Origin of the sequence: Afifella sp. JA880 (genome assembly GCF_025379905.1) — a bacterium.
GTDB lineage: Bacteria > Pseudomonadota > Alphaproteobacteria > Rhizobiales > Afifellaceae > Afifella > Afifella aestuarii.
Genome location: NZ_JAOANH010000001.1, coordinates 168047 through 225717, shown reverse-complemented (window position 1 = coordinate 225717; position 57671 = coordinate 168047). Strand labels below are relative to the sequence as shown.

The 57671-nt window shown below is 61.8% G+C and carries 48 protein-coding genes and 1 tRNA gene (2 of these 49 running past the window's edge); 17 read left to right on the top strand and 32 right to left on the bottom strand.

What is annotated here, in order from left to right:
• The 7 genes from ntrC to hflX form a co-directional block, all read left to right on the top strand.
• Nucleotides 1-1167, top strand: partial view of a nitrogen regulation protein NR(I) gene (gene ntrC / locus NYQ83_RS01120; protein WP_128294076.1) — the 3' portion only. It extends 273 nt beyond the left edge of the window; only the last 1167 of its 1440 coding nucleotides appear in the window; the start codon falls outside the window, past its left edge; the stop codon is at nt 1165-1167.
• A gap of 96 nt (nt 1168-1263) precedes the next feature.
• On the top strand, nt 1264-3543 hold the full coding sequence (locus tag NYQ83_RS01115) for a sensor histidine kinase NtrY-like (RefSeq protein WP_261211563.1): 2280 nt from the start codon (nt 1264-1266) through the stop codon (nt 3541-3543).
• Nucleotides 3543-4904 (top strand): sigma-54-dependent transcriptional regulator, encoded by a 1362-nt coding sequence (locus tag NYQ83_RS01110; protein WP_234627987.1) that lies wholly within the window; start codon nt 3543-3545, stop codon nt 4902-4904. The genes NYQ83_RS01115 and NYQ83_RS01110 overlap by 1 nt, the downstream gene beginning before the upstream one ends.
• A gap of 40 nt (nt 4905-4944) precedes the next feature.
• On the top strand, nt 4945-6321 hold the full coding sequence (gene trkA, locus NYQ83_RS01105) for a Trk system potassium transporter TrkA (RefSeq protein WP_261211558.1): 1377 nt from the start codon (nt 4945-4947) through the stop codon (nt 6319-6321).
• A gap of 121 nt (nt 6322-6442) precedes the next feature.
• Complete coding sequence (locus NYQ83_RS01100; RefSeq protein WP_128294079.1) at nt 6443-7306, top strand: D-amino-acid transaminase; 864 nt, start codon at nt 6443-6445, stop codon at nt 7304-7306.
• A gap of 103 nt (nt 7307-7409) precedes the next feature.
• The gene (gene hfq, locus NYQ83_RS01095; RefSeq protein WP_092812272.1) at nt 7410-7652 is read left to right on the top strand and encodes an RNA chaperone Hfq; all 243 of its coding nucleotides are present in this window, start codon (nt 7410-7412) and stop codon (nt 7650-7652) included.
• A gap of 65 nt (nt 7653-7717) precedes the next feature.
• Nucleotides 7718-9043 (top strand): GTPase HflX, encoded by a 1326-nt coding sequence (hflX, locus tag NYQ83_RS01090; protein WP_409976968.1) that lies wholly within the window; start codon nt 7718-7720, stop codon nt 9041-9043.
• Here hflX and mazG read toward each other — a convergent pair.
• From mazG to NYQ83_RS17750, 10 genes are all read right to left on the bottom strand, one after another.
• A complete protein-coding gene (mazG, locus tag NYQ83_RS01085; RefSeq protein WP_261211547.1) occupies nt 9040-9873 on the bottom strand; it encodes a nucleoside triphosphate pyrophosphohydrolase in 834 nt (277 codons plus the stop codon). The genes hflX and mazG overlap by 4 nt on opposite strands.
• A gap of 170 nt (nt 9874-10043) precedes the next feature.
• Nucleotides 10044-11393: a TrkH family potassium uptake protein gene (locus NYQ83_RS01080; protein WP_261211543.1), complete on the bottom strand. Its 1350-nt coding sequence runs from the start codon at nt 11391-11393 to the stop codon at nt 10044-10046.
• On the bottom strand, nt 11393-12067 hold the full coding sequence (locus NYQ83_RS01075; protein WP_261211538.1) for a potassium channel family protein: 675 nt from the start codon (nt 12065-12067) through the stop codon (nt 11393-11395). Before NYQ83_RS01075 ends, NYQ83_RS01080 begins: the two co-directional genes overlap by 1 nt.
• Before the next feature lie 112 nt (nt 12068-12179).
• Entirely contained in the window at nt 12180-13016 is an 837-nt protein-coding gene (locus NYQ83_RS01070) for an MBL fold metallo-hydrolase (protein WP_261211536.1), read from the bottom strand.
• Nucleotides 13017-13018: 2 nt separating this feature from the next.
• A complete protein-coding gene (locus tag NYQ83_RS01065; protein ID WP_261211533.1) occupies nt 13019-13798 on the bottom strand; it encodes a TatD family hydrolase in 780 nt (259 codons plus the stop codon).
• On the bottom strand, nt 13798-15360 hold the full coding sequence (gene metG / locus NYQ83_RS01060; RefSeq protein ID WP_261211530.1) for a methionine--tRNA ligase: 1563 nt from the start codon (nt 15358-15360) through the stop codon (nt 13798-13800). The genes NYQ83_RS01065 and metG overlap by 1 nt, the downstream gene beginning before the upstream one ends.
• 15 nt (nt 15361-15375) lie before the next feature.
• On the bottom strand, nt 15376-16467 hold the full coding sequence (locus NYQ83_RS01055; protein WP_261211522.1) for a DNA polymerase III subunit delta': 1092 nt from the start codon (nt 16465-16467) through the stop codon (nt 15376-15378).
• Between the two features lies 1 nt (nt 16468).
• On the bottom strand, nt 16469-17119 hold the full coding sequence (gene tmk / locus NYQ83_RS01050; protein ID WP_261211520.1) for a dTMP kinase: 651 nt from the start codon (nt 17117-17119) through the stop codon (nt 16469-16471).
• Nucleotides 17110-18285 (bottom strand): D-alanyl-D-alanine carboxypeptidase family protein, encoded by a 1176-nt coding sequence (locus tag NYQ83_RS01045; RefSeq protein WP_261211515.1) that lies wholly within the window; start codon nt 18283-18285, stop codon nt 17110-17112. Before NYQ83_RS01045 ends, tmk begins: the two co-directional genes overlap by 10 nt.
• 56 nt (nt 18286-18341) lie before the next feature.
• Nucleotides 18342-19346 carry a septal ring lytic transglycosylase RlpA family protein gene (locus NYQ83_RS17750; protein ID WP_314733273.1) on the bottom strand — a complete coding sequence of 335 codons (1005 nt, stop codon included), beginning with the start codon at nt 19344-19346 and terminating at the stop codon, nt 18342-18344.
• 381 nt (nt 19347-19727) lie between these two features.
• Here NYQ83_RS17750 and NYQ83_RS01035 point away from each other — a divergent pair.
• A tRNA-Ser gene (locus NYQ83_RS01035) sits at nt 19728-19817 on the top strand.
• A 115-nt stretch (nt 19818-19932) separates the two neighbouring features.
• Here NYQ83_RS01035 and NYQ83_RS01030 read toward each other — a convergent pair.
• Both NYQ83_RS01030 and NYQ83_RS01025 read right to left on the bottom strand, forming a co-directional pair.
• Nucleotides 19933-20493, bottom strand: coding sequence for a DUF2269 family protein (locus NYQ83_RS01030; protein ID WP_261211514.1), 561 nt, complete (start codon nt 20491-20493; stop codon nt 19933-19935).
• A 148-nt stretch (nt 20494-20641) separates the two neighbouring features.
• A complete protein-coding gene (locus tag NYQ83_RS01025) occupies nt 20642-21958 on the bottom strand; it encodes an alanine/glycine:cation symporter family protein (RefSeq protein ID WP_314733272.1) in 1317 nt (438 codons plus the stop codon).
• Nucleotides 21959-22640: 682 nt separating this feature from the next.
• Between NYQ83_RS01025 and NYQ83_RS01020 the strand changes: the two genes are divergently transcribed.
• Nucleotides 22641-23558, top strand: coding sequence for a sensor histidine kinase (locus NYQ83_RS01020; protein WP_261211512.1), 918 nt, complete (start codon nt 22641-22643; stop codon nt 23556-23558).
• On the opposite strand, the gene NYQ83_RS01015 is transcribed toward NYQ83_RS01020, so the two are convergent.
• A complete protein-coding gene (locus tag NYQ83_RS01015; RefSeq protein WP_261211511.1) occupies nt 23533-24504 on the bottom strand; it encodes an NAD-dependent epimerase/dehydratase family protein in 972 nt (323 codons plus the stop codon). The two genes, NYQ83_RS01020 and NYQ83_RS01015, sit on opposite strands and share 26 nt — an antisense overlap.
• Nucleotides 24505-24781: 277 nt before the next feature.
• On the opposite strand from NYQ83_RS01015, the gene NYQ83_RS01010 reads away from it, so the two are divergent.
• Nucleotides 24782-26473 carry an HAD-IIB family hydrolase gene (locus NYQ83_RS01010; RefSeq protein ID WP_261211510.1) on the top strand — a complete coding sequence of 564 codons (1692 nt, stop codon included), beginning with the start codon at nt 24782-24784 and terminating at the stop codon, nt 26471-26473.
• A 65-nt stretch (nt 26474-26538) separates the two neighbouring features.
• On the opposite strand, the gene NYQ83_RS01005 is transcribed toward NYQ83_RS01010, so the two are convergent.
• From NYQ83_RS01005 to NYQ83_RS00970, 7 genes are all read right to left on the bottom strand, one after another.
• Nucleotides 26539-27486, bottom strand: a complete 948-nt coding sequence (locus tag NYQ83_RS01005) for a glycine betaine ABC transporter substrate-binding protein (RefSeq protein WP_164879711.1) — start codon at nt 27484-27486, stop codon at nt 26539-26541.
• A 53-nt stretch (nt 27487-27539) separates the two neighbouring features.
• Nucleotides 27540-30149, bottom strand: coding sequence for a betaine/proline/choline family ABC transporter ATP-binding protein (locus tag NYQ83_RS17745; protein ID WP_314733271.1), 2610 nt, complete (start codon nt 30147-30149; stop codon nt 27540-27542).
• Between the two features lie 104 nt (nt 30150-30253).
• Entirely contained in the window at nt 30254-31345 is a 1092-nt protein-coding gene (locus NYQ83_RS00990) for an alpha/beta hydrolase (protein WP_261211507.1), read from the bottom strand.
• Nucleotides 31346-31555: 210 nt separating this feature from the next.
• Entirely contained in the window at nt 31556-32287 is a 732-nt protein-coding gene (locus NYQ83_RS00985; protein WP_261211506.1) for a TetR/AcrR family transcriptional regulator, read from the bottom strand.
• Nucleotides 32288-32307: 20 nt separating this feature from the next.
• Nucleotides 32308-33834, bottom strand: a complete 1527-nt coding sequence (locus tag NYQ83_RS00980; protein ID WP_261211505.1) for an efflux transporter outer membrane subunit — start codon at nt 33832-33834, stop codon at nt 32308-32310.
• 9 nt (nt 33835-33843) lie between these two features.
• Complete coding sequence (locus tag NYQ83_RS00975) at nt 33844-35415, bottom strand: DHA2 family efflux MFS transporter permease subunit (protein WP_261211503.1); 1572 nt, start codon at nt 35413-35415, stop codon at nt 33844-33846.
• Nucleotides 35412-36491 carry an HlyD family secretion protein gene (locus NYQ83_RS00970; RefSeq protein ID WP_261211501.1) on the bottom strand — a complete coding sequence of 360 codons (1080 nt, stop codon included), beginning with the start codon at nt 36489-36491 and terminating at the stop codon, nt 35412-35414. The genes NYQ83_RS00975 and NYQ83_RS00970 overlap by 4 nt, the downstream gene beginning before the upstream one ends.
• 423 nt (nt 36492-36914) lie before the next feature.
• Between NYQ83_RS00970 and NYQ83_RS00965 the strand changes: the two genes are divergently transcribed.
• Nucleotides 36915-37412, top strand: a complete 498-nt coding sequence (locus tag NYQ83_RS00965) for an Hsp20/alpha crystallin family protein (protein WP_261211499.1) — start codon at nt 36915-36917, stop codon at nt 37410-37412.
• A 96-nt stretch (nt 37413-37508) separates the two neighbouring features.
• Here NYQ83_RS00965 and NYQ83_RS00960 read toward each other — a convergent pair whose 3' ends face one another.
• The 6 genes from NYQ83_RS00960 to NYQ83_RS00935 all read right to left on the bottom strand — a co-directional run bounded on the left by NYQ83_RS00960 (nt 37509) and on the right by NYQ83_RS00935 (nt 45009).
• Nucleotides 37509-38360, bottom strand: coding sequence for an ABC transporter permease (locus NYQ83_RS00960; RefSeq protein ID WP_261211497.1), 852 nt, complete (start codon nt 38358-38360; stop codon nt 37509-37511).
• Nucleotides 38361-38368: 8 nt separating this feature from the next.
• Nucleotides 38369-39655, bottom strand: a complete 1287-nt coding sequence (locus tag NYQ83_RS00955; RefSeq protein ID WP_261211495.1) for an ABC transporter permease — start codon at nt 39653-39655, stop codon at nt 38369-38371.
• A gap of 68 nt (nt 39656-39723) precedes the next feature.
• Nucleotides 39724-40818: an extracellular solute-binding protein gene (locus tag NYQ83_RS00950; protein WP_261211490.1), complete on the bottom strand. Its 1095-nt coding sequence runs from the start codon at nt 40816-40818 to the stop codon at nt 39724-39726.
• A gap of 101 nt (nt 40819-40919) precedes the next feature.
• Nucleotides 40920-42035 (bottom strand): ABC transporter ATP-binding protein, encoded by a 1116-nt coding sequence (locus tag NYQ83_RS00945; protein ID WP_128294104.1) that lies wholly within the window; start codon nt 42033-42035, stop codon nt 40920-40922.
• A gap of 258 nt (nt 42036-42293) precedes the next feature.
• Nucleotides 42294-43490 carry a M24 family metallopeptidase gene (locus NYQ83_RS00940; RefSeq protein ID WP_261211488.1) on the bottom strand — a complete coding sequence of 399 codons (1197 nt, stop codon included), beginning with the start codon at nt 43488-43490 and terminating at the stop codon, nt 42294-42296.
• A gap of 133 nt (nt 43491-43623) precedes the next feature.
• The gene (locus NYQ83_RS00935) at nt 43624-45009 is read right to left on the bottom strand and encodes an aminotransferase (RefSeq protein ID WP_261211486.1); all 1386 of its coding nucleotides are present in this window, start codon (nt 45007-45009) and stop codon (nt 43624-43626) included.
• A 373-nt stretch (nt 45010-45382) separates the two neighbouring features.
• Here NYQ83_RS00935 and doeB point away from each other — a divergent pair, with 373 nt between their 5' ends.
• A complete protein-coding gene (doeB, locus tag NYQ83_RS00930) occupies nt 45383-46393 on the top strand; it encodes a N(2)-acetyl-L-2,4-diaminobutanoate deacetylase DoeB (protein WP_261211485.1) in 1011 nt (336 codons plus the stop codon).
• A 207-nt stretch (nt 46394-46600) separates the two neighbouring features.
• Here doeB and NYQ83_RS00925 read toward each other — a convergent pair whose 3' ends face one another.
• Genes NYQ83_RS00925 through NYQ83_RS00915 form a run of 3 tightly spaced genes read right to left on the bottom strand, consistent with a single transcriptional unit; the run spans nt 46601 to nt 49055 of the window.
• A complete protein-coding gene (locus NYQ83_RS00925) occupies nt 46601-47578 on the bottom strand; it encodes a quinone oxidoreductase family protein (protein WP_261211482.1) in 978 nt (325 codons plus the stop codon).
• Nucleotides 47575-48303, bottom strand: a complete 729-nt coding sequence (locus NYQ83_RS00920; RefSeq protein WP_261211480.1) for a TerC family protein — start codon at nt 48301-48303, stop codon at nt 47575-47577. The genes NYQ83_RS00925 and NYQ83_RS00920 overlap by 4 nt, the downstream gene beginning before the upstream one ends.
• A gap of 17 nt (nt 48304-48320) precedes the next feature.
• Entirely contained in the window at nt 48321-49055 is a 735-nt protein-coding gene (locus NYQ83_RS00915) for a CDP-alcohol phosphatidyltransferase family protein (protein WP_261211479.1), read from the bottom strand.
• 263 nt (nt 49056-49318) lie between these two features.
• Between NYQ83_RS00915 and NYQ83_RS00910 the strand changes: the two genes are divergently transcribed.
• Nucleotides 49319-50491, top strand: coding sequence for an FAD-dependent monooxygenase (locus NYQ83_RS00910; protein WP_261211478.1), 1173 nt, complete (start codon nt 49319-49321; stop codon nt 50489-50491).
• A 3-nt stretch (nt 50492-50494) separates the two neighbouring features.
• Here NYQ83_RS00910 and NYQ83_RS00905 read toward each other — a convergent pair whose 3' ends face one another.
• Entirely contained in the window at nt 50495-51460 is a 966-nt protein-coding gene (locus tag NYQ83_RS00905) for an AEC family transporter (protein WP_128294111.1), read from the bottom strand.
• A gap of 104 nt (nt 51461-51564) precedes the next feature.
• Between NYQ83_RS00905 and NYQ83_RS00900 the strand changes: the two genes are divergently transcribed.
• Nucleotides 51565-52518 (top strand): lauroyl acyltransferase, encoded by a 954-nt coding sequence (locus tag NYQ83_RS00900; protein ID WP_314733270.1) that lies wholly within the window; start codon nt 51565-51567, stop codon nt 52516-52518.
• Between the two features lie 75 nt (nt 52519-52593).
• Entirely contained in the window at nt 52594-52914 is a 321-nt protein-coding gene (hspQ, locus tag NYQ83_RS00895) for a heat shock protein HspQ (RefSeq protein ID WP_128294113.1), read from the top strand.
• A gap of 24 nt (nt 52915-52938) precedes the next feature.
• Here the strand turns inward: hspQ and NYQ83_RS00890 are convergent, their stop codons facing one another.
• Together NYQ83_RS00890 and NYQ83_RS00885 are read right to left on the bottom strand one after the other, a co-directional pair.
• Entirely contained in the window at nt 52939-54249 is a 1311-nt protein-coding gene (locus NYQ83_RS00890) for an Nramp family divalent metal transporter (RefSeq protein WP_261211470.1), read from the bottom strand.
• Nucleotides 54250-54435: 186 nt separating this feature from the next.
• Nucleotides 54436-55074 (bottom strand): invasion associated locus B family protein, encoded by a 639-nt coding sequence (locus NYQ83_RS00885; RefSeq protein WP_261211469.1) that lies wholly within the window; start codon nt 55072-55074, stop codon nt 54436-54438.
• 194 nt (nt 55075-55268) lie between these two features.
• On the opposite strand from NYQ83_RS00885, the gene NYQ83_RS00880 reads away from it, so the two are divergent.
• On the top strand, nt 55269-57098 hold the full coding sequence (locus NYQ83_RS00880; RefSeq protein ID WP_409976937.1) for an extracellular solute-binding protein: 1830 nt from the start codon (nt 55269-55271) through the stop codon (nt 57096-57098).
• Between the two features lie 37 nt (nt 57099-57135).
• Nucleotides 57136-57671, top strand: the 5' portion of a protein-coding gene (locus NYQ83_RS00875; RefSeq protein ID WP_261211466.1) for a DsbA family protein. It continues 148 nt past the right edge of the window; 536 of the gene's 684 nt are visible here — the first part of the coding sequence; the start codon lies at nt 57136-57138; its stop codon lies off the right edge, out of view.

Sequence of the window (57671 nt, the reverse complement as noted above, 5' to 3'; positions counted from 1 at the left end):
AAGGCATCTGAACGCGGCGCTTACGATTATCTGCCGAAGCCCTTCGATCTGAAGGAGCTTATCGCGACGATCGGTCGGGCACTGTCCGAACCGCGTTCGAAAGTGATCGCCGAACACGACCAGCAGGACGAAGCCATCCCGCTCGTCGGTCGCTCGCCGGCGATGCAGGACATCTACCGCGTTCTTGCCCGGTTGATGCAGACGGATCTGACGGTCACCATTTTTGGTGAATCCGGCACCGGCAAGGAGCTGGTGGCGCGCGCGCTCCACGATTACGGCAAGCGCCGCAAGGGCCCCTTCGTCGCCGTCAACATGGCCGCCATCCCGCGGGAGCTCATTGAATCGGAGCTCTTCGGCCACGAACGCGGCGCCTTCACCGGCGCCCAGCATCGTTCCGCCGGCCGCTTCGAACAGGCGGAGGGCGGCACGCTCTTCCTCGATGAAATCGGCGACATGCCGATGGATGCGCAGACGCGCCTGCTGCGGGTGCTGCAGCAGGGCGAATATACGACCGTCGGCGGCCGCACGCCGATCCGCACTGACGTCCGGATCGTTGCGGCTACCAACAAGGATCTGAAGAACCTGATCCGCCAGGGCCTCTTCCGTGAGGATCTCTTTTTCCGCCTGAACGTCGTTCCGATCCGCCTGCCGCCATTGCGCGAGCGCACAGATGATATTCCCGATCTTGTCCGCCACTTCCTCGTCCAGGCCGAGCGCGAAGGCTTGCCCGTCAAGACGATGGAGAATGATGCGCTCGATGTGCTCAAACGCCATCGCTGGCCGGGGAATGTGCGGGAACTCGAAAACCTCATCAGACGCCTGACCGCGCTTTATCCGCAGGAAACGATCACCGCGGACCTGATTCGTCACGAGCTCGATCCGATCGGCGACGTGGAAGAATCCGCGCGCCCAGCGGAGGAAGAGAGCCTCTCGAATTCCGTCGCGCGGCACATGACCAATCTCTTCAACGAGTTCGGCGACGCTTTGCCGCCGCCCGGGCTCTACCATCGGGTGTTGCGTGAGATCGAAGTTCCCCTGATCGGCGCAGCTCTGGGCGCCACTAACGGCAACCAGATCCGCGCGGCGGAGCTCCTCGGCCTGAACCGCAACACGTTGCGCAAGAAAATTCGCGATCTGCAGATCCTGGTTGTGCGCGGTCCGAGATAAAAGGGCCGCGCGCACTGTGCGGGCGCCGTTTTTGTGACATATTAGCCACGTTCTGTGCCCACGCATGAGCGATCAACCCGATCGACCGTAGGATCCATGTCCGTCGCCACTAGCCCTGATCTGCCACCCGAACGCATCCGTCCGGGCTTTGGCGAACGCAACCGCATCGCGCGCATGGTCGGCCTGCTCGCGGTTCTGCTGGCGCTTTCAAGCGCCATCGGCACGTTTCTGATCCTCACCGGACAGACCACGATTGAGCCGACGCCCGCAGTCGTGCGCGCGGCGGGCCTCCTGAACGGCATTGTCGTTCTTTTCCTCATTGGGACGGTCGCGTTCGAGGCAACAGGGCTTTGGATTGCGCGGAGGCACGGACGCGCCGCCGCACGGCTGCATGTGCGCATCGTAGCGCTGTTCTCGATCATCGCGGCTCTGCCGGCGATCCTGACGGCCGGAATCGCGTCCATCACGCTCAACAAGGGCCTCGACCGCTGGTTCGCCGAGCGCACCGAAGCGATCATCGAGAATTCGCGGGAGGTCGCGCAGGCCTATGTGCAGGAGCACAGCCGCATTCTGGCGATCGATCTTCTGGCGATCGCAAGCGAGTTCAACCGCGTCGCACCGGATCTGGAGCTCAACAAAAAGGCGATTGCCGCCTACCTGTCCAATCAGGCGCAGCTGCGCGGCCTGTCGGCGATCGCGCTCATCCGGCGCGACAGATCCGTAATTGTCGAGGGCAAGACCTCGACCAACCTCAAGGTGCCGCCACCACCGCAGCAGGTGTTCGAAGATGCCGACGAAGGCCGTCCGGCGCTGATCGCACCAGGCACGACCAATCTCGTTGGCGGTGTGCTGAAGATCACCAGCCTGGACGACGTCTATCTCTACCTTGCCCGTCCACTGGACCCCAAGGTGACGCGACAAGTCCGTCTCACCGAGGAGAGCGCCGCCGAATACGGCCAATTGCAGGAGAACCGCTTCGGCGTGCAGATCGCCTTTGCCATCCTCTTCGTCGGCATGGCGCTGGTGGTGCTTTTGTCCGCCATCTGGATCGGTCTCGGCTTCGCCAACGGGCTCGTCGCGCCGATCCGACACCTGATCGGCGCGGCCAGTAAGATCTCAGGCGGCAATCTCGACGTCAGCGTGCCTGTTCAGGAGAAAGCCGGCGACCTCGGCATTCTTTCCGCGACCTTCAACCGAATGGCCGGACAACTGCGTTCGCAACGCAATGCGCTGCTCTCGGCCAACAGCCAGCTCGACGAGCGCCGCCGCTTTACCGAGGCGGTCCTGTCGGGCGTTTCGGCAGGCGTCATCGGCCTCAACGCCGGCCGCATCGTGACGCTTGCCAATCATCCCGCGCTGGAGGCAATCGGCGAAGAAGAGACCGGCATCGTCGGCCGTCACGTCAACGATATTCTGCCAGAATTGCAGAACGTTCTCGACGAGGTCGCCAATCGCGGTCGCGGTTCGGCACGCGATCAGATCATCATTGCGCGCGAAGGCGAGCCTCGCACGCTCAATGTGCAGGTGACGATCGAGCAGTCCGACGACAGCTCGCATGACGGGTTCGTCGTCACGCTCGATGACATCACGGACCTCGTGGCCGCGCAGCGCCGTTCCGCCTGGGCCGATGTTGCTCGCCGCATCGCGCACGAGATCAAGAATCCTCTCACCCCGATCCAACTTTCTGCCGAACGCATCCGCCGCCGTTTCGGACCACGCATCGACGAAGAGAAAGACCGCGTCGTCTTCGATCAGTGCACGGAGACGATCATCCGCCAGGTCGGCGATATCCGCCGCATGGTGGACGAGTTTTCCGCCTTTGCGCGGATGCCCAAGCCGGTCATGGAAGCGCGCGATCTGCGCGAGCTGATCCGCGAAGCCGTCTTCCTTCAGGAAGTCGGGAACCCGAACATCAGTTTTGCACTTGATCTGCCGGAAACGCCCGTCGAGGCGCCCGTCGATCATCGTCTGGTCACCCAGGCGCTCACCAATATCGTCAAGAACGCCACCGAGGCGATCGAGGCCGTTCCGGAAGATGAAAACGTGAGCGGCGAAATCCGCGTGCGCGTGCGCGACGATGTCGATCATGCGATCGTCGACGTGATCGACAACGGCAAGGGTCTGCCGCAGGAGGGTCGCGAGAAGCTTCTCGAGCCCTACATGACAACCCGCCAGAAAGGCACCGGCCTCGGCCTTGCGATTGTGCGCAAGGTGATGGAGGAGCACGGAGGCTCCATTGAACTCCTCGACGCACGAGCGGCCGGCGTGGATGCGCGCGGCGCCTGCGTTCGAATGAACTTCCCACATACCAACCATCCGGCCGCGACCGAGGCAGAGACGAAGCCTGCGGAACGCGCCGAACAGGAGAGCAAGTGATGGCTACCGACATCCTTGTCGTCGACGATGAAGCCGATATCCGCGAACTCGTCGCCGGCATTCTTGAAGACGAAGGCCACGGCACACGCACCGCCGCCAACAGTGACGCCGCGCTGGAAGCGATCGCAGAACGCAGACCCGGCCTTATCTTTCTCGATATCTGGCTGCAGGGAAGCCGGCTCGACGGACTGGCACTTCTCGATGCGATCCACACCGAGCACCCGGCGTTGCCGGTGGTGATCATTTCCGGTCATGGCAACATCGAGACGGCCGTCTCCGCCATCAAGCGTGGCGCCTACGACTATATCGAAAAGCCGTTCAAGGCAGACCGTCTCGTGCTCGTGGCGCAACGCGCCCTGGAGGCGTCTCGGTTGAAGAAGGAAGTGGCCGAGCTGAAGCAGCGCTCGGGCGTCACCAACGATCTCGTCGGCTCCTCTTCCGTCATGCACCATCTGCGTCAGACGATCGAACGTGTCGCTCCGACGAACAGCCGGGTGATGATTTTCGGAGCTTCAGGAGCGGGCAAGGAGCGCGTGGCGCGCGCCATTCACGCCGCCTCCCGGCGGGCCAACGGCCCGTTCGTCGTGTTGAGCTCAGCCGCCATCACGCCCGAAAACATGGAAATCGCTCTCTTCGGCACAGAAGCCGCCGAGGGCGAACATCGCCGTGTCGGGGCGCTGGAAGAGGCGCATGGTGGCATCCTCTATCTGGAGGAGGTCGCGGACATGCCGCGCGAGACGCAGAACAAGATCCTGCGAGTTCTCGTCGAGCAGACCTTCGAGCGGGTAGGGGGCAGCAAAAAGGTCAAGGTCGACGTCCGCATCCTCTCTTCGACGGCCCGCGACCTCGAAGCGGAAATCAAGGAAGGGCGGTTTCGAGAAGACCTGTTCCATCGCCTGAGCGTCGTCCCGATTCGCGTTCCGTCATTGGCAGAGCGTCGCGAAGACGTCCCCGAACTCGTCGACTATTTCATGGCGCAGATCGCCCAGACGGCCGGCCTGCCGACCCGGCGCATCGCGGATGATGCAATGGCCGTGCTTCAGGCGCACGACTGGCCGGGAAACATCCGTCAGCTGCGCAACAACGTCGAACGGCTGATGATCCTGACCCAAGGAGATGCGGAAGCGATGGTGACGGCCGCCATGCTGCCGCCGGAGATCGGCGAGATCCTGCCTGCGAGCCCCGCCGATGGATCGGCCCACATCATGTCACTGCCTTTGCGGGAAGCCCGCGAGGTGTTCGAGCGAGAATATCTCTCCGCGCAGATCAACCGGTTCGGCGGCAATATCTCGCGCACGGCCGAGTTTGTCGGCATGGAACGCTCGGCCCTGCATCGCAAGCTGAAGAGCCTCGGGGTATAGAGCCTCACGGCGGCGGGATTCTCGCAACAAAGGACATTTCATGCGCGTCATCATTTGCGGCGCTGGCCAGGTCGGATACGGCATCGCGGAGAAACTGGCGACGGAGAACAACGACGTCACGGTGATCGATCGTTCGCCGCATCTGGTGAATGCCATTCGTGACACGCTGGACGTGCGCGGCTTCGTCGGCCATGGATCTCATCCGGACGTTCTGGCGCGCGCTGGCGCCGACGAGGCCGACATGCTGATCGCCGTCACCTTGTACGACGAAGTCAACATGGTCGCGTGTCAGGTTGCCCATTCGTTGTTCAATCTGCCGACCAAGATCGCCCGCATCCGCTCACAGACCTATCTCGCCAAGCACTGGAGCAACTTGTTCTCACGCGATCATCTGCCGATCGATGTGATCATTTCACCCGAGGTCGAAGTGGGCGAGATGGTGCTCCGCCGCCTGGCGCAGCCGGGTGCCGTCGAGACCATCCCTTTTGCCGACGACAAGGTGACGGTCCTCGGCATCGTCTGCGACGAAAACTGCCCGGTCATCGACACGCCTCTTCGTCAGCTGACCGAGCTCTTTCCCGACCTCAATGCCATCGTCGTGGGCGTTTTCCGAAATGGGAACCTGTTCGTGCCGCGCTCGGCCGATCAGATGATGGCGGGAGACCTCGTCTACGTGATGACCGACACGGGGAGGGTGAAGCGCACCCTTACGATTTTCGGCAAGCAGGAGACGCTCGGCTCGCGCGTCGTCATCGGCGGCGGCGGCAATATCGGCCATTACGTTGCCCACCATCTGGAGAAGCGCAATCCGCGCGCCAAGATCAAGGTGATCGAGATGGACCGCAATCGCGCCGTCGAGATCGCCGAGGCGCTCGACCGCACCGTCGTGCTGCACGGTTCGGCGATGGACGACGTCATCCTGAAAGAGGCCGATATCGCTGAGGCCGACACGATGCTCGCCCTCACGAACGACGACAAGGTCAACATTCTCTCTTGCGTGATGGCGAAGAAGCTCGGCTGCCGACGCGCTATGAGCCTTTTGAACGATTCCGCCTTCCCGCCGTTGGTGCGCACGATCGGCATCGACGCTTTCGTAGATCCGCGCGCCGTCACCATCTCGCGCATCCTGCAACACGTCCGCCGCGGCCGTATCCGCAACGTCCACACGATCCAGAATGGCGCAGCCGAGGTGATTGAGGCGGAAGCTCTGGAGACGTCGCCGCTTGTTGGCCGCCCATTGCGCGAGCTCGATCTGCCGGGCGGCATTCGGATCGGTGCGATCTTGCATGGCGGCGAGGTTATCGTCCCGACGGGCGCAAGCCAGATCCGAAAGGGCGACCGCCTCGTCATCTTCGCCATTGCCAATCAGGTGCACCGCGTCGAGCAGATGGCGCGGGTGAGCCTCGAGTACTTCTGATTGCGCATATCCAGCGCCTGCGCGTCGAAGGGCACACGCCTTGTCGGCCGGCCTTAATCTTGCTTAGTGCCGTTGCGTAAATCGCGCACGCACGAATCCTGCGTTGTGGAGGAGTTTTCCGATGTCGAGAGTGGCCTATGTCAACGGCCGGTATGTTCCGCACGCCCATGCGATGGTCCATGTCGAGGATCGCGGATACCAATTCGCCGATGGCGTCTACGAAGTTTGCGAGATCTGGCACGGCCGTCTCGTCGATATGAAAGGCCATCTCGACCGTCTGGAGCGCTCGCTGCGTGAGCTTTCGATCGCCATGCCCATGACCCGCGCGGCCCTGACGGCGGTCATGCGCGAAACCGTGCGCCGCAACCGCGTGACCGAAGGCATGGTCTATCTGCAGATCACGCGCGGCGTGGCTCCGCGCGAGCATATTTTCCCGCCGGCGAGCACGCGCCCGGCCGTTGTGATCACGGCCAAGACATTTGACCGCATCAAGGCCGACAAGCAGGCAGAGGAGGGGGTTACCGTCATCACGACGCCGGACAATCGCTGGGAACGTGTCGACATCAAGACCGTCGGTCTCCTGCCGAATGCGATGGCGAAGCAGAAAGCCAAAGAGGCCGGCGCCAAAGAAGCCTGGTTCGTGGACGCGGAAGGCTACGTCACCGAAGGCTCATCGACGACGGCCTGGATCGTCACGCAGGATGGCGCGCTCGTCACCCGTCCGAACGGCACGGGAATCTTGCCTGGCGTGACGCGGCAGACGGTGGAAGAGGTTGCCCGACGCGACGGGCTGAAGCTTGAAGAAAGAAAGTTCACCCCAGAAGAAGCCAAGGGTGCCCGCGAAGCGTTCATGACAGCAGCGACGACCCTCGTCATGCCCATCGTGGCGATCGACGGGCAGAGCGTGGCCAATGGTCGCCCCGGCTCCATTGCGACGGCTCTCCGACAGCGTTTTCATGAGGTGGCGCAACTGGAAGCGCACTAGACGCTACCTATATCTGGGTAGGTCTTGTTGAGGGGTGACAGGCCGAAGCGAAACAGGCAATCTGTTTCGCGCGGCGCAACAAAAATAAAGGTCGACGGAGACAATGGGCGACAAAAACCAAAACTTGCAAGATACATTTCTGAACCACGTCCGTAAGGCAAAAACTCCGCTCACAGTTTTTCTCATCAACGGCGTCAAGCTGCAGGGAATTGTCACGTGGTTCGACAATTTTTGCTTGCTCCTAAGGCGTGATGGGCATTCGCAGCTTGTCTACAAGCATGCGATTTCCACGGTTATGCCCAATCAACCCGTGCAGCTGTTCGAACCTGAAGACGACAACGGATAGGCTGATTGCAACCCAAAGACCGCAACACGCTCGACCTGGAAGCCGGACCAGAAGCTGCGCTCGACATGTCTCGGGCGTTCATACTTTTGCCGGAGATGCGCGGGCGTGAAGACGAGGCGACCCAGCAACGGCCACCGGAAGCGCGACGGGCGGAAGCGATCGGCCTTGCCGAAGCGATCAAGCTCGACGTTGCGGAGGCCCTTGCCGTCCCTCTGCGAAAGGCGACGCCGGCGACACTTTTCGGCCCGGGCAAGGTCGAGGAATTGTCCGTTCTCGTACGGACGCTGGCGACGGGCCTCGTCATCATCGATCATCCGATCACACCCATCCAGCAGCGCAATCTGGAGCGGGCGTGGAACGTCAAGATCCTCGACAGAACCGGCCTCATTCTCGAAATCTTCGGTGAGCGCGCCCACACCAAGGAAGGCACGCTGCAGGTGGAATTGGCCCACCTCAATTACCAGAAGAGCCGGCTCGTTCGTTCATGGACGCACCTTGAGCGTCAGCGCGGCGGTTTTGGCTTCCTCGGCGGACCCGGAGAGACGCAGATCGAGGCCGACCGACGCCAGATCCAGGACCGCATTCGACGTATCGAGAAACAGCTGGAGAGCGTCCGCAATACGCGCAGCGTTCACCGTGCCAAGCGCCAGCGGGTGCCTTATCCGGTCGCAGCGCTTGTCGGCTACACCAATGCCGGAAAGTCGACGCTCTTCAATCATCTGACCGGGGCTGAGGTCCACGCCGAGGATCAGCTTTTTGCCACGCTCGATCCGACGATGCGACGGGTCGGCCTGCCACATGGCGAAACGCTGATCATCTCCGACACGGTCGGCTTCATCTCGCATCTGCCGACCTCGCTCGTGGAGGCATTCCGCGCAACGCTCGAAGAAGTTCTCGACGCCGACCTCATCGTTCATGTGCGCGATATCGCATCGCCGGATGCTCAGGCGGAGGCGGAAGACGTCAACGAGGTGCTGTCCGAGCTTGGGATCGAAGCGGGGTCCGACCCGCGTCTCGTGGAGGTCTGGAACAAGATCGATCTTCTCGACGCCGATGTCGCAGATGCGCTCAGACGCAAGGCGGCCGGAGCGACGGACAAGGTCGTTGTTTCAGCGCTGACGGGCGAGGGCTTGTCCGATCTCCTCCATGTGCTGGAAGAGCGCCTGTTCAAGGAACGCGCCGTCGTTGAGGTGGTTTTCCAGGCCGCCCGGTCGGGCGAAGCCGCCTGGCTCTATGACAACGGCGAGGTTCTTTCACGTTCCGACGACCCCAAGACAGGCGAAACGCGCCTCGTTGTGCGTCTGCCGAGCGGACGTCTTCAGAAGCTGCAGGAACGTGCGCGAGGCGACGGCGTAACGCTCAACGTGCCGAAGGAAGCACAGACCGCTTAATCGGATCCGGGCGAACCTTCGCGCGATTTCGCGACCTGCCACAGCGCTTCCATCTCATCGAGCGCGGCGTCTTTCATGGATCGGCCGTCCTTCGACAGCCCGTGTTCGACAGCTTCGAAACGGCAGCGGAATTTTTCGTTCGTGCGCCGCAACGCGGCGTCGGGGTCGATCCCGCTCTTGCGAGCGACGTTAACCATAGCGAACAAGGCGTCGCCGATTTCGCCGGTCAGCCGCTCGCGATCGTCAGCGGCGATTTCCGCCTCGACCTCGGCGATCTCTTCCTTGAGCTTGTCGAGAGCCCCGGAGATGTCAGGCCAGTCAAAACCGACTTTCGCGGCTTTCTCCTGCATCTTGAGCGCCTGGAGAAGACCGGGAAAGCTGCGCGGCACATCCGCCAAGAGCCCGGGATCGGCAGGAAGACCCTGGCGCAGCCGCTTTTCCCGTCGTTTGGCTTTTTCCTCAGCCTTGATCTCGTCCCAGCGGACTTTCACCGCAGCCGGATCGGCCGCCGTGCCATCGCCGAAGACATGCGGGTGGCGTCGCACCATCTTTTCCACGATGGCATCGGCAACGTCGTCGAAGGCGAAGACACCGGCTTCCTCGGCCATGCGAGCGTGAAAAACGACCTGCAGGAGCAGATCGCCGAGCTCCTCGCGCAGATCTTCGAGATCGGCACGCTCGATCGCATCGGCAACTTCATAGGCTTCCTCGATCGTGTAGGGCGCGATGGAGGAGAAATCCTGCTTCACGTCCCACGGGCAGCCGCGTTCCGGATCACGCAGGTCGGCCATAACGGAGATGAGACGATCGATGGGGCGATGTTCTGACATGAGAACGCCTTAGCGCTCGCCAGGCTGCGCGCCAAGGGGAAGAGCAGACTCAACGCACCTCAGCGCAACAACTTGATTCGCATAAGATGCATTATGGAACCTAGGCGATGCGCTGAATCAGCCTGCAAGCGCTTCCAGAACAGCCGAAGAAACAATCCGAGCGTTCTCCCTCAGCCGAGATAGATCCGGCTCGACGGATAACGGATGCGTGGCGGCACCTTCGTCGCGAGAAAGAAGCCCAGGGTGAGAGGCCCGACCCGTCCGATAAACATGACGAGGATGATGACGAACCGCCCAAGTGTGTCGAGCTCGGCCGTAGCACCCCGCGACAAGCCGACCGTCCCGAAGGCAGACGTCACCTCGAATGCGAGATCGAGGAAGTCGCCGTCGTGCGACAGCGAGATCGTGAAGATCGCGCCCATCACCACCATGACGCTCACGATGCTGAGCGCCAACACCTTCATGACCTCCTCACGCCCGAGACTGCGTCCGAAGGCATGCAGATTCGGCCGCTGCCGGAAAAACGCGACCGTGGCGAGCAGCAGCACGACGAAGGTCGTGACTTTGATTCCGCCCGCCGTCGACGTGCTGCCGCCGCCGATGAACATCAAGGACATGAACATCAGCGCCGTCGCGTCGTGGATACCCGACATGTCGATCGTGTTGAATCCGGCGGTGCGCGTCGTCAGTCCCTGAAACCAGCTCGCTGTTAGCTTCTCGATGATCGAATGATACTGGCCGAGCGTCGCAGGATTGTTCCATTCGAGCGCGGCAAAGCCCACAACCGACCAGACGATCAGCGCGAGTGTGACGACAAGCATCAGTTTCGTATGCAGCGTGAAGCGCCGCCACTGGCGCTTCTGCATGATGTCGGAGGTGACGATGAAACCGATCCCGCCGATCACGAAGAGCGCCGGAACGACGAGGTTGATGATCGGATCGAAGACGTAGCCGCTCAGGTTGTCGGCAAAGAGGGAGAACCCAGCATTGTTGAAGGCGGAGATCGAATGGAAGATCGCCTGCCACAAACCCTCCCACGCCCCGAAATCGGGCACGAAGACGAATGCCAGAAGGACGATGCCGACGACCTCGCAGACGACCACCACGCGCAGGATTTGGCGCACCAGGCGCAAAAGATCCGCAAAAGACGTCTGGTTGAGCTCTTCGCGTAAGAAGACGCGCTGCGAGACACCGACGGGCAGCCCGAGCATAGTCAGGACGAGGACGGCGAAGGTCATGAGACCAAGTCCGCCGAGCTGGATCAGGACGAGAACGACGAGCTGACCGAAAAAGGTAAAATGGCTGCCTGTGTCGACCACGGAAAGACCTGTCACGGTGACAGCCGAGGTCGCGGTGAAGAGTGCCTCAGACCAGGTTGCAGGCACACCCCTCGCCGCCCATGGAAGCTTCAGAGCGAGCGCGCCGACGATCACAAGGCCCGCATAGAGAAGGGAAAGGACCGCTGGCGGCGGAAGATCGATCGTGCGACGCCAGAAGCGTGGCGAAAGCGGAAAGGCCATCACGCTGATCGAAGGCTGTCGCCGAGTGACCTGAGGTTTTCTCGCCGTCCGAGAAGAAGCAGCTTGTCATCGGTCTCAAGGAGCGTGTCGGCGCCGTTGCAGGGAATATAATCGCTCTCGCGCATCAAACCGAGGCACCGAACCTCGAACTTCTCACCAAGCTTCAGCTCGCCGATGGACGTCTGATCGAGCTCCTCCGGCACGCGCAGATCGATGATGTGGAAGCCGTTCCCGAGGCTCACATAATCACGCACCAGCGGATTGTAGAGCATCTGGGCGATATGCTGACCGACCTCGCGTTCGGCCTGAATGACCCGGTCGACGCCAAGTTTCGCCAGGATGCGATGATGCGTCCGGCTCGTTGCCTTGACCCAGACGGTCGGCACGCCAAGCAATTTCACATTCATCGTGCACAGGACGTTCGCCTCGAGGTCCTCTCCGATCGCCACGACGGCGACGTCACAGGCTCCCACGCCGGCCTCGCGCAGAGCATCCTCGTCGCTGCCGTCGGCGATGATCGCTTCGGCAATATCGTCTGCAAGACGCGCGACGTTGCGCTCATCGATATCGATACCGAGAACGTGGTTGCCGAAGCGGGCGAGTTCTGATGCGACGGTGCTGCCGAATGTGCCGAGGCCGATGACGGCAAAACTCCTGTCTTTACGCCTGCTCATAACAGCCTTCTATGTGTGTTGTTTGCCGGAACTTATCCCAGCGGCGAGTTCAATCCAGCCTTTGCCGGGCGCCGCCGAGGTACGCTCGCCCGCACGAAACACGGCGCGAGTTTCAGCTCGCAGGGCGCGACGAGAGTTCGACCCAGGGCAATTCTACGACCAATCCGTCAAAGGCAGGCTCGACGCCTTCGGGCAGCCTTTCGCGCAAGGCGTTGTAGTCGAGGTCGACATGCATGTGTGTCAGCAGCGCGCGTCGTGGGCGCAGCGTCTCAATGCAATGGAGCGCCTCTTCGACGGAGAAATGCGACGGATGCGGCTTGTAGCGCAGCGCATCCACGATCCACAGCTCGGCGCCATCGATGGCGGCCATGGCTTCAGGCGTCAGCCGATTCACATCGGGTGAGTACGCGAAATTCCCGATGCGATAGCCGAGCGAGGGAATCGAACCGTGCTGCTGACGGAAAGGCAGCGCATGGATCGGTCCGCCCGCACCGTCGATCGTGACAGGCGTTCCGGGCTCGATCAGATGCGGATTGACGATCGGCGGATAGTCGCTCCCCTCGGGTGTCTTCAGGCAATAGCCGAAGCCTTCCTCCAGACGGTCCATCGTCGGCCGATCGGCGTAGATGTCGACGCGCGCTTTCATCATCATCACGAAACCACGCAGATCATCGATCCCGTGGATGTGGTCGGCGTGCGGATGCGTGTAGAGCACGCCGTCGATCCGCTTGAGGTCGGCCGAGAGCGCCTGTTCGCGGAGATCCGGGGACGTGTCGATTAAGACCTGCGTTTTCTCTCCCGACGCGGTGACGCGCTCGACCAGAACCGAACAGCGGCGCCTGCGATTCTTCGGCTCGCTCGGATCACACGCGCCCCAATCGCCGCCAATGCGCGGAACGCCCGGCGACGAGCCACAGCCCAGAATGGTGATGCGCAGAACGTCCGTCACTGTCAGGGCCGCGGAACTTTGCCGAAAAGACGGAAGAAGTTGTCGCTCGTGAGCTCACCGATTTCCTCGACCGAAACCCCACGACATTCCGCCAGCACCGAGGCTGTGTGGGCGACGAAGGACGGCTCGTTGCGTTTGCCGCGATAAGGCATCGGCGCGAGATACGGAGAATCGGTTTCGACAAGCAGACGGTCGGCAGGCAAATCGCACGCGATTTCGCGAAGTTCCGTCGACTTCTTGAAAGTCAGAATACCCGAGAAAGAGACATAAAGACCGAGCTCGATGCCCGTTTCGGCGAGAGCCCGCCCCGATGAAAAGCAATGGAGGAGGGCCGGGAAAGCCCCCTTCCCCATCTCGTCCTTCAAAATCGCCGCCATATCGTCGTCGGCATCCCGCGAATGGATGATGAGCGGCAGACCGGTTTCACGCGCAGCACCGATGTGTCGGCGAAGGCCCGCGGCCTGGCCCTCGCGCGAGGCGTTGTCGTAGAAATAGTCGAGCCCGGCTTCGCCGATGCCGACGACTTTGGGATGCTCCGCCAGGGCGACGAGATCCTCGGTCGTCACGTCCGGCTCTTCGTCGGCGTTGTGCGGATGCGTGCCGACCGAGCAATAGATGTCGTCGTAGGTTTCGGCGATCCCGCGGATCTTGTCGAACTCAGAGACCCGCGTCGAGATCGTCACCATACGGACGATGCCGGCCGCCCGCGCCCGTTCCACGACCGCGTCGCGTTCCGGCTCGAAATCGGGAAAATCCAAATGGCAGTGGCTGTCGACAAGCATCAGACAGCTCCCGCCGGAGCCTCGCTCTCGACATAGCGCGGGAAGACCCCCGAGGGCGGAGGCAGCGCCGTTCCCGGAACGAGACGCCCCGATTTGCCGAGGAATTCGAACGTGCGGTTTTCTTCCGCCACGCCCAGAAGGTCGAGCAGCTTGCCGGCTGAACCCGGCATGACCGGCTGGATCAGGATTCCGACCTGACGGACCACTTCCGCGGTCACGTAGAGAACGGTTGCCATGCGTGCGGGATCGCTCTTGCGCAGCGCCCACGGCTCCTGGCCGGCAAAATAACGGTTTGCATCGCCGACCACCTGCCAGATGGCGGTGAGAGCCTGATGGATCGCCTGCTCGTTCATGGCCTCGCGACAGCGCTCCAGGAGCGCGTCGGCGGCCTGCAGCATCTCGTTGTCGGCGTCCGAAAAAGTGCCGGGCTCAGGCACGCTGGCGCCGCAATGCTTGCCGACCATCGAAAGCGAGCGCTGGGCGAGATTGCCAAGATCGTTGGCGAGATCGGCGTTGATGCGACCCGCGATCGCGTCATGGCTGTAGGAGCCGTCCTGACCGAAGGAGACTTCGCGCAGGAAGAAATAGCGGACGGCATCGAGGCCGTAATGCTCGACGATGGCGAAGGGATCGACGACGTTGCCGACCGACTTCGACATCTTCTCTCCCTTGTTGAACAGGAAGCCATGCGCAAAGACGCGCTTGGGAAGCGGCACGCCGGCCGACATCAGAAAGGCCGGCCAGTAGACGGCGTGAAAACGCACGATATCCTTGCCGATCAGATGAATGTTGGCCGGCCAGTAGCGCCAGCGCGGAGCCTCTTCGTCCGGGAAACCGGCGGCGGTGATGTAATTCGTCAGGGCGTCCACCCAGACATACATCACATGGCGCGGATCGCCCGGCACCTTCACGCCCCAATCGAAGGTCGTGCGGGAAATGGAAAGATCCTTCAAGCCCGACTTCACGAAGCTGATGACTTCGTTGCGCCGCTCCTGCGGACCGATGAAATCCGGATGCGCTTCGTAATGAGCGAGAAGCTTCTCCTGATAGGCGGAGAGACGGAAGAAGTAGCTTTCCTCCTCCACCCATTCGACGGGTGAGCCGAGCGGCTCGCGCCGAACCGCGTCCTCACCGACGGTGGTTTCCTTTTCGTCGAAGAAGGCTTCCTGCCGGACGGAGTACCAGCCCGAATATTTGTCGAGATAAATGTCTCCCGCCGCCTTCATCCGCTCCCAGATCGCCTCGCAGGAGCGGTGATGCCGCTCCTCGGTGGTGCGGATGAAATCGTCGTGCGACGTGTTGAGAACTTCCATCATGTCGCGGAAGCGCTGCGAATTTCGGTCGGCGAGCTCGGCGGGGGTAATCCCCTCCTTCGCTGCCGTCTGCTGCATCTTCAGCCCGTGCTCGTCGGTGCCGGTCAGGAAGAAGACATCCTTGCCGTCGAGGCGCTGAAAGCGCGCCAGCGTGTCGGTCGCGAGCGCCGTATAGGCGTGGCCGATATGCGGCACACCGTTCGGGTAGAAGATAGGCGTGGTGATGTAAAAGGTCGGCTTACCGGTCATGGGTGGTGCCCGCGGTCACATGAAAATAGGGCGGTGGGGATGGCGCACGGCGTCGGCGACCGCCTCGAAGACGTTGAGCACGTACTGCCTGCGGTCGAGATTGAAGGTTTCCACCTCCGCCGAGCGTCGGTGGATCTTTTCCCATAGCTCCGCCCACCTGGCAAGCGGGAGCTCAGGCGGCGAAACGCCCTTTTCGGGCTCCGGCAATGCGCGGATGCGTCGGTCGAGATAGCCACCGACGAGATCGAAGAATTCCGCCCATGCTGCGCCGCGGGCCGCAGCTGCCTGATTGGCGACGGCGGACAGAACCGCATGATCGTCACTCGCGAACGCACGGTTGATGGCCCGGTAGAGGCTCAATCCATCGCCGCGTGCCAGTTCGATCGCCCGCCGCGCACTTCCCGACGCGAGCGACAAGATTGTTTGAAGATCCTGCTCCGGCGGCTGTGGCACTTCGAGCGCTTCAAACACATGAGCGATCGCCTCGGGGCTCAGAAGACCGAAATGGAAGCTGCGGCAGCGGGAGCGAATCGTCGGCAAAAGCTGGCCTGGCCGCGCCGTCACCAGCACGAAGATCGTTCGCGCAGGCGGTTCTTCGAGCGCCTTGAGGAGAGCATTCGCGGCGCTTCGGTTCATTTCCTCGGCACCGTCCACGATGACGATGCGCCACAGGCCTTCACCCGCCGTGGTGCCGACGAAAGGTACGATCCGCCTTATCGTTTCGACCGAAATGACGGTGCGAAAGGTCTTGCGCTTCTCATCCCAGGGGCGCTGCAGATGGAGGACGTTGGGATGCGCCCCCTCCCCGACCCGCCTCTGGATCGGATGGTCTGGAGCAATCCCGAGCGAGGCGGCCTTCTGGACGCTGTTCGCGGAAGGATCGGGCTCGGCCAAGAGAAACTTCGCAAGTCGGAACGCGAGCGTTGCCTTGCCAACGCCGACCGGTCCGGACAGAAGCAGCCCGTGCGGCAGGCGGTTGCCCCGATAGGCCGTCAGAATCTGTTCCTCTGCGTGCTCCTGTCCGAAGAGATGCGGATTCTCCTGCGGCAGCGGCACGCCTTCGAGCGCGCTGAGGCTCGGCACCTCCTCGGCTGGCTTGCGCGCCATGTCAGCTGGCTCCGGCGGGACGGGGGAGACGCGCGGCGACCGTCGCCTCAATCTGAGCTGCGATCGCATCCATGCTCAGCCCGGCGTCGATGACGACACAACGTTGAGGTTCGGCCTTGGCGATATCGAGAAATGCCTGCCGTCGCGCTTCGTGAAGTCCGAGTTCATCACCCTCGAACCGGTCGGCCGCACTGCGACCGGCGGCACGCGCCAGGCCCACGGACGGATCGATGTCGAGAATGAGCGTCAGATCGGGATGGGTGCCGCAGAGCGCCGTCTCTTCCAGCCGCAGGATCGTGTCCTGCGTCACACCAGCAACGCCCTGATAGGCGCGGGTGGAATCGGCGAACCGGTCACAGATGACGACTTGGCCGTGCTCGAGCGCCGGACGAATGAGATGCAAGACATGCTCACGCCGCGCGACGGCGAAAAACAGCGCCTCCGCTTCGCTGCCGAACGGCCGGATAAGCCCGGAAAGCAGCATCTCGCGAATTGCCTCGCCATGCGCTGTCCCTCCCGGTTCCCGGGTCAGAACGACATCCCAGCCCTTGCGGCGCAGGAAGGCGTTGAGACGGCGTGCCTGGGTGGACTTGCCTGAGCCTTCACCGCCTTCCAGCGTGATGAAGAAGCCTTGCTGCGGATCTACAGCCATCCGAGAAGAAGCTCGCCAAGAGCATCGAAGGCACGCTGATGCAGCGCGCCGCGACCGACCGCCTCCGCCGTATAAAGCGGGGTCTCCTGGATCAGGCGATCACCCTGCCAGACCTTCAGGCTGCCGACGCGCATATCGGCCTGGACAGGCGCTTCGAGCGGACCTTGATAGACGACGCGCGCCTTCAAAGGCTCATCTGAGGCGCGTGCGACCAGGATCCGCACAGGGCCTTTGGCCTTGAGCTCGACATGGCCCCTATCGCCGCCGAAGACGCTCGCTTCGGCGACCGTCTCGCCGGCCTGAAACGCCGTCACCTGGCGGAATGAGCGGAAGCCCCATTCCAGCAGCTTTCGCGCTTCGCTCGCGCGCTCGCGAGAGGTCTTCAGCCCGTTGACGACGACGATGAGACGTTGGGTATTGGCGACGGCCGACCCGACGAGTCCATAGCCCGATTCCTGTGTATGCCCGGTCTTGAGCCCGTCGGCTCCAATCCCTTCGCGCAGAAGCGGGTTGCGGTTGCGCTGGGTGATGTTGTTCCAGGTGAATTCCGGCTCGGCGAAAATTTTGTAGAGCTCGGGATATTCCGCGATGATCTGGCGGGCGAGGATCGCTAGATCGCGCGCCGTCACCCGCATCTCCGGGTCCGGCAGTCCGGTCGCATCACGGAACGTCGAGTTCTTCATGCCGATCTCTAGCGCCCGCTTGTTCAGGAGGTCCGAAAAAGCGATCTCCGAGCCGGCGATGCCTTCCGCGACCGCCATGGCCGCATCGTTGCCCGACTGAATGATGATGCCACGCAAAAGATCTTCCAGGCGCACCCGCGAGCCGAGCTTCGCGAACATCGTCGACCCACCGGAGGATGCGCCGCCTTTGCGCCAGGCATGCTCGGAGATGACGAATTCATCATCGAGCGAGAGACGGCCCGCCTTGATCTCGTGGAAGATGTACTCGACCGTCATCAGCTTCGCCATGGAAGCCGGCGCCATCGGCTCATCCGCGTTCTTATCGAGGAGAACCGTGCCGCTGTCGTAATCCATCAAGATGGCGAACGGCGCCTGGGTATCGAAGGTCTGGGCCGAGCCAAGCTGCGGCGTCAGCGCCAGCAGACTGCCCAGGAATAAGGCGAGCAGACGGATGCGGCGAACCTGAAAGGTGATGCTCTTCATACTCGCTTACGTCGTTTTAGCCCCTCCACGCCATAAAGCGCGCTTAAAGCGGGGAATCAACGGGTCGCAAGCCCGGAAGCGTCGGCTGTCCTGGTAAAACCCGCGGTCTCGGCGCCTGAGAGAACCTGGTCGAAAGCCGAAAAGGCCTCATCCACACGCTGATCGGCCGCCTCGGTCGGCCAGAACGAATTGCGCATTTCAGCCTCGGCCGGACGCGCCTGGGGCAGCTCGAAACTCGCCTCCTGAGGCAAGGACGTATCGGCTTCCGCCATCTTGGTGGCTGCGGTGAGAGCCGAATAGGGATCGAACGGCGTGCCGGCGGCGACATCTTTCATATCCACGGCAACGCCCACATCCGCTGTCTTGTCTTCGGCCGGGCTCGTTGTCGGCGCTTCGGCCGCGTAGGCCACCATGATATTCGCGGCCGCGTCGGCTGGATCAGGCCCGGACGGAACGTCCGGCCCCACGTAAGAGGCCAGAAGGAACTCCGAATCGTCCTCTTTCAGAGGCGCCGCATCGACATATTCCACTTTTACGTTCGCGGTGCCGATATGTTTGAAGCCGAGCATTTCAGCGGCGTGTTTCGAAACGTCGATCACACGGTCGGACGAGAATGGTCCGCGATCATTGACCCGCACGAGCAGCGAACGATCGTTGTCGAGATTGGTGACGCGGACATAGCTCGGCAGCGGCAAGGTCGGATGCGCCGCGGAGAGCGCGTTCATATCGAAGACTTCACCATTGGCCGTCATCCGGCCGTTGAAGGCGTCACCGTACCAGGATGCCTTGCCGACGCGCTCATACTCTTCGTCGTGCTTGGGCTTATAGAGGCGCCCAGCGACTTCGTAGACTTTTCCGAGATGACGTCGGGCATTGGCCCGCAGCGAATTGTCGGTTGATTCGCCATCGGTCTCGCTGCCTTGAACCTGCGCCGTCTTGGTGGCGCTGTCGGCGAGACCTGCCCCGTCCTGGGTGGAGGACACACATCCTGCAAGGACGGCGCAGGATGCTGCGAAGGCAAAATGGATGACGAAATGCGGCCGGCGGGTTTTTGCCTGCACCCTGTTCTTCCCCGATATTCCGAAGCCCGGCACAACTCACCGGCACGTTCGAACGCCTCGTTCCTCCGCCTGCGGCCTTATACGCGACCGTCTCGGCGAAGCACTTAACCCCTTACCTCGGGGACCTCCTGGCGAGCAATTGTGACGAAGCTGGGGCAGATCTTCGACGCCTAATCTGAGGCGTGCGACACCTTAGCGGATGTTCTTGCGAAAACTCCCCAAAATCTGCTGATCCGGGACGTGTCACCGCAATTGTGTATTTCGCGCGTTTTTCCGAGATTGTGGCTTCGGCGCCACACGCTTTCGCCATCTTTGCCGCAGCCTATGACCGCCCTTCAGGGGCTGGCATTTTTCGTAAGGTTCTGCCATGTCTCGCACCGTGGATGGGTGGCCGAGCGGTTGAAGGCACCGGTCTTGAAAACCGGCGTGCGCGAGAGCGTACCGTGGGTTCGAATCCCACCCCATCCGCCATCGACTCGAAAATGTCCGGCAAAAGGCGGCGCCCGCTCCCCTCGCGGCTGGCGCGTACGAGGTTAGTCCCCGCACCCGGTTTTCGCCATCAAACGCAGGGCGGTCCTCAGTAAGACTATGCCGCCGGCAGGCTGTGCTCGCTGTCGGCCACAGCATCTTTGCCAACAGGTCTCGTCGCCTGCGGCCTATCTCCCGACCTGGCCCATTTCGGGCGGAGATGTTTTGGACGCCAGATGCCGAGGATGACGTTCGCGACCGACAACGCCATGATCACGATGAGTGCGCCCCATTCATGCCCGATCGCCTGCTGCAGAACATCGGCCGCAGGTTCACCGTTCGCGACCCGGCGTGAGACCGCAGCCACATAATCCGCCTTGCCCCCCACGACGGTGAGCACGCCTTTGAACATCAGGATGCCCATGGCGAGCTTGAGCAAGGCCCAGCCTTTGTCCTGGTAAGGCCGATGGACCGCCATTGAGAGAAGGCCGGACACGATGGCGACACCCATCGAGGGAATGAGGACATAATCGGCGATGGCTGCGATTGCCTGGCGCATGTCGGCGTAATTGGCCGGCGTTTCCTGGGGCGCAAAGATGAGAAGGATCATGTAGCAGGCGATCCCGCCGATCAGACCGCAAGAAGCCAGGGTGTGCAGGACTTTGAGGAATTTGCGCATGGGCGAATTCTACATGGCCCGCGTCCGCGATGGCAACCACAGGTCGTCGCCCCGACACGCGAGGACGCGAAGGTCTCCAAACGAAAAGGCCGGCCGCAGAACCTGCAGCCGGCCTTCCGCTTGGAAAACCCCAGAGCGCCGCTGGCGCTCAGCTTTGCCCGTTCTTGAAGTAGGCCCTGCTGATGGCGAAGACCGTGCCGCTGAGCGCGATCAGAGCGACGAGGTTCGGGATTGCCATCAACGCATTCATGATATCGGCCACCGTCCAGATGAGACCGAGGTCGGCGACCGCTCCGACGATGAGCGCAGCTACCCAGAGAAGACGGAACGGCAGAATGATCTTCGATCCGAAGATGAACTCTGCGGCCCTTTCGCCATAGTAGCTCCAGCCGAGAATGGTGGTGAACGCGAAGACCACGAGCCCGAAGGTGACGATCCAGCTGCCGCCGGGCATTCCCGTGTCGAAAGCAAGCGCAGAGAGTTCAGCGCCTGTCTCGCCGCTCGTCCATGCACCCGTCGTGATGATGACGAGAGCCGTCATGGTGCAGACCACGATCGTGTCGATGAATGTGCCGAGCATCGCGATACTGCCCTGCCGAACCGGGTCGCTCGTTTTCGCCGCGGCATGCGCGATCGGCGCGCTACCAAGACCGGCCTCGTTGGAGAAGACGCCACGCGCAACGCCGAAACGGATCGCTGCGAGCACCCCTGCCCCGGCAAAACCGCCCGCGGCTGCCGTCCCGCTGAACGCATCGGAGAAGATAGTTGCAAGAGCCGCCGGCACATCGGCGATGTTGAGTGCCAGAATGACGAGCGCGCCGCCGACATAAAGGACCGCCATCAGTGGCACGAGATGCTCCGCCACGCTGCCGATACGCTTCACGCCGCCAATGATGACGAGGAACGTCAGAACGGCAAGGACGAGACCTGTCGCGAGGTATGGCACGCCGATGGTGCTCTCCAGCGCGCGCGCGACGGAATTCGACTGCACCGTATTGCCGATACCGAAGGCGGCAATCGTCGCAAAAAACGCGAAGAGCCAGCCGAGCCAGGCGAAGCGCGGCCCAAGCCCGTTGCGGATGTAGTACATCGGTCCGCCGACATAGCGGCCATTCTCGTCGCTCTCGCGATAGCGGACGGCCAGCACCGCCTCGGCATATTTGGTCGCCATGCCGACGAGGGCCGTCAGCCACATCCAGAAGACAGCGCCCGGACCGCCGAGGAAGATGGCGGTCGCAACACCTGCGATATTCCCTGTACCGATTGTGGCGGAGAGAGCCGTTGTCAGCGCCTGAAACGGCGTGATCTCGCCTTCGTCACCATGTTGAGCCTTGCGCCCGCCAAGCGCGAGCCGGAAGCCGTAACCGAGCTTTCTTTGCGGCAGAAAGCCGAGGCCAAGCGTGAGGTAAAGGCCCGTTCCCAAAAGCAGGACGAGCATGACCGGGCCCCAGACAAAAGAGCTCACACTCGCCAAAAAAGACGACAAATCTTCCATTGTGTATGTTTATCCCGCTGACTTGCAGATCTCTCCTCAACCATCCTGCGAGGCCCGAAACGTCAGACAGCTTTCGTTCGGACAGTTGCTCTTTGAGCTCGCAAAGGATGATCTCCCAGCGTCGGTATAGGTCAGGGCTGCAGGGTGGGGGCAAGCCTTCCGGCGAAATTGTCGCAGGCAAGGTTACAGGCAGACGAGGACATGCTCTTTCTGTCGCCGCTCAGTCATGGAGTGCTCCGCTCATGGAAGAACCGGTTTGGATGAGCCCTCTTCACATTATTTGCTCCCTTATCAAATAGTCAAACGCGTTGCGGGCCCGTGGGTTGACCTCAGGGAATGAACGCCGCTTATGGTAACCTTTAGGTATTTCGTCCTGTGGGAGGCGCAGAAGATGCGGGCAGACGGCGGCCCATCGGCGCAGCAGCCGACGCTTTCGGATATCACGATCACGTCTGAACTATGGCGGCGCAGCGAGCCCGGGGCGAGTAACCTCGACGAGACCACGGCGATGCGCCGGATTGCCGATATCGTGGGAGCGGCTCCCGAAGAGGTGTTTCGAGTTTGTGCTGAGGTGGTGCGAGATCTCTGCGACGCCGGCAGCAGCGGCATCACTCTCTGCAAAGCCGACGACGAAGCACCGACATGCTCCTGGGTGGGGCTTGCCGGAAAACTCGCCGAATCCCCTCCCCCCGACCTGCCGCGTGCAGTCTCCCCGTGCAAGAGCTGCGTGGAAGATCGCCAGCCCGTTCTGTTGCGCCAGCCTCACCGGGTCTTTCCGGACCTCACAACCACAGTGCCCTTCTGTGAAACGCTGATCGTCCCCTTCGGATATGGCAGAAAGGCGCTTGAGGGCGCAATCTGGGCGATAGCTCATGACGGAGAAACGCGCTTCACCGCAGAACATGCGAAAATCCTCGAGCGCGTCGCGATCTTTACCGCCACAACGCTGCATCTTCAAAAGGGCACGCGTCAGGCAGACGCTGAGCGTCAGGAACTCGAATTGAACTACCGTGAGCTCGAGCATCGCACCAAGAACATCCTCGCGATCACGGTTGGTCTCCTGCGCCATCAGATGAGGGAAATGAACGAACCGGCAGCGCAAGAAGCCATCGAGACAGCAAGCGCACGCGTGGCCGCCCTGGGCAATCTGCATGGACTGGAGAAGGACGGCACTTCCGACAGGCTCGATACCGTCGTTGCCTCCGTCTGCCGCACTCTCGTCGATCCGGACCCGCGGTTTCAGCTGGATCTGGATCTCGATCCCACCGTCATAAGGCCGCAGCGGGCCGCAACCGCTGCCCTCGTCGTCAGCGAGTTGGTGATCAACGCACTGAAGCACGGCCTCGCCCGGCGTAAGACAGGCACGATCGCGGTTCGACTGAAAGAGGCAGGCGACAACTGCCTGCGGCTTTCCGTTTCGGACGATGGCGCGCCGCTCGACCGAGACCCGGACCAGAAGGATGGCGGTGCCGGTTTGAACTTACTGGATCAGCTTGCCAATCAGATCGGAGGAAGCATGAGCGTCGAGACGGAGCCGAAGCGCTTCACGCTGACGTTTCCGGCGCAATAGCGTCGTTATCGGTGCGATCGGTCTCACCGCTTGAACGCGCAAGGCTGGCGAGCCCCTCGACGCTAGCAACCCGGGGACGCCAACCGAGACGCTTGAGCGCACGGCAATCGACCACCAGATTCCCGGCAAGCCGCTCTAGGATCTCTGTCCGTCCGGCAAGCCGCGCCCCGGCCCCGAAAAGGAATTCAGGAACCCGCCAAAGCCTTGGCGGCCGGCCGAGACCGAAGCGCATCGCCCGGAGCATCTCGGGAAGCGTCAACGGCGTGTCGTCGGCGACGAGATAGGCGCCCGAGAGACGCATCGGATGGGAGAGGCTCCAGCGCACGGCCTCTGCCAAATTCTCGACCGCCAGCAACGAGCGTCGCGCCGTGAGGCCCGCAAACGGCAAGGGATAAGGGCTCCTCGCCAGACGCAAGAGAGCGGCCATATTTCCCTTCACCCCGGGGCCATAGACCAGAACCGGGCGGAGGCTGACGCAATCGATACCGAGCCCCGCAAGCCCTTCTTCGGCCGCAAGCTTGGAGCGGCCATAAGCATCCGTCGGTTCGGGCGGCCGACTTTCATCGAGAACGCCTTCCGCCGATGGACCGCTCTGAGCTCGCACCGATGACAGAAACACGAACCGTTTCGCCCCTGCCCGCGCTCCGGCTTCCGCCAACCTCAAGGTCGCGTCCGTGTTGATGGTGCGATAATCCACCTCCGGCAATCCGGACGCGGCATGCGCGATACCGGCCGAGTGAACGATCGCATCGACGCCTTCGAGTGCGCGCGACAGGTTTGAGGGCTGGGCAAGGTCGCCGATCAAGGCGGAATCGGCCGTCGGCATCTGACTGATGGGACGACGCAGGAGCACGCGCACACGAAACCCATGCGCACGAAGATCCTCGAGAAGGTGACGGCCGACAAAGCCGGAGGCTCCCGTCAAAGCTATAAGCGGAGCTTCCATCTCTGTCCCTCCTCAACGCCCTCGTGGCACTCTTGTAGCGCCCTTATCTTGAGATCCCGGCCAACCCAGCGGACGAAGGGTTCGGCCGACACGCCCATAGCACGAAGGAGGCGGGCAGAAGAAAGCCCCTCTCGGATCAAAGCCGCGCCGAACAGAAATGGTCCGTGGTGGACCTCTCCGAGACAATTCGCGGTATGGCGAAATCCGCTCCGGGCCTTATGATGCACCATCGGCATTGGCTCCTGGGGCCAAGCGCCGACAGGCAGGGAGAGGGTGCATGCACTTCCTGGCCCTTGCGACCGATTATGACGGCACGCTTGCCCATGACGGCTTCGTCGCTCCCGAGACGTGCGAGGCGCTTCGGCTGCTGAAGGAGAGCGGCCGCCGCCTCATCCTCGTGACGGGGCGCGAGCTGGTGCCGCTCAAAGCCGCGTTTGCCGAATTCGCACTCTTCGACCTGATCGTCGCCGAAAACGGCGCCGTTCTCTACAATCCCGGGGATGGAACGGAGACGACGCTGGCAGCGCCGCCCCCGCACGCTCTCGTCGAAAGGCTGCTCGACCGCCAGGTCGGACCGCTTTCCATCGGCCGTGCGGTCCTTGCGACCTGGGAGCCACACGAACGAGAGGTTCTTGCAGCGATCCACGAGCTGGGGCTGGAGCTCCAGATCACGTTCAACAAGGGTGCGGTGATGGTTTTGCCGCCCGGCGTGAACAAGGCTTCGGGGCTCAGGGCCGCCCTCCGACATCTCGACATCTCAGCACCAAACGTGGTCGCGGTGGGCGATGCGGAAAACGATCATGCCTTTCTTGGCGCCTGTGGCTGTTCGGCCGCCGTTGCGAACGCTTTACCTGCGCTTCGGAACGCAGCCGATATTTGCCTGAGGCGCGATCACGGCGCAGGAGTGGTTGAACTCATCGACGCAATCCTTCGCGAGGATGCACGGATCCTGCCACCCGCCCGGCGCGGCCTCAAAATTGGCAATGACGAGGATGGCAACGACATCTACCTCGAACCCGACACGCGGGTTTTGATCGGCGGCGATTCCGGTATCGGGAAATCACGCTTTGCGAAACTCCTGACCGAACGGATGGTCGACAGAGGCCTGGAGTTTTGCGTCATCGATCCTGAGGGGGATTATGAGGATCTGGCCCATGCGGTCCAGATCGGCAGCCTCACAGAACCGCCTGTGCCTGGAGAAGCACTGCGCCTCTTGCACGCTGCCGACCTCAACGTCGTCGTCAACGCAGTCGCTCTGTCTCTTGCCGAACGCAGGCAGCTTTTTGCCGATTTGCTGCCGTCGATCACGGAGCTGCGCCGTCGGACAGGACGTCCGCATTGGTTGATCATCGACGAGGCTCATCACATTCTGCCGGCAGGCCATGAGAATGTGCACGAGCTTCCGGAGAATACCCCGGCCGTCGTTATGATCACGGTCAGTCCGCGTTCGCTCGCGCGTCAGGCGGTGGCGACGGCGGAAACAATCCTCGCTTTCGGCAAGACCGCTCCCGAAGTGATGGAGGTCACCGCCTCCATCCAGGGCCACGACGTCTCCCCTCCCGGCGCCTGCAGCGAAAACGAAGCGCTCTGTTGGCTGTTCGGTGAGCCAACACCACGGCGGATAAAAATCGATCTGCCGCGACAACTCCATCACCGCCATTCCGGAAAATACGCGGTCGGCGATGTCGGTCCGGAACACAGTTTCTATTTTCGTGGACCGAAGGGCAGCGTCTTCCTGCGCGCCCACAACCTGTCGAGCTTCTTGGAGCTTGCAGGCCAGGTCGACGACGAGACCTGGGAATATCATTTGCGGGCAGGCGATTATTCGGCCTGGTTCCGCCATGTCATCAAAGACGAGGCCTTGGCGAGAGAATGCGAGGCCATTTCATTCGAGCGCGCGCTCACGCCCCGCGAGAGCCGCCAGCGCGTTCGTGAAGCCGTCAGACAGCGCTATGTCGCCACCATCTAGGCCGAGCGCGCGGCAAAGGCCGCCGCGCCCGGAAGCGCGGCAGTCCTTCATTCAGATCGAGCCCTCTACAGGCCCAGCCACTTGTCCACGACATCCGGATGGTCGGCGATCCATTCCTGGGCGAGTTCGTTCTCGTCCCGGCCCTTCACCGCGATCTGGTATGTCCAGTCGGCGACCATGTCACTCGTGGGGCTGTAATTGTCGAAGAGCGTGATCAGCTCCGGGGCGCGTTCTTCGAGCGACTTCGAGTAGGCGAGATGGATCTCGGCAGGCTTCCAGGCCGTCGACACGCTCGATTTCTCGTACCACTGCGGATCTTCGTCCGGCTGGATCATATTCCATTTCGCGTCGTCGTGCGCCGGCTCGTCGAGCATCACGAGGTCGTACTGCGCGAAAATGTGGTGCGGCGTGTAGCAGTAGAAGACGTAAGGCTCGCCCTTCTTCTCCTTCTCCCCGATCCGCGCATAGGCGAGCGCTTCATCGATGGTCTCAGGCTCGTAGAGCTCGGCCAGCCCATAGCCGCGCATCTTGACCTTTTCGGTGTTTGCGGAGGCCCAACCGGTCGCGCCCACCCAGAATTCACCCTTCCCGTCCCCATCGGAATCGAACTGTTTTGCGATCTCCGGGTCCGCAAGATCGGTGATGGACGAAATGCCGAGCTTGTCGGCGGTCGCCTTCGTCACGCAATCGCCCTGCTCGCCTTGGAACATCGTTTTGCCGAGGACGACGTTGTCCTGGTACTCGTCGACGATGCCCTGAATGTTCGGCAGCCAGACTTCCGGATGCACGTCCATATCGCCCTTGCCAGACGCCATGGCGGCGAAGATGACGGGGTTCGTGCCGGGCGTCAGCGTGACACTGGCACCGAATTCCCGCTCCGCGAGGTTTTTTAGGATTGCGGCGCCGGCCTTGGCCGACGGCCAGCTCGGCACACCGATGGTGATATCAGCGGCCTGCGCGCTGCTGCCGATCAGCAAGGCTGCGGCAGCAGCGGAATAGATAAGCGGTCTCATACTGTGTCCTCTCGTAGGTTCGTTTTTGGGCTGCGCCGTAGCGCAGCCGGCCCTCAGGCCGATTTTGCGGGCGCGCGTCCGGCGACGATCCGGTCAAGCGCCATCGCACAGAAAAGGATGGCGAGACCCGCGAGCATCCCCTGTCCTTCAGCCGCATATTGCAGGGCTTCGAGAACGTCCTCCCCGAGACCTTTCGCGCCAATGAGCGAGGCGATGACCACCATCGACAGACACATCAGGATGGTCTGGTTGATGCCCGTCTTGATGGATGGCATGGCGAGCGGCAGCTCGACCTTCCAAAGCCTGAAGGTCCGCGTCGCGCCGAAAGCGGACGCCGCCTCGGTCACATCATAGGGCACACCTTTCATGCCGAGCGCGGTCAGCCGGATGACAGGTGGCATGCCGAAGACGAGTGTCGCCAGAATGCCGGGAGGCTTGCCGGTTCCGAAGAAGGCGATGACCGGGATCAGATAGACGAAGGCCGGCATGGTCTGCATGAAATCGAGCACCGGTCTGGCGGCCGTGTAGGCGCGGTCCGACTTTGCAAACCAAATGCCGAGTGGCACACCAATGACGACGCAGATGACCGCGGCAGCCCCGAGCAGCGCCACGGTCGCCATGGACTTTTCCCAGAAACCGAAGAGTGCGAGATAGGCCAGAGCAGCCGCGGTAAAAATCGCCACCCGCGCGCCGGCGAGAAGCCAGGCGATAGCGCAAATCGCCACCATGACCACGGGCCAAGGCGTCGCCACAAGCATCAGCTCGAGAGTGTCGAGGAGCGCACGCACGACCGCCGTGACGGAATCAAAAAACCCTTCCCCGGCGATCGCGAGCCAGTCGAAAGCGTGATCGATCCAACGTGCCGCGCTGGCACGGATGGCGTTGTCGGCGGGAAAGGTCGTCAGCCATGTCGGCGGTTCGGCGGCCGAGAAACGATAGATCGTGACGGGATAGATAAAGGCGACGAGCAAGGTCGCGATCGCTGCGCCCACCCAGGAGAGGCCGGAGCGGATTGACCGGTCCGAACGCCAATGGGTGAAGCGCCATTCGAGCGCGCGATCTGCCGTCAGACCCTCAATGAGTTTGACGACGACAAAGATGCCGAGCCCGATCAACGCGACCTGGGTGGACTGCGCCGAGAGCGCATCCGCTTCCGTCTGCGCCGAGGCCGCAATATCCCTCAGCCTGTCCGCACTGGCGGCAAGGCGAGCGGCATTGTCCGCGCCGGAAGCGGCCGCCTCCGCAGCACGTTCCGCCCGTGCATCGGCGCGCGCAAGAAGCGAGGCCGCGCGCGCCGCTGCCTCACTGCCCAAATCTCCGAGAAAGCCTCGGCCAATTTGGACAAGGCCGATCAGTTCAAGGATGACAAACGCCCAAAAGACGGACCAGAGCGATCGAGCGCCAGCCCATATCGGGCCGAAGACGACGGCACCTAAATTGAAGACGTTCCAACGTCCCTCCCCGATCCGGCGGAATGCGGGGATGTAATGGCCGGCCCCGCGACCGACGAACTCAGCGATGAGCGCGTTCTGTTCCTTGCGGGAGGTTCCTGCCCCGACCTCGAAGGCAGCGGCCGATTGGGTTTCGATCTCGACCGGTTGCTCTTTACCGCCCTGGACGCCGCGCAGGAGATCCGTCTGCGTGACGAGGCCGACCTCCGCGCCGTTTTCGTCGACGATGACGATGTCTTCTTTTTGTGACAGCACGAGATCGACAAGGCTGTCGAGATCGGCGCCGACGGGAGCGCGCGGCGCAGACGTCAAGTCCATGCCCGTCTCGCCCGGCGCCGGCAACGGCCGCATGATCTTCGCCGCATGGACCAGCTTGAGCCGTGAAATTCCGGAGACGAAATCGGCCACATAATCATCGGCCGGATCGGTCACGATCTCCTCGGGCGTCCCGGTTTGCACGATACGGCCATCTTTCATGATGGCGATGCGATCGCCGATGCGGATCGCCTCGTCGAGATCGTGCGTGATGAAGACCGTCGTCTTGTTCAGCTCTTTCGATAGAGCCATGAACTCTGCCTGCAGCTGCCGGCGGATCAAAGGGTCGAGCGCCGAAAACGGCTCGTCCATGAGAAGGATGTCGGGATCGGCCGCAAGAGCGCGCGCCAGACCGACACGCTGCTGCATGCCGCCAGAAAGCTCATGGGCGAAACTGTCGCCCCAATCGCCGAGATCCACGAGGTCGAGGCAACGTTCGGCCTGATCGAAACGGTCGAGCTTGGGAACGCTCTGAACCTCGAGCGGCAGCCCGACATTGTCGCGCACGGTGCGGTGCGGCAGGAGACCGAAATTCTGGAAGACCATGCCGATCGTCTGAGCTCGCAGACGGCGCAGCGCATCGTCGCCCATAGCCATCACATCCTCGCCCTCGACCTCGATTCGACCCGACGTCGGTTCGAGGAGGCGGTTGATGTGGCGCACGAGAGTGGACTTGCCTGAGCCAGACAATCCCATCACGCAGAAGATCTCGCCGCGCGCGACCTCTATGCTCGCATCGGCGACGCCGACGATGCAGTTGAAGCGAGATTGGACCTCGGCTTTGTCGAGCTGCTCCTTTTCAATTGCCTCAAGAGCCTCTTCCGAGCGTTCGCCAAAAATCTTCCAGACATTCGACAAGACGATCGCAGGGTCGGTCGTGCCCCCCGGCATTGACATGGGCGCTCCTTTGTTTGGTGTGGCGCCATCCTCATGATCGAAGCCCGGATGTCAACGTAAGCGCGTGCCGGAACACGAAGGCAGCCACAAGATGGTCGCTGCCCTTATTGGGAAAGCACGTCGCTCGCAATCCTGAATGGGCTCGCCACGGTGTTGCCGACGGCGTCGAAGACGAAGGCGCCGGCTTCGCCCAGCTGACCGAAACCTCGCCGCCCGGTCGAACCCAGCCGGGCAGCAAGCGTCACGAATTGATCGTGTCCGAGGAAGTCCGTCTTCGGGAGCTGCGAGATATCGATGATCCGCAGATCGTACTGCACCGCCAGCTGCTGGATCTCGGGGTCATCGACGTCCACGCCGCCGAGCCGCGGCCGTCCGCCGCCAACCCGCCTGGAAATCGCGAGTGCCCGGTCCTGCTTCGAGACGAGGATCGTCATCGGGGGATGCTTGCGGCCGATGACCGCGATCTGGGTTCTGAAAACGTCGATATCGATATCCGGAGACGCAAGGATCACCTCCTCGATCCCGGAGATCACGTCACCATGCCCAGAAAGGCGCAATTGCCTCAGCACCTCCATCACGAGCCAGCCGCCCATGCTGTGACCGAAGACGGTGATATCTCCGACCTTCCGATCTCTAGCGAGATGCGTCAAAACACCGGCCAGATAATCACGCGAATAGGTCACAGCGTCCTTGTCTGCGACATATCCGGTGACAGCAGCTTCCGAGGGCCAGGCAAATAGAACCGGGACGTCATTGGGATTGGAATCGACCGTGATCTGAGCCAGACGAAACAGCGATTCGGCAAAGCTCGTGTTGTAGCCGTGGACGAAAACGCCGACATCGTCTCGCCCGGGCGACAGTTCGCCCTTTCCGTTCCGCGCAGCGATTTGATGATAGAACTCGGCTTCGGTCAGCCGCTCTTCCTTGACGGTTGCAAAGCTCCGCTTTGGATCCGCCTTGCCGTCCGGCCACTCGATTTCCGTCGGCTTATGGCCCGGGGGAACCGAGACCGTGTAACGGGCGAAATTGAGTTCAGCAGCCGGCTCGGAGGTGTAGAGGACGCTCTGCGGTCCCTTACGCTCCCGCGTCGTGGCCGCATAAATGGTCACGAGCTGTGCGCCCGGCACCGTCGCCTGAACGGGTGTCAGAGCCGCTTCGTCGGGTAGCCCGGCGCACCCGCCCAATAGGGAGACCATGCAGAAGACCAGAAACGCCGATAATCCTACGGGTGTGAGCAGGACGCTACGCCCCCCCTCGTCCCCGCTGCCCCGATGCCGCATGCTCTTTTCCGAAATAAATGAAACGCGCCGGGTGCTTTTAGCGTCTGATCCCAGCTTCCGCTATGACGTGAAGGCAACACTCTGGCGATGCGACCTTGCGCCAATATTATACAGAAAAGCGCGATTTTACACAGATACGGAAAGACCCCTGCTTCCTTTCAGGAAGAGCTGCACCGACCGGTGTACATCCGAGCGCATCTCCTCCGTCACCTCGGCGGGCTGAAGGCCGAGCGTCGCGCGGCGGAAATACGGCTCCACCATCATTCCGAAAAACCGGGTCGCCAGCCACTCGCAATCTTCAAACGGCTCATTGTAGCGAACGCTCGCCTGCTGCAGCACATCGGCCACGAAAAGGCGAAACTGCGTCCAGGCCTGCTCGTTGACCGTTCGCGCCAGTTCCGGGAAGTTCTCGCCTTCGCAGGCCATCAGGCGATGAAGACGGATGACCTCCGGCGTCATCGCACCTTCCAGGAGCCGTTCGCCAGCGCTGATCAGCGTTTCTTCGAGCCCGTCATCGCGCCGGATCGTCAACTGCATTTCCGTCAGCCGCTCGCGCAAGAACTTCAGGATGACGGCCTCAAACAAAGCGTCCTTGGAGGCGAAGCGTGCATACAGCGTCCGTTTGGAACTGCCCGCGCGCGCGGCGACAGCATCCATATTTGTTTCGGCGAAGCCACGTTCGAGGAATAGCTCGGTTGCGACCGCCACAATCCGCTCGGTGACGAGGCCGCTCGTGCCCTTGCGCGGCCGACCTCGGCGGGCAACAGCGCCAGCCTCCGCAAGTGCGCTCTCGCCACAGCCATCGACGACGCAGCAACTGCGCCTGCCATCCTCGGACTGATCTTGCTTCGGCGTCATGATCCGTTCTGCATGTTGTTTCAATTGGCCTTGGCGACAGTGGTTGCTGCCGGTTGCCGCGATTCCGCCGGTTTCCATCCAAGCCCCAAGCTCTTCTCTAACGCAATGAACGCATTCGTTAGTTCCGCCTCGGCCTGAGCGAGGCTCTGTTCGGTCTGCAAGCGCTGGCGCTCGATATCGAGCGTATCGATCAGGCTGAGCGCGCCCGCCTCGTTCATATCGCGGGTGAGAGCCGCCGCCCGTGACGCCGACGCGCTCGCCCGCGCCAGATAGGCAACGTTCTCCTTCCGCTTGCGGAATTGTGTGAGCGAGGATTCCGCATCCTGGAGAGCTGCAAGCACGCTTTGCCGGTATTGCGCGAGCGCGGCCTCTGTCGCAGCTTCCGACTGTTGGACCTTGGCATCGATGCGTCCGAAACTCAGAAGGTTCCACTGCAGCGTGGGGCCCCCAAGGAGACTGAGCGAGGCGGTGTCAGCGAGATCACCAGGCTGAGTTCCCCCTGCGACGGCAAGTCCGACGAGTTTGATTCGCGGGAAATACTGCGCCACGGCCTCGCCGATCGCAGCATTGGCCGAGGCGAGCTGTCGCTCCGCCTGCCGAACGTCGGGCCTTCTTCGGAGCATGGATTCCGGATTGCCGACGGGCACAGACTTCGGCGGAGATGGAATCGGCCTGGGCTTCGACAATCTTGCATCGAGCGCACCCGGCTCCAGTCCGCACAGGACCGCAAGCTGGCCGAGCGCCACCTCCACCTGCGCTTCAAGCAAGGGAATATCGGCCTGCGTGCTGGTGAGCTGCGTTTCGAGACGTGCCAGATCGAGCTTGGCAGACGTTCCCTGTTCCACCTGCTGCTTGGTCAGGTCGAACGTCTTTTGCTGCAACGAGACCGAATGGCGCACGATGCCGAGCTGTCTCTGCGCGGCTCGAAGACCGACATAGGCGCGCGCCACCTCCGCCGACAGCTGAACATAAGCGTCCGCAAGCGTAGCTTCCGCCGCCTGGGCTCTGGCCGTCGAGCGCTCGACGGCGCGTCTCCTGCCGCCGAAAATATCGATCTCCCAGGACGCATCGAAAGCCGCGTTGTAGAGCCCCGTGCTCACATGTTCGGGAATAGCTGGCGCTGCGGCAGCGGCCTCCGGGCCGAGCGTGGCCGCTGCTGCAGCGAGTTTGTTGTTGAGACCGTCGGTGTCGCCGAGCCCCGCTCGCACCCCGCTTGCTGCTCCAAGACCAGCGGCTGTGGGCATCAGATCGGCGCGCGCACCGGCCACGCCGGCTCGTTCCTGCTTCAGCCGCGCGATCGCAAGGTCCACATTCGGGCTCTTCGACAAAGCGAGCACGATCAACGCGTCGAGCTGTTTGTCCGACAAACTCTCCCACCAGGCGGCCGCGGGATAATAGGCGGGCGTCGTTTGGTCCGCATGCCGGAATGAGCCAGCCAGACGCGCAAGCGGGGCCGCATCCGGCGGTCCCTGATAATCCGGGCCGACCATGCAGCCGGACAAGGCCAGCGTGCAGGCCAAAGGTGCGAACAGGCGCAAGTGCGACATGACGAGCTCTTAGTGCATCGCCACGCCCTGCCCGCGCGGCAAAGGCCGCAGGAGCAGAACGAGCGGGATGGAAACGAGAAGGATGATACCGAAGACAAAAAACAGGTCGTTGTAGATCATCACGACGGCCTGCTGGCGGATCGTCCCGAAGAGCATCTTCAAGGCCTGCAGCCGCTGATAGGCGTCATTGCCGCCGAGTTCCTGCAGACGCTCTTGGACCTGAACCGAATTGGCATTGACGGTCTCGCTGATCCGCTCGACGTGGAACGTGACGCGTCGGTCCTGAAGCGTGGAAATCAGAGCAAGCCCGAAAGAGCCGCCCAGGTTTCGTGCCGCATTGAAGAGCCCGGACGCGTCGTCTGCCTTTTCGCGCACCACCGAACTCGTCGCCGCCTGATTTAGAAAGAGCAGCGCAAATCCCTGACCGACGCCGCGAAGCAGCTGGGAGAAGTAGAAATCGCCGCCGTCGGACTGGGCCGTCATCGCTGTGTCGGCGAAACAGCTCAACGCAAAGATGAAAAGCCCGATCGCGATCGCCAGACGGAGGTCGAGCGTACGCACAAGGAAAGGAAAGAACGGCATGATCATCAGGGTTGGAATGCCGCTGATGAGCACGATGAGACCGGACTGATAGGCGTTATAGTCCGGGATCTGGGCCAAGAACTGTGGGATGAGATAGAGGATACCGTAAAGCGCGGCACCCGTGACGAGGCTCATCAGAAAGACGCTGCCGAAGCTCCGCTCAAACAGGATCGACAGATCGATCACGGGTTCGGCCGCTCTCCTCTGCCCGAGGATAAGAAGGACGAGCCCGACGAACGAAGCGAAGCTGAGGCCCACGATCAGCTCCGACTGGAACCAAAGCTCGCGCTGCCCCTCCTCCAAAACCGTGGTCAGACACCCAAGAAAGAGCGCCAGCCCGAGAATACCGAACCAGTCCGCCTTGAAGAACGCTCGAAGATGCGCCTTCGCCGGCGGCATGCCGACGACAAGCAAAAGGACGAGCCCGAGCCCCACCGGCAGGTTGAGGAAAAAGGCATAGTGCCAACTGACATGCTCCGTCAGATAGCCGCCAATGAGCGGTCCGAGGATCGGCCCGAGCACAATCGTCAGACCAAAGAGCGCAATCCCGATCGGTTGCTTGTCCGGTGGCAGCCGCGTCGAGACGATGGTGAGCGCCGTCGGTATCATCGCGCCGCCGGTAAATCCCTGCCCCACACGGCCGATGATCATCATCGTCAGCGACGAAGAGAGACCACAAAGGACCGAGAAAACGACGAAAAAGATCGTCATGAGCAGGAGAAACGTGCGCAGCGTCAGGACACGCACGAACCAGCCCGTCAGCGGGATCATGACGATCTCGGCGACGAGATAGGCGGTGGAGATCCAGGTGCCTTCGGTGCCGCTCGCACCGATCTCACCCTGGATCACCGGCAATGCCGCGTTGACGATGGAAATATCGAGCGTCGCCATCAACGCACCGATCGTGCCGGCAGCAACGGCCAGCCAGGCCGCAGCATCGGCGCGCGGCTCGCTTGAGGCGGGTGCGCCAGCGTCCGCTGTGGCCGCGGCCGAGCTCACTGTGCGGCCTCTTCGGAGCGCCGCCCCTCTTCCTGCATCTCTTCGTATTCGTCGCGAGCGCCGCGCGTATCGACTTCGACCGTGACCGAGAGGCCAGGAACCAGAACCTTACTCGCGGCAGGTCCTGGATCGACCGCGATGCGAACCGGCACACGCTGCACGATCTTGGTGAAATTGCCGGTGGCGTTCTCAGGTGGGATCAGAGCGAATTGTGCGCCGGTCGCCGGAGAAAAACTCTCCACATGGCCGTGCAACTCCTCGGCGGTCAGTGCATCGACCTTCACCGTCGCGGGCTGGCCGACACGCATCAGCTCAATCTGAGTCTCTTTGAAATTCGCTTCCAAATAAAGCTGATCGACCGGCACGATCGTCATAAGCCGCGTTCCGGGCTGGACGAGCTGACCGACATTCACCGTCTTGTCGCCGACCCGTCCCGAGATCGGGCTCTTGATCAGCGTATTGGCAAGCTGATTGTTGGCATCAGTCAGCTGAGCCTGAGCCTGGTGCACGGCGGCCCGCGCCTGGAGAATCTGAGCGTCGGCCGTATTGGTCGCTTCATGCGCAGAGGCAAGAGATGCGGAAGCGACCTTCACCTGCGCTTCGGCCTGGTCGCGCTGGTTGATGAGCTGCGACAACCGTTCTTCCGGCTGCGCCCCAGTCTTCACGAGAGGTGCATAGCGCTCCACTTGGCTTTGCGCAAAAGCCTCGTTCACCTTCGCCTGAGCGAGCTGGGCTTCCGCCTGCTGGACAGCGACCCTGGATCGTCCAGCCTCGGCTTTCGCCTTCGCAAGATCTGCGCGAGCGGCCTGCAGGCCGGCACTGGCACGTGCCACGCCGGCACGATAATCCTCGTCATTGATCTTCACGAGCACATCGCCAGCCTCGACGCTGGCATTGGCCTGGACCACGACGTCCTCGACATAGCCACCGACCTTCGGCGCAATCGTGACCTGATCGGCCTGCAAATAAGCGTCGTTCGTGCTCTCGATGAAGCGGCCGACCGTCCAGTAATGCCACAGCCACCAGCCGCCGCCGACAAGCAGCGCAACGCCGGCAACCACCAGGAAAACCCGCACCCAAGGCTTCTTCAGCGGAGATCGCTTGGCGTCTTCACTCGGTGATTGCGAAGTTTCCGCTCGCCCCTTCTCTCCGCTGTCTTCAGGATCCGCTCCAGACCGTTCGCCGTCGTCAGCGTCAGACGCTTGTTCGCTCATCAACACACCGAAAAAGAAAGGTACCTTCCGGTGCATTTATCTGTGCGTGTAGTGGGAGACAAGCCCGCTCTCCGCCCCTTACCCGAAAGATCAAGTCGATGAGAGCAACGAGACCAAGTGCGCGTGTGCGGAAACCCGGCAACCGGCCGATCCACAGGTGTCAACGAAGCTCGCGCGGAGCCTTGAACGGCAGGATTCGCAACGCCACATAAAGGGCGTGATGACGTGGCCGACACTGGTCACCCAGTTGTCCGGCGTCGGCCTTTTTTATCAGGAGGTGACGTCATGGATTTCAGATCGATGATTCCATTTGGTCGCCAGACCGCGCTGACCCGCGGGCCTGAGACCGACCCTTTCCTCGCGATGCGGCGCGAAATGGACCGCCTCTTCGACGACTTCACGCGCGACTGGAGCGCTCCGGCCAATTCGGCTTCGGGCGGCTTTCTGTCGCCAAAGGTGGATGTTGCCGAAACCGAGACGGGCCTTGAGCTGACCGCCGAACTACCGGGTATCGACGAGAAGGATATCGAACTCGACCTCACCGAGGGCGTGCTGACGCTGAAGGCGGAAAACAAGGTCGAGCGAGAGGAAAAAGACGAAAAGAAACAGTATCATCTCGTCGAGCGCTCGTACGGTACGTTCATGCGCCGTTTCGCTCTTCCGTTTGAGCCGAAAGCCGACGAAGTGACGGCGAGCTTCGACAAAGGCGTTCTCAAGGTGACGGTCCCCCGCGCCAGGGAGCTGGAGGCCAAGGGACGCAAGATCACGGTCAACGGACACTGAGCGAGGTTGCCCGGCAGCAGAAGAACGATTGCTGCCGGCACACATCTGCGGAGGCGCTTCGGCGCCTCCTTTTTTGTGACCGGTTCGGACGGCCGGCTAGCCCGGGCTCATGCCACGCTGACGTTCGGAGCGCCGGCGCAGCAATTCCATCGACGAGAGAAGCAGGATCGAGATCGCGACCAGGATCGTCGCGAGCGCCAGGATCGTTGGCGAAATCTCTTCTCTGAGCCCCGAAAACATTCGCACCGTCATCGTCACCTGCTCCGGCCCGGCGAGGAACAGGACCACGACGACCTCGTCCAGTGAGGTGATGAAGGCGAAGAGCGCGCCGGCGACGACGCCCGGGAGAAGCAGCGGCAGAATGACCTTGAAGAAGGTGGTGACCTGGTTGGCGCCAAGGCTCTGTGCCGCTCGGATGAGCTGCTGATCGAAGCCCGAGAGAGACGCGGTCACCGTGATCACGACGAAGGGGGTGCCCAGGACCACATGCGCCATGATGATCGAGAAATACGAATTGGCAAGATCGAGCCGGGCATAGAAGGAAAACAGCGCCGCTGCCGTGATGATCAGCGGCACGATCATCGGAGAAATCAAAACGGCCGTGATGAACCCCTTGGCCGGCATATTGGGGCGCGAAAGGCCGAGCGCGGCAAGCGTGCCGAGCGTTGTCGAGATGATCGTCGCCGATATCGCGATAAAGAAGGAATTGCCAATGGCGCGCATCCACTCACGGCTGGAGAGAAGCTCCTCGTACCAGCGCAGCGAATAGCCGTCCGGATCGAAGGAGAGCATCTCCTTGGTGAAAGTGAAATAAGGCTGCGCGTTGAACGACAGCGGCACGATCACCAGGATCGGCACGATCAGAAAGATGAAGATCGCCGCACAGATGACGCGGTAGCTGTAGTACCAGGTGCGCTCAAGCGGTCCGGCATAGGTAGGAAGGGCCATGGCTTACCTCACCCGAACTTCAGCCGGTCGACACCGACAAGCTTGTTGAAGAGCCAGTAGAAGAAGAGAACCAGCACGAGGAGGATCGTCGCGAGCGCCGAAGCCAGTTTCAGCTGCGCGCTCGTTCCCTGCATGTTGGAGGCGATCAAATTCGAGATGAAGATACCGCTTTCGCCGCCGACGAGCGCCGGGGTGATGTAGTAGCCGATCGCCAGGATGAAGACGAGGAGAACACCCGCCGCAAGCCCGGGAATGGTGAGCGGCATGTAGACCTTCACGAAGGCGGTAAACTGATTGGCGCCAAGCGAGCGCGCCGCCCGCATGTAGGACGGCGGGATCGTCTTCATCACCGAATAGAGCGGTAGGATCATGAACGGCAGCAGGATGTGCGTCATCGCGATGATCGTACCCAACTGGTTGTAGATCATGCGGATACGGCCGTTGTCGTTGATGATTCCGGCCCATACGAGCAGGTCGTTGACCACCCCCTCCTGCTGCAGGAGCACCATCCAAGCCGAAGTCCGCACGAGAAGCGATGTCCAGAACGGCAACAGCACCAGGATCATCAACAGGTTCGATGTTCTGAGCGGCAGTGTCGCCAGAAGATGCGCGACGGGATAGCCGAGAAGCAGGCAGGCGCCGGTGATGACGATGCTCATCCAGGCAGTGCGGATGAAGAGCAGACGGTAAACCTGATAAATCTCAGGCCGCTCCACGATGTCGCCGCGCGGCGTGTATTCGAAGTCGAGCGCCAGAAGATAATAGGCCGGCGTGATGAGGCGGGTCTCACGCTTGAGGAGGCGCCAGAGTTCGAGATCGGACCAGTCCTCGTCTTCCTCCAGGAAGGCGTCGCGGTAGGGTGGCTGCATCTCGTCGACGTGACGGGCCGTCCCCATTACCAGGCTGCGAGCACCCGGAATTTCGCGATTGATTCGCCCTGCGGCGCGTCCGATCGTGCGGTTTTCGAGACCAACTTCCATATCGGCGGCCATGGCCGCGAAAACCTTTTCGGGCGGCAGCTCTTCCCCGTCCCAGTCACCGATTGCCGCGGAGGTTTCGGGAAGATAATTGGCCACTTCGGGGTTGTAGACTGAGCGCACGATCATCCCGACGATCGGGATCGTGAAGGTGATGAAGAGGAAGGCAAGGAGCGGAACGACGAGATAGAAGGCTCGCCGCTTGGCCCGTCTTTGCGACTTTCGCAACGAAACTTTGAGCGGCGTCCCGTCGAAGGTCGTCAACGCTCCGCTTTCGTCCCGCTCCGGCACGTAGCCGTCTGCCGCTATATCCGCCATATCCTGCGCTCCACGTTCATGCCCGGCGCGGGAGAACCGCGCCGGACGTCTTTTCCGACCAGGTTCGCTTACTGCGCGAGCCAGGCGTTGAAGCGCTCTTCGAGCTGGTCACCGTAATCGGCCCAGAAGGAGGTGTCGAACTGCACCGCCGTCTCGAAGTTTTCGGGCGTCGTCGGCATATGCGGCTTCATGTCGATGTCGGTACCCTCCATCTTCCCGACGAGAGGCACAGACGACTTCCGCGCCGGCGCGTAGGCGATGTATTTCGCCTGGTCGGCAAGCCGCTGCGTATCGGTGGCGAAATAGAGATAGTCCTTGATCAGCTTCAGATCGTCTTCGCTCTGATCCACGGGCACGACCCAGCCGTCGACCTCGAACATCTGGTGGTCCCACATGATCTTGAAGGGCTGGTCTTCGTTCACCTGCGCATTGAAGATGCGGCCGTTATAGGCAGTGGCGATGACAGCTTCCTGGTCGGCAAGCATCTGCGGCGGCTGCGCGCCTTCCGACCACCAGATCACGTTGTCCTTGATCTCGTCGAGCTTGGCGAAGGCGCGGTCCTGTCCTTCGCGCGTCGCGAGCACCTCGTAAACCTCGTCCGCAGGCACACCGTCGGCGATGAGAGCCCATTCAAGGTTCTTCTGAGGAATTTTCTGTAAGGACCTAGTCCCCGGGAATTTTTCGAGATCCCAGACATCTGCCACCGTCTTGGGGCCGCCATCCGGAAACGCTTCCTCGTTATACGCGAACATGGTCGCGTAAAGGATCTGCGGAATGAAGCAATCGCCGAGCGTGCCGTCGATGAAATCCTCTGTGGGTTTGGCTCCATCCGGGCTCGGAGCGAGCCACTCGTCGTGCGGGATCTCCATGATGAGACCCTCGTCGCAGGCGCGCTGCGCATCCGCCTGCAGCATATCGACGACGTCCCAGGTGACGTTCCCGGCCTCGACCTGCGAGCGGATGCCCGCAAGCGCATTTGCCGATTTATCCTCACGCAGGATCTGCGTGCCGGTCTTCTCGCTGTAGGGTTCGTGATAGGCCTTTTCCTGCGACATCGTATAGGCGCCGCCCCATGATACGATCGTCAGGCTGTCACCTTCTGCGGCCAAGGCCATGCTCGGCACAATCGCCACTGCGGCCATAAGGGATAGGGTTCGCTTCATTCGGACTGACCTCCGTTGCTGTTGGTCCCCGTTTGGGAGCTTTTGCCGGCATTATTCGTGTCCTGCCGGTCGGGAAATGGGCGCCAGATATGGGCGCTTTGTCAGGCGTCGAGTGCCCGACAATCTTCAATCGTCCAGCCGAGTCGCGCGGCCTGGCCGCGCTGAAGGCTCGGATGCCCGGCCGCATTCGGGATCTTGACGATGAAATCATCATGGCCTGCCACGGCAAGCCGGGTGCGGATGTGATCACCGAGATAGATCACTTCCTGCACGGTGCCTTCCAGGACATTGGGAGTGGCCCCCTCGTCCGGGTTGATGAGCACGCGCTCGGGACGCAAAGACAGGGTCGTGCGGTCCCCGCCATTGAGATTGACCGGAAGCGCGCGAACGTCTTCGCCCGTATCGAGCTTCACCCGCACTTCCTGATCGCTCACGCGTTCGACGATACGCCCTGAAAAGCGATTGTTCTCGCCGATGAACTGAGCGACGAAAGCGTTGTCGGGCGCCTCGTAGAGAACTTCAGGCGTCGACAATTGCTGAATGATGCCGTCGTTGAAGACGGCAACACGGTCAGACATGGTCAGCGCTTCGGTCTGATCATGCGTCACATAGACGACGGTCACCCCGAGATTGTCGTGGATGTGCTTGATCTCGAATTGCATCTGCTCGCGCAGCTGCTTGTCGAGAGCGCCGAGCGGCTCGTCCATCAGGACGAGATCTGGCTCGAACACGAGCGCACGCGCCACGGCCACACGCTGCTGCTGTCCGCCCGAAAGCTGCGCTGGCCGTCTGTCGCCGAATTGCGGCAGCTCGACCATCTCCAGCGCCCGCTTCACACGTTCTTCCGTGTCGCTCTTCGACAAGCCGCGGACCTTCAACGGAAATGCCAGATTCTCCGACACGGTCATGTGCGGGAAGAGCGCGTAATTCTGGAACACCATCCCAATGCCGCGTTTGTGCGGCGGCACGTTGTCGATGCGCTGATCGTGCAGATAGATCGCGCCATGGGTGGTGGATTCAAATCCTGCCAGCATCATCAGGCAGGTGGTTTTCCCGGACCCGGACGGCCCAAGCATGGTCAGGAATTCGCCGCGCTCAATCTCGAGGTTCAGATTTTTGATGACGAGCGTTTCGCCATCATAGCTCTTCTGAACGTCCTCGAAGCGCACATAGGCGCGATCTTCGGCGCCTTCGGCGACGCCGTTCTCGTCCTGCATGAATGCCTTTCTGCTACACTGTCGAAGGCTCCCGAGCGAAGCCCCGACGCTGCTGCTGTTCAACCCATTGTCTTTTTTGGACGGCTTAAGCCGTCTTTAGTCCACCACCGAGCGTCGCCGCTGGCGAAGGAATTCGTCTCTATTTCGTCACTTTTCCAAGAAATGGCGCCAAAAGCAAGCCGCAGCGCACAGAACCGACGCGACTTTGGGATAATTGCCATGCTCGGAGAGCGCCATAAAAGGCGCCAAACCCTTGAACTACTTGACGACTAGCTCACGCGAAAAACTGCAGAACTGCTCCACACCCGATTGGGTGATCCGGATGGGTTCGGAAATCTCGATACCCCAATCGTCGAGCCAGAGCCCAGGCATGAAGTGAATCGTCATATTGGGTTGAAGCACCGTTTCGTCCCCCGCCCGCAACGACAACGTCCGCTCGCCCCAGTCCGGCGGATAGTTCAGACCAAACGAGTAGCCACACCGGGATTCCTTGAAGATACCGTGGCGCGCAATGACGCCGCTCCACGCGGCATAAACATCATGCGCCGTTGCACCCGGTCGCGCGGCCTCAAGCGCCGCCTCGATACCTTCGTCGACGATTTTTGCCGCATCGCGCATCTTCTGCGGCGGCGTTCCGAGATAGACGGTTCGGCTCATCGGGGCATGGTAGCGATGCCGGACGCCAGCGATTTCGACCGTCGTCCCGGTCTGGGCGAGAAACGGCTCGTCCCGCCAAGTGATATGAGGGCAGGATGTGCCAACCCCGCTCGGCATCAACGGCATGATGGCGGGATAATCGCCGCCATATCCCCCCTCGCCCGGTATGCCACGGACGCCCGTCTCGAGAATGGCGGCCGCCACCTCGCTTTGCGGAACACCCACATCGATCAGGTCGACGGCCTTCTGCATGATACGCTCGGTGATGCGAGCCGCCTGCCGGATCAGCGCGATTTCGGCATCCGACTTCACGCATCGCAACCAATTCACCAGAACGCCGGCATCGGCGAAGACCGCACCGGGCAGCTCATCTGCGAGCACCGCCTGAGCCCGTGCCGTGAAATAATAGGAATCGGCCTCGACACCGATCCTGCCCGAGCCGAGGCCCCGTTCAGCGATGGTGCTGGCCACCACCTGCATCGGATGCCGCGTCAGCGACTGCACATATTCGTCGGCATAACCGATGACGTTTTCTTCCGGGAGAATCGTCGTCAGATGCGCGCCGTTCACATCCTGATTGCGGCCCACCCACAAAGGCTGTTCGAGGGCCTGCGCGACGATCACAGCCTGATGCACATAAAACGACCAGCCATCATAGCCGGTCAGATAGTTCAGGTTCGCCGGATCACAGACGATGAGAACGTCCAGGCCGGCCGCGTCCATCGCCCGTTTCGTGTTGACAAGCCTCTGGGCGAACTCGTCCTCGCTGAACGGAGTGTTGTTCTTGCCAAACTCCATACCGGCTCTCCCTCCGCGGCCCAAAATCTCCGCTGACGGCAGTCTTCCACCGCCGTGCAGTTTCCGGGCCAAGCCTCTGGCTTTATCCGCCCAGGCTGGGCGAATGCATCAACGCGGCCGTAAAAACGCGGCCTCAAAGGCTTTCGGAAACGCGCTCGATGGCCCGTTTTGTTGCCGAGACAACCTGGTCGACCTCGTCGCGGGTGATCACGAGCGGAGGCGAGAAGCCAAGACATTCGCTGTGCGGCATCGCCCGGGCGATCACCCCCTCTTCCAGGAGCGCGGCCGACATTTTCATGCCGACTTTCAAGGACGGATCCGGCGCGGCCTTCGTGTCCTTGTCACCGACGAATTCGACGGCCGCCATCAGGCCGACACCACGGACCTCGCCGACAAGCCGGTGATCGCCGACCGCCTCCTGCAGCGATTTAACAAGATAGCCGCCGGTGTCACGAGCATTTGCCGTGAGATCTTCGCGGTCGATGATATCAAGGTTAGCGTTGGCTGCGGCCGCACAGGTCGGATGCGCGGAATAGGTCCAGCCATGACCGATGACGCCGAGATCGTCGGTCCCCTTTTCGAGCCCGTGCCAGACTTTTTCGCCGACGATGACGCCCGACAAAGGCAGATAGGCTGACGTCACGCCTTTGGCGATGGTGATGAGATCAGGCTCGATGCCGTAGGTGTGCGAACCGAAATATTCGCCGGTGCGCCCAAATCCCGTGACGACCTCATCGGCAATCAGGAGAATGTCGTACTTTTTCAGGACCGCCTGAATTTCCTGCCAATAGCCCTCGGGAGGTGGAATGATCCCGCCGGTTCCCATAACGGGCTCACCGATGAAGGCCGCGACCGTCTCCGGTCCCTCGGCAAGGATCAGTTCCTCGAGCTCCGCAGCCATGCGTTTGCAAAAATCCGCCTCGCTTTCCCCTTCCCGGCCGTAGCGCCAGTAATGCGGGCACGAGGTGTGCAGGATCGGCGGGCGTGGGAGATCGAATGCGTTGTGGAAAAGCGCAAGACCCGTCAGGCTTCCCGTCATGATGCCCGACCCGTGATAGCCGCGCTGCCTGGAGATGATCTTCTTCTTTTCCGGCCGCCCCATCACGTTGTTGTAGTACCAGACGAGCTTGATGTTGGTCTCGTTGGCATCCGATCCGGAGAGCCCCCAATAGATGCGCTGCATTCCGAGGCCGACTTTGTCGACGATCCGGCTCGACAGCCGGATCACTTGCTCGTTGGAATGGCCCGCATAGGCATGGAAATAGGCAAGCTCCTTCGCCTGGGTGTAGATCGCATCCGCGATTTCCTGCCGTCCGTAGCCGACGTTCACGCAATAAAGGCCCGCAAAGGCATCAAGGCTTTTGCGTCCGTCCCGATCGACGATGGTGCAGCCTTTGCCCCCGGTCACGATCCGCGACGGCGCCTCGCCACGCGCAAATTGCGCAAGATGCGTCGAGGGATGGAAGACATGCGCCCGGTCGAGTGTTTCCAGGTCATTGGCGGTGACGTGTTCGTCCATGACGGGTCCTTTTCGTTGGCGGGAAAAGACGATGCAGGGGCTGACTGGGCAAGGCCGGGCCGGGGGGATTAGCGGCCCCCCGGCAGAGAGAATGTCTGCCTACGGTCGACCATCGTCGTGTCTCAGACGCGCGCGAGCCATTCCTTTTCCGCAACGGGCGGTCCGGCAGGCGGCGCGACGCCTAGCATGGACCAATTGAAGACGGACAAAGGAAGCCTAGGCGTTGAAACCTTAAGGGGCAAGCGCGCGCCGACATGACTCAGTCAGCGTGGAGTTCCGGAAAGCAATTCGCCCAATAGATGCGTTGAAGCTTGCGAGGATCTCCGATCCTATGCTTTCGACCAGAAAGCATGGAAGCCCGAACGAGCCCGCGATGATTGACAGCCCCATCGTTCCGACCGTCGATTTTGAGCACGAAGGCATCCAGCACGGTTATCTGAGACTGCCATGGAGCCGCGACGACAGCGCATGGGGCAATCTCATGATACCGATCACGGTCGTGAGCAACGGCCCCGGCCCGACCGCCCTCGTCACCGGCGGCAGCCATGGCGACGAATATGAGGGACCCGTCGCACTCGCCGATTTTGCCCGGAAGGTCACGCTCGATGACATCACAGGGCGCATCATCCTCGTTCCCTTCATGAACTACCCGGCGTTTCGTGCAGGAACCCGCCTTTCGCCCATCGACACGTTCAATCTCAACCGCACCTTCCCAGGACGCGCGGACGGCAGTGTGACAGAGAAGATCGCCGACTACATTCAGCGCGTTCTGCTGCCCATGGCGGATCTGGTGCTCGACTTCCATTCCGGCGGAAAGACACTCGATTTCCTGCCTTTTGCGGCCTGTCACGTGCTCGAAAACAAGGCGCAGGAGGCGCGTTGCCGGGAAGCCCGAGATGCGTTCTGCGCGCCCTATTCGATGACGATGTTGGAAATCGACGCCGTCGGCATGCTCGACACGGCCGCAGAGGCTCTCGGCAAAGCCTTCGTCACGACGGAAATCGGCGGGGGTGGAACCTCCACTGCGCGGACATTGGCGATCGCACGACGCGGCCTCGCAAACGTCCTAAAACATGCGGGCATTCTGGCAGGCCCGATCGAGCACCAGCCATCCATATTTCTGGATATGCCCGAACCGGAATGTTTTTCCTTCAGCCAGTCCGAAGGCTTCATCGAGCCCGCGGTCGATCTTGGGGCGCAGGTCAGAAAGGGGGATCTCCTCCTTTCTGTGCATCCGATCGAGCGTTTGGGAGGAAGGCCTCAAGACTATCGAGCAGGCCTCGACGGTATCCTCGCCGCGCGTCATTTTCCTGGGCTCGTCGGTCTTGGTGACTGTCTCGCGGTCATCGCAACCACGGAGCCTGATAAGCCGGCCGAAGGGTAGCTTGAGCGGGCCCAGCTCCGGCTATGATGCGGCGGATCGCCATACGAGCCCGCAAACCTTCGCCTGTTAAAGTCGAGGCCTTCTCACTCCAAATTCTGCCGGGCCACGAGCCCGGCTTCTTTGTTGAGGGGGACAGAGCCACCGGAAATGGTGCGGCTCGCCGCGCGATCGTGACAGATGAACTTAGATCACGGCGCAGTCACGACCTCACGGAACAAGGACGGTCGCTCCCGTCGTCGCCCGGCTTTCAAGCGCACGATGGGCGTCTGCCACATCCTTCAACGCGAATTCCTGGTTGACTTCGATCTTCACGAAACCACTCGCCACGACGTGAAAGAGATCGTCTGCCATCGCCTGCAGGCTTTCGCGCTTGGCGATGTAGCTGAAAAGGGTGGGCCGGCAGGCGTAAAGCGACCCCTTCTGGGCCAGCAATGCGAGATTGAAATCCTTGATCGGCCCAGAAGATTGCCCGAAGGACACCCACATGCCCCGTGGCTTCAGGCAATCGAGCGACCCGGGATAGGTGCTCTGGCCGACGGAATCATAGACGACGTCGCACAGCCGACCATCTGTGATGTCCTTGACGCGAGCGACGAAGTCCTCTTCGCGATAATTGATGGTGTGCGTGCAGCCGTGCGCTTTGGCGAGTTCCGCCTTATCGGCCGATCCGACGGTCCCGATGACGGTCGCTCCGAGATGTTTCGCCCATTGGCAGGCGATCAACCCGACCCCGCCGGCAGCCGCATGAAAGAGGATCGTCTGCCCGCGTTCGACCCGAAACGTCTGGCGCAGGAGATACTGGGCCGTCAGCCCCTTCAGCATCATCGCCGCGCCGGTCTTGAAGTCGATCTCATCGGGAAGCCGCACCAGACTATCGGCAGAAATCAGTCGCTCGGCTGCGTAGGCGCCAAGTCCGCCGACATAGGCGACCCGATCGCCCGGCCGAAAACGCGAAACCCCGGCCCCGACGGAAACGACGGTTCCTGCCCCTTCGTTGCCGGGCGTGAGCGGCAAGCCGTTCGGCGCGTTGTAGAGGCCCGTGCGGTAGTAGGTGTCGAGGTAGTTGAGCCCGATCGCCTCATGCCGGATCTTGACGTCGCCCTCTCCCGGCTCGCCGACCTCTTGGTCTTCGACCTGCAGCACCTCCGGCCCGCCATGCGCGTGAACCCGAACGACAATTGTCACTCTCCGCCTCCTGCAATCTTCTGCCGGCGGCGCCGCGCAAGGACGTTGAACACCTCGACCACCGCCGCAAATGCCATGGAAAAGTAGATATAGCCGCGCGGGATATGGAAACCCAAACCGTCGGCGATGAGCGCCACGCCGATCAGAAGCAGAAAGGCGAGCGCGAGCATTTTGGTGGTCGGATTGTGCTTGATGAACTCGGCGATCGGTCCCGACGCGGCATACATGACCGCAATCGCCACAATGACGGCCGCAATCATCACCTCGACATGTTCGGCCATCCCGATCGCCGTGATGATGGAATCGACGGAAAAAACCATATCGATGATCAGCACTTGGGCGATGATCCCGCCGAAGGACGCGGTCTTGGCCTCCGCAAGCGTCGCCGTCTCATGCTCGATCTCGGCATGGATTTCATGCGTCGCCTTGTAGATCAGGAAAAGCCCGCCACCGATCAAGATGAGATCGCGCCACGAGACGTCCTGCCCGAACGCGGTGAAGACCGGCGCCGTGAGCCCAATCAGCCACGACAGGACGAGCAGAAGCAGGATGCGGAAGACGAGCGCCAGAAGAAGCCCGATCTGGCGTGCTTTTTTGGCCCGCTCCTCGGGTAGCCGGCTGACGACGACCGAAATGAAGACGATGTTGTCGATGCCAAGCACGATCTCCATGACGCAGAGCGTCAGGAAGCTCGCCCAGACTTGCGGATCCGACAGGAGCTCCATGTCTCAGCTGGCTGAGGCTAAAAGCGTGCCAGAAGCTGCTGCACGCCAGCAACACCGAGAAGATAGAAGCTCGTAACGAGCAGCAGCATCTCGACCGTCGAATTTTGATCGAAACCGGTCGCGATCAAAATGCCAGCACAGACCATCCAAAGCACCATCATCAGCAGCGTGAGCCAGCGCCATTTGGTAACGCGCACGGGATGCACGAAATTGACCGGAAGAAACGTGCCGACAGCGAGGAGCACCGTCACCATGAAGGTTACGAAAGGATGCGGCTGCAAAGCGAAGAGGACGAAGACGGCGAGATTCCAGGCGGCCGGGAACCCTCTGAACGAATTGTCCGGCTCCTTCATCCGCGTGTCGGCGAAATAGAGCGCGCCGGTGATCGCCACGATCATTGCGGCGAGAATGCCGAAAAAGGTTCCCAGCCCGCAGCCGCTCGCCAGGATAATGGCCGGCACGAAGACATAGGTCGTGTAATCGATGACGAAATCGAGCGCGCTGCCATCCCAGCGTGGCAGGCGGGAGCCCACCTGGTAGCGGCGCGCGATCGGCCCGTCGAGCGCATCGACGATGAGCGCGATCCCAAGCCACACGAATGCGGCGCGCCATTCTCCGCGCGCGGCCGCAAGCGTCGCAAGCAGCGCCAGCGCTGCCCCGCTCGCCGTCAATAGATGGATGGCGAAGAGCGACGCGGCGGCGCGTAAATGCTCCAGTTGCTGCCCGAGCTGCAAATCTCTAGACCCCGTCAACATAGTGGCTCCTCATGCCGCGTTCGGCGCCAAAACACCAGCCCTCCGGCAAGGGCAAAAAGATCCACCGGTTGTCTGCCGGCGAGGCATTGGCCCGGTTGCGGCAAACGATGCAAGCTTTTTGCGTCACGGAGAGATTCTTTTCCTCGTTGTGGTCTTTGCTTGCGCTCTGGCAAGAGGCCATATGCCTGGAAACGCAACCCATAGGGCAATAAATGCTCGGCAGACAATCTGGTTCGAGCGAAGATATGGCAGGATTAAGAATGAAGCCACGCGACGATTTCGAAATCTGCATCGTCGGAGGCGGTGCCACCGGCTGGGCCGCAGCGCTCGCGGCGGCAGAAGCCGGGCGCACCACTGCCATCATCGCTCCACCTGCGACCTTCCCCATCGGACGCACCGCTGCGCTTTTTGCTGGCTCGATCGAGCTTCTGGAACAGTTCGGCGCCATGCCCGATCTCGTCTCGGCCGCCGCACCTTTGCAGGCTATGCGGCTCATCGACGACACCGGACGGCTCATTCGCGCACCCGAGGTGACGTTCTACGCCGGCGAGGTCGGCTTGAACGCTTTTGGCTATAACATCCCCAATCGCCGCCTCGTCGAAGCGCTGTCCGAACGCGCGCGCAACAGCCGCTACATCACCATTTTCGAGGATACCGCCAGTGAACTGAGCTTCCACAGCGACTGCGTCCACATCACCACCGGCCGCGGTGCCTACCTGAAGAGTGACCTCGTGGTGGGTGCCGACGGCGCGCGCTCTCTCGTTCGAGCCAAAACCGGCATAGCGGTGAGACGTTGGCGCTATGCCCAATCGGCGTTGGTGACGACCTTATCCGTCACTCATCCCCATCATTCTGTCTCAACGGAGTTCCACACGGATCGAGGTCCGTTCACGCTCGTCCCGATGCAGGGCAACAATGTCAGCCTGGTCTGGGTCGAACGCCCGCGCGAAGCTGCGCTCCTCTGCGAGATCCCCGAAGAAGAATTCGCGCGGCGCGCAGAACGCTCCGCGCATTCGCTCCTGGGGGCCATGCAGGTCACCTCGCCGCGCGCAAGCTATCCTCTTTCGGCAGGTCTCGCCGACCGCTTCGCCTCGGGGCGCGCGCTTCTGATCGGCGAGGCCGCGCATATTTTTCCCCCGATCGGAGCTCAGGGCCTCAATCTCGGCCTGCGCGACGTCGAAGCCCTCAAAACGGTCCTGTCACTCAATCGCAACCGGCTCGACGAAGGCACGGCCACAGAATTTCATCGCCTTCGCCAGGCCGATGTTCGCAGCCGTACGCTTGCAGTCGATCTCCTGAACCGATCGCTGCTGACCGGGCTTCTGCCGGTCCAGGCGTTGCGCACGGTCGCGCTCTCGGCAGCCGGCGGCTTTGCGCCCTTCCGACGGTTTCTGATGCAACAGGGTCTGGCGAAGACGTTCCGGGGTCTCTGAGAGCTAGGATCCGAACGGATCGAGCGGCAAAAGGCCCGTGGTGACGAGATAAAGAACGAGGCTGACAGTTACCACGGACGCCGCGGTTCCGAGTAGGATCCCCGACGAGCCTTCCAGCACATAGGTGCGATACTGCGTCGCGATCACATAGATCGTGGCGGCAGGCGGCAGTGCCGCCATCAAGACCCCGGTCTGGATCCAGACCGGGTCGAACCCTCCGATCCAGGTGAGGAGAAGATAAGCGATCAGCGGATGCACGAGGAGCTTGATCGCGATCAGAAACGGCAGTTCGCCCGGCACCCGCCGCAGCGGTCGCAAGCCAACCGTGACGCCGAGAGCAAAAAGCGCGCAGGGCGCGGCAGACCCCCCAAGAAGCGACAGGAACCGCTCGAGCGGCGCAGGAAGGCCAACACCGATGAAAGCGGCGAGAACACCCGCGAGCGTCGCTAGTATAAAAGGATGCAAGAGCACTTTGCGGGGAATCGACTTCAAGATTGAGCCGATCGGCTGATGACTTGCCCCGCTCATCGCCATCATGAGGGGCGCCAGCGTGAAGACGAGGGTCACATCGAAGCTGAAGATCAGCGCCGCCGGTGCGGCCGCCTGCGGCCCAAGCGCGACGATCGCCAGCGGGGCACCCATATAGCCGACATTGCCGTAGCCCCCGACGAGCCCCTGAACGGTCGCCTCCGGAATGCGACCGTCGTTCTTGAGCACCGCAAACGCGAAGGCGAAAGCAAACGCGGTATAGGTCGCAAAAGTGGTCGCGAAAATGAAGCTGCCGTTCGTCAGCTCTTCGATCGGCGTCTTCGAGAGCACCTCGAAGAAGAGCGCCGGAAGCGCGAAATAGATCACGTAGAGGTTCAGCCAGGCGAGCGCCTTCTCATCCTCGTGCCAGATGCGGCCGGCGACGAAACCGAGAAGGATCAGACCAAAGAATGGCAGGGCAAGGCCCACGATATCACTCATCCTGAACCGGCGCTTTCCTTCTTCATGGCTTCAGGGCGACGGGTCGGCTCGTGTTGCATCCGCGAGCGAGCTTCGCTAAGCGGTCCGCCGACCCTGCGGGCTAGATGGTTGGACCCATCTCGTCAATTGACGCAGGCTTCCGCGGGCAAGCCATGACCTCCGGCCGATCATTGTCACCGACACGCCGTGCACGCTACTTCGCCGAGTACGCTCTCATGCGTCTCGTCGCGGTACTCCTGCGATCGTTACCAATCGATGTTGCGTCGAACATGATGGGTCGCGCCTGGAGTTTGGTCGGACCTCGAACGCATCGGCATCCGAGGGTGATGCAAAATCTCGCCATCGCCTTTCCCGAAAAGAGCGAATCGGAGCGCCAGGAGATCGCCCGCCAACAATGGGACAATCTGGGGCGGACCTTCGCCGAGAGCTTTCTCATCGACCTCATCTTGGCGAGCGACCGCGTGACGATCGACATCGACCCGAAGCTGCGTCAGAGCTTTGTTGACCGCGGTGCGGGCCTGCTCGTCGTCGGCCTCCATTCGGCCAATTGGGAGATCGCGTCGATCGCCATCCCGAAAGAGCTCAACGGGATCGGCCTCTATCAAAGGCTCAAGAACCCCTACTCCGACGCCTACGTCACGAGCTTGCGGTCAAACGTGTTTCCGGGCGGCCTCATCGCGAAAGCCAAGTCCACACCGAGACGCGTGATGGCCCATGTACGTGCCGGCGGCGCCGTCGCGCTTCTCGGCGATCAGCGTGAAGCGAAAGGCATCAAGGTCGTGGTCTTCGGCAAGGAGACGACCGCCAATCCCTTTCCTGCGATGGTGGCACGTCGTTTGCATAATCCTGTGGTTGCAGGCCGCGTCATTCGAGGCAAAGGTGCACGCTTCATCGTTCAGGCGAAGGTGCTCGAATGCCCCCAAACTGGAAACCAGATGGACGATGTGGCCGTATTTACTCAGACGATCCAGACACAATTCGAAACCTGGATCAGAGAGAGGCCGGGAGAGTGGATGTGGGTTCACGACCGCTGGAAATCAGCCCGAGTGCGCAGTTGAGGAGCCCGAAGCCGCGCCTTGACTTTCCCTCAGGATGCCCGATCTTCGAGCTGTTGGGTTGAACTTATGGACAACATGCGATCAGCCAAATTCAATATCGGTGACGTCGTCAAACATCGCGTCCTGCCGTTCCGCGGCGTGATTTTCGACGTCGATCCTGTCTTCGACAACACGGACGAATGGTACGATGCCATCCCGGCCGAGATCAGGCCGTCGAAGGACCAACCATTCTATCATTTGCTGGCGGAGAACGCGGAGACCGAATACGTGGCCTACGTCTCCGAACAGAACCTCGTCCCTGATGATTCGGGCGAACCCGTCCGTCATCCGCAGGTGACCGAGCTGTTCGCCTCGTTTGAGAACGGCCAATACCAAATGCGCGAGGCCATCAACTAGGGCTTTGCGGTCTCGGCCTCCCATTTAGAGAGGCGGCAGACCGGGTATGTCGATGCCGAATATGTCGAGCAAAAGCACCATATTGAGCGCCAGAACGACGACCGTTCCCGTCACGGCGATGACGCTGATCAAGCGCCGCGCAACGAACTGCCCCATGATCTCGCGGCTGGCGCTGAAGTAGACGAGTGCGATCATCGGCACAGGCAGTGCAATCGACAGAATCACCTGGCTGATGACGAGCGCCTTTGTGGCGTTGATGCCGAGCGCGACGACGACGAAGGCTGGCAGCATGGTGACGAGCCGCCGGACCCAGATCGGAATGCTGAAGCCGACGAATCCCTGCATGATCATCTGTCCGGCCATCGTTCCGACGACCGAGCTCGACACGCCGGACGCGATCAGGGAAATCAGGAACACTTCGGCCGCCGCCACGCCGAGAAGCGGCGTCAGCGTGTGATAGGCCGTCTCGATCTCCGCGACCTCGCTGTGACCCGCGTGAAACGCGCTCGAGGCCATAACCACCATGGCCATGTTCACGAGCCCCGCCACCGCCAGGGCCAGCACCACTTCGCGATTGGAGAATCGAACGAGCGTGCGCCGCTCCTGATCGTTGATCGCCGGGGCGCGGTTCTGCGTCAGACCCGAATGCAGATAGACAGCATGCGGCATGACGGTCGCGCCGATGATGCCGACAGAAATCAGCAGCGCCTCGCCATCCGGCATCTCCGGCACAAAGACATGCAGACCGGCCGCCGCCCAATCCACGGGTGCGATAAACATCTCGATCAGGTAACAAAGCCCGATAAGGCCGACGAGTGCGCCGATGATGAGCTCCATCGGCCGGAAACCGCCCCGCTCGAACAGCAGGATCGCGAGCGTTACGACGGCGGTAATCCCCATGCCGACAAGGAGCGGCATGTCGAAGAGGAGCGCGAGCCCGATCGCTCCGCCGAGGAACTCGGCAAGGTCGGTCGCCATCGCGGCAATCTCACTCACCACCCACATCACGAGAACGACTGGCAGCGGGAACCTGTCTCGGCAGAGCTCCGCGAGATTGCGCCCGGTGACGATGCCGAGCCGAGCAGACAGGGCCTGAAACAACATGGCGATCAGGTTCGCCATCAAGACGACCCACAGGAGAGTATAGCCGTACTTCGCGCCCGCCTGGATGTTCGTGGCGAAATTGCCCGGGTCCATATAGGCGATCGAGGCGATCACTGCCGGCCCGGCAAAGACCATTCCGGAGAAAGGCCCGCGGCGCCTGCCCGCGAGGGTCTCGCGGATGGCCGTGGTGGTGCGGTCGGATAAAGAAGAAGAGCGAGGGGACGCGGTCACGCGGGGGCTTCTTTTGCTGTATGGCGAGAAATGTAGCCCCGGCTAAATCGTTGTCAACTGCTGGCCACCAAACGCATTTCGATCTTTTGCAGCAAGCGACGTCCTCCAGAAAGACAGAAGACCCCGCCGAAACAAAAAAGGCCCCGGCAATGCCGGGGCCTTGAAACGTTTTATGGAGAGCCGGCCTTACTGGCCGGAGCTCTGCTGCTGCTTCTCGATGAGCTGCTTGCGGGCCTGCTCGGCCTTGCGCTTCAGCTCGTCCTGCAGCTTCTGCTGCTCGGCCTGCAGCTCTTTCGGGTCGATCGCTTCGCCATCATAGGAGGCGGTGAAGCCCGACAGGCTGACGTCGAAATTGATCGGCTTGGCCTGCTGGTTGAGCGTGGTGATGACGAGCTTGCTGCCGCGCTTCATGGAAGCGAGAAAATCGTCATTCACTTCCGCTTCTGCGAAGCAGAGATTCGGGAAGCAGATCGAGTACTGCACCTTGGTGGGCTTGCCGCCGTCGATCTGAACCTGCAGCCCCGGCCGCAAGAGCATTCCCGGCGGCACGGCGGAAACCAGGAACTTTTTGCCTTCCGTCTCGCGCAACGAGACGGCTGCAAGCAGCTGCCCGGTGGCGGCACGACGCTCGCGTGTGACCACGCAGACCTGCTTCTTGTTCTGCGGGTTTTCGCTGCACAGCTTGACCCATTCCGGCTGCTGCTGATCCTGGTTCGGCTGCTGGTCCTGCGCCCAGGCGGGCGAGACTGCAAGAACCAGGAGCAAGGGCGCCGCGACCTGCGCAATGGAACGCGACCGCCGCATCGCGGCCTGAAGAAATTGCATGGATGATCCTCGCACTGACTCGGCGCCCGCGGCGCCCTTTCATTCTGTCCGGGTTGGAAGACCTCAGAATGCGGCGACACCATGTCGGAGCCCCGCGGCCAACTCCATAGTCCGCAATTGCACGCTATGCCAGATTGGCGCAAGGTCCGATTCTCGCCCTTAAACGATAGACGATAACTGGAGAGCCATCCCAAATGGTGCCTTGCCCTCGCCTCACGAGCGCGCTCGCGGCGCTGCTCTTGGGGTTTGTCGCGTCGATCCTCCCAGCCAGCGCTCAAGAATCCCAGCACGGGATTGCCATGCATGGCGACCCGAAGCTTCCGGCGGACTTCGATCACCTCCCCTATGCCAATCCGGAGGCTCCGCAGGGAGGGCGCATCGCCTACGCGATGGTGGGCAGTTTCGACAGTCTCAATCCCTTCATCCTCAAGGGAACGGCGCCGCGCGCTCTATGGGACGACGAATGGGGCAACAATCTCTGGGAAAGCCTCATGGTGCGAAATCGCGACGAGCCGTTTTCGCTCTATGGGCTGCTCGCTGAGAGCGTCACCGTCCCCGACGACCGCTCATGGATCTCGTTTTCCATACACCCGCAAGCGAAATGGGCCGACGGTGAGCCGGTCACGGCGGAGGACGTCGTCTATTCTTTCAACCTCCTGAAAGACCATGGGCGCCCGAAAACCTGGTATGCCAGGGTGGCCGACGTTACGGCCGAGGGCGAACGCACGGTGCGCTTCACCTTCGATGACGGCGCCAGCCGCGAATTGCCGCTTCTCGTCGCGCTGCAGCCGATCTTTCCCAAACACGCCGTGTCGGAAGACGAGTTTTCGAGAAGCAGTCTCACGCCGCTTATGGGCTCCGGCCCCTACGAGGTCGCCGAAACCCGCCCTGGCACCTCTATCATCCTGAAAAAGCGGAATGATTATTGGGGCGAGGATCTGCCGGTGAAGCGCGGCTTCGACAATTTCGACGAGATTCGGTTGGAGTATTTCCGCGACACCAACACCTATTTTGAAGCCTTCAAGAAGGGCCTCTTCGACTATCATCGGGAAAAAGATCCGAGCCGCTGGCAGACCGGCTATCGCTTCCCGGCTGTGGAACAGGGCCTGGTCAAACTCGAAAAGTTCGATACGGGCATCCCCAAGGGGATGAACGGCTTCTTCATGAACACCCGGAAGCCGGTTTTCGCCGACAAGCGCGTGCGTCAGGCGCTCGGCTATTTTCTCGACTTCAAATGGCTCAACGAAAACCTCTTCCTCGGCGCCTACGACCGCACCGCAAGCTATTTCGAGGGCTCTGAACTCTCGGCAATCGGTCGCCCCGCCTCCGAAGAAGAAAAAAAGCTCCTCGCGCCCTACCCTGATGCGGTCCTCCCATCTGTGATGGACGGCAGCTATCGTCCGCCCGAAGGCGACGGCAGCGGCCGCGACCGCGACAATTTCCGCAAGGGCCTCGCCTTGCTGAAAGAGGCCGGCTGGGTCCGCCAGGGCGGCAAGATCGTCAACGAGAAGACGGGCGAGCCCTTCGCGTTCGAAATCCTGGTGATGACGCGCGAGGACGAGCGCCTGGCTCTCGCGTACCAGAACGCGCTGGCGCTCGTCGGCATCAGCGCAAATGTCCGGCAGGTCGATGCGAGCCAGTATTGGGAGCGGCTGAAATCGTTCGACTTCGACATGATCAGGTACAATCTGGCCTTCGCGTCTCTCTCTCCCGGGAGTGAGCAATCCTTCCGCTGGTCCTCCGCAGCTGCAGAAAGCCCGGGAAGCTTCAATTTCTCCGGCGCCTCCGATCCCGCCATCGACGCGATGATCCAAAGCCTCTTGTCCGTCAGAGACCGGGAGACCTTCGTCGCCGCGGTCCGCGCGCTCGATCGGGTCCTCATTTCCGGCTTTTACGTCGTGCCGCTCTTTCATGCCCCCGCCGAGTGGGTCGCCTATTGGAACAGGCTTTCCCATCCCTCGCACGGGTCGCTTTATGGACCGGAGCCGACCACCTGGTGGTCGGCCGAGGCCTCGCAGCATTGACGCTGGCCAGACAGGTGCCTCGCGCTAAGTTCCTCGCATGAGAGACGAACTTCCTCCGACCAGCCGCCTTTCCGTAGACGTCATCTCCGATGTGATGTGCCCTTGGTGCTTCATCGGCAAGCGACGCCTGGAAAAGGCCGCGAGCCAGACCGACATTCCGCTCGACATCCGCTGGCGCCCCTATCAGCTCGACCCGACCTTGCCGCCGGAAGGCAAGGATCGCAGTCTCTATCTTGCGGAGAAATTCGGCTCGGCCGAAAGAGCACGCTCTCTCTACGTCGACGTGCGCGCCGCCGGAGCGCAGGAAGCGATTCCCTTCGATTTCGATGCGATCGAGGTCTCACCCAACACGCTCGACGCCCACCGCCTCATCCGCTGGTCGGCAAGCGCCGGCGTGCAGGACGTGATCGTCGAGGCGCTGTTCAATGCCTATTTCATCGAGGGCCGGCGGCTCAACGAGCCGGAGACGCTGACGGAGATCGCCGGCAACGCCGGCATGGATCGCGACATCGTCTCGAATCTTCTGGCCAGCGGTGCCGACCGCGAACTGGTCGAGGAGGAAATCGCCCTCGC

Excerpts from the sequence above, each read along its gene's own strand:
- NYQ83_RS01115 (WP_261211563.1), top strand. The coding sequence starts at position 1,264 with ATGTCCGTCGCCACTAGCCCTGATCTGCCACCCGAACGCATCCGTCCG.
- NYQ83_RS01110 (WP_234627987.1), top strand. The coding sequence starts at position 3,543 with ATGGCTACCGACATCCTTGTCGTCGACGATGAAGCCGATATCCGCGAA.
- trkA (WP_261211558.1), top strand. The coding sequence starts at position 4,945 with ATGCGCGTCATCATTTGCGGCGCTGGCCAGGTCGGATACGGCATCGCG.
- NYQ83_RS01100 (WP_128294079.1), top strand. The coding sequence starts at position 6,443 with ATGTCGAGAGTGGCCTATGTCAACGGCCGGTATGTTCCGCACGCCCAT.
- hfq (WP_092812272.1), top strand. The coding sequence starts at position 7,410 with ATGGGCGACAAAAACCAAAACTTGCAAGATACATTTCTGAACCACGTC.
- hflX (WP_409976968.1), top strand. The coding sequence starts at position 7,718 with ATGTCTCGGGCGTTCATACTTTTGCCGGAGATGCGCGGGCGTGAAGAC.
- mazG (WP_261211547.1), bottom strand. The coding sequence starts at position 9,873 with ATGTCAGAACATCGCCCCATCGATCGTCTCATCTCCGTTATGGCCGAC.
- NYQ83_RS01080 (WP_261211543.1), bottom strand. The coding sequence starts at position 11,393 with ATGGCCTTTCCGCTTTCGCCACGCTTCTGGCGTCGCACGATCGATCTT.
- NYQ83_RS01075 (WP_261211538.1), bottom strand. The coding sequence starts at position 12,067 with ATGAGCAGGCGTAAAGACAGGAGTTTTGCCGTCATCGGCCTCGGCACA.
- NYQ83_RS01065 (WP_261211533.1), bottom strand. The coding sequence starts at position 13,798 with ATGCTTGTCGACAGCCACTGCCATTTGGATTTTCCCGATTTCGAGCCG.
- metG (WP_261211530.1), bottom strand. The coding sequence starts at position 15,360 with ATGACCGGTAAGCCGACCTTTTACATCACCACGCCTATCTTCTACCCG.
- NYQ83_RS01055 (WP_261211522.1), bottom strand. The coding sequence starts at position 16,467 with ATGGCGCGCAAGCCAGCCGAGGAGGTGCCGAGCCTCAGCGCGCTCGAA.
- tmk (WP_261211520.1), bottom strand. The coding sequence starts at position 17,119 with ATGGCTGTAGATCCGCAGCAAGGCTTCTTCATCACGCTGGAAGGCGGT.
- NYQ83_RS01045 (WP_261211515.1), bottom strand. The coding sequence starts at position 18,285 with ATGAAGAGCATCACCTTTCAGGTTCGCCGCATCCGTCTGCTCGCCTTA.
- NYQ83_RS01030 (WP_261211514.1), bottom strand. The coding sequence starts at position 20,493 with ATGCGCAAATTCCTCAAAGTCCTGCACACCCTGGCTTCTTGCGGTCTG.
- NYQ83_RS01015 (WP_261211511.1), bottom strand. The coding sequence starts at position 24,504 with ATGGAAGCTCCGCTTATAGCTTTGACGGGAGCCTCCGGCTTTGTCGGC.
- NYQ83_RS01010 (WP_261211510.1), top strand. The coding sequence starts at position 24,782 with ATGCACTTCCTGGCCCTTGCGACCGATTATGACGGCACGCTTGCCCAT.
- NYQ83_RS01005 (WP_164879711.1), bottom strand. The coding sequence starts at position 27,486 with ATGAGACCGCTTATCTATTCCGCTGCTGCCGCAGCCTTGCTGATCGGC.
- NYQ83_RS17745 (WP_314733271.1), bottom strand. The coding sequence starts at position 30,149 with ATGTCAATGCCGGGGGGCACGACCGACCCTGCGATCGTCTTGTCGAAT.
- NYQ83_RS00990 (WP_261211507.1), bottom strand. The coding sequence starts at position 31,345 with ATGGTCTCCCTATTGGGCGGGTGCGCCGGGCTACCCGACGAAGCGGCT.
- NYQ83_RS00985 (WP_261211506.1), bottom strand. The coding sequence starts at position 32,287 with ATGACGCCGAAGCAAGATCAGTCCGAGGATGGCAGGCGCAGTTGCTGC.
- NYQ83_RS00980 (WP_261211505.1), bottom strand. The coding sequence starts at position 33,834 with ATGTCGCACTTGCGCCTGTTCGCACCTTTGGCCTGCACGCTGGCCTTG.
- NYQ83_RS00965 (WP_261211499.1), top strand. The coding sequence starts at position 36,915 with ATGGATTTCAGATCGATGATTCCATTTGGTCGCCAGACCGCGCTGACC.
- NYQ83_RS00960 (WP_261211497.1), bottom strand. The coding sequence starts at position 38,360 with ATGGCCCTTCCTACCTATGCCGGACCGCTTGAGCGCACCTGGTACTAC.
- NYQ83_RS00955 (WP_261211495.1), bottom strand. The coding sequence starts at position 39,655 with ATGGCGGATATAGCGGCAGACGGCTACGTGCCGGAGCGGGACGAAAGC.
- NYQ83_RS00950 (WP_261211490.1), bottom strand. The coding sequence starts at position 40,818 with ATGAAGCGAACCCTATCCCTTATGGCCGCAGTGGCGATTGTGCCGAGC.
- NYQ83_RS00945 (WP_128294104.1), bottom strand. The coding sequence starts at position 42,035 with ATGCAGGACGAGAACGGCGTCGCCGAAGGCGCCGAAGATCGCGCCTAT.
- NYQ83_RS00940 (WP_261211488.1), bottom strand. The coding sequence starts at position 43,490 with ATGGAGTTTGGCAAGAACAACACTCCGTTCAGCGAGGACGAGTTCGCC.
- NYQ83_RS00935 (WP_261211486.1), bottom strand. The coding sequence starts at position 45,009 with ATGGACGAACACGTCACCGCCAATGACCTGGAAACACTCGACCGGGCG.
- doeB (WP_261211485.1), top strand. The coding sequence starts at position 45,383 with ATGATTGACAGCCCCATCGTTCCGACCGTCGATTTTGAGCACGAAGGC.
- NYQ83_RS00920 (WP_261211480.1), bottom strand. The coding sequence starts at position 48,303 with ATGGAGCTCCTGTCGGATCCGCAAGTCTGGGCGAGCTTCCTGACGCTC.
- NYQ83_RS00910 (WP_261211478.1), top strand. The coding sequence starts at position 49,319 with ATGAAGCCACGCGACGATTTCGAAATCTGCATCGTCGGAGGCGGTGCC.
- NYQ83_RS00905 (WP_128294111.1), bottom strand. The coding sequence starts at position 51,460 with ATGAGTGATATCGTGGGCCTTGCCCTGCCATTCTTTGGTCTGATCCTT.
- NYQ83_RS00900 (WP_314733270.1), top strand. The coding sequence starts at position 51,565 with ATGGTTGGACCCATCTCGTCAATTGACGCAGGCTTCCGCGGGCAAGCC.
- hspQ (WP_128294113.1), top strand. The coding sequence starts at position 52,594 with ATGCGATCAGCCAAATTCAATATCGGTGACGTCGTCAAACATCGCGTC.
- NYQ83_RS00885 (WP_261211469.1), bottom strand. The coding sequence starts at position 55,074 with ATGCAATTTCTTCAGGCCGCGATGCGGCGGTCGCGTTCCATTGCGCAG.
- NYQ83_RS00880 (WP_409976937.1), top strand. The coding sequence starts at position 55,269 with ATGGTGCCTTGCCCTCGCCTCACGAGCGCGCTCGCGGCGCTGCTCTTG.